We start from the raw sequence: 57,098 nt of genomic DNA, 5'->3' as shown, positions 1-57,098 counted from the left end.
AAGAGCCTGATCGTCGCGGGCCTGTGCCGTGCGCTGGCCCGCGACGGCGTCCGAGTGGCGCCGTTCAAAGCGCAGAACATGTCGAACAATTCGGCGCTGACCCTCGACGGCGGCGAGATCGGGCGCGCGCAGGCGCTGCAGGCGACCGCATGCGGTTTGCTGCCCGACACCCGGTTCAACCCGGTGCTCCTGAAGCCGGGCAGTGACCGCCGGTCGCACGTGATCGTCCGCGGCCGCCCCTACGGCGACGTGGGTGCCGCCGACTACCACGCGCGTCGCGTCGAACTCGCGGACGTCGTCGCCGCCGAGCTGGCGTCCCTCCGTGACGAGTTCGACGTGGTGATCTGTGAGGGCGCCGGTTCGGTCGCCGAAGTGAACCTGCGGGCCACCGACATCGCGAACATGGGGTTGGCCCGTGCCGCACGCATCCCGGTGCTGGTGGTCACCGACATCGATCGTGGTGGTTCGCTCGCGCACCTGTTCGGGACGCTAGCGCTTCTGGAACCCGCCGACCAGGCGCTCATCGCAGGCTTCGTCGTCAACAAGTTCCGCGGGGACCCGTCGCTCCTGGCGCCCGGACTGGACACGATTCGTGAGCGCACCGGCCGCCCGACGCTCGGGGTGCTGCCGTTCGCGGACGACCTGTGGATCGACGCCGAGGACTCGCTGGCCTCCCCGGTGGGACGTCGTGTCGGCGGACGGACGGCGTACTCGGGCGGACCTCGGTTGGCAGTCGCGGCCATCCGGTTGCCCCGCACCTCGAACACCACCGACGTCGAAGCGCTCGCCTGCGAACCAGACGTCGACGTGACGTGGGTCGACGATCCGTCCTCCGTGCGCGCCGCGGACCTCGTCGTGCTGCCCGGCTCCCGCGCGAGCGTCGACGACCTCGACTGGCTCCGGGAGAGGGGACTCGCCGACGCGGTGGTCGAACGCGCACAGTCGGGGCGGCCCGTCCTCGGCGTGTGCGGCGGTTTCCAGATGCTGAGCCGACGGATCGTCGACTCGGTCGAGTCCGGTCGGGGAGCGGTCGACGGACTCGGTCTCCTCGACGTCGACATCGAGTTTCGTACCGCGAAGACGCTGCGCCGGTTCTCCGGGCACAGCCGAAAGTCCGTGGGGGCCGGAGCGGCCGCAGTGTCCGGATACGAGATCCATCACGGTGTCGCCGTCCGCAACGGTGAACGGACGTGGCTCGTCGACGACGAGACCGGTCCCGAAGGGGCTCGGTCGGGCGTCGTCGCCGGAACCCACTGTCACGGGCTGTTCGAGGCCGACGACTTCCGCCGCGACTACCTGCTCGACGTGGCGCGCGCGGTCGGGAAGGACGCCTTCGCGCCCGCGCCCGGACTCTCGACTCGCGCAGTGCGTGAACGACAACTCGACGCGATGGCCGACCTCGTCACAACCCACCTCGACATGAGAGCTGTCCACCGATTGCTGGCGGGCGGTGCAGGGTCGATGCCGACCGTCCTATCCTGGCTGAGTGGAGACCGAACATCTGACCATCGACCATGACGGCCTGAGCTTCGACGTGCGACTGTCCGGACCGGCCCGAGGGCCGGTCGCCGTGCTTCTGCACGGCTTCCCTGTGGACTCGCGGTGCTGGGACGACGTGATCCCGCGACTGCACGAGTCGGGCATGCGGACGGTGACCATCGACCAGCGCGGCTACAGCCCGGGCGCGCGACCGGAGGGCGTCGACGCCTACACCCTCGACAAGTTGACCGGCGACGTCCTCGCGATCCTCGGCCATCTCAACATCGCGTACTCGATGGTCGTCGGCCACGACTGGGGCGGGATTGTTGCATGGCATCTCGCCGCGAACAACCCGGGCCGGTTCACCAGCCTCGTCGCGATCAGCACCGGTCACCCGTCGGCGATGCGCGACGCGCTCGCCGGCAGCGACGATCAGCGCGAACGGTCGTCGTACATCAAATGGTTCGTCGCACCCGACGCCGAGGACACGATCGCCGCCGACGGCGGCGCACGTCTGCGCGCGTCCGGGGTCACCGACGCCGAACTCGCGCCGCTGCTCGAGCCGGGAGCCCTCACCGGCCCGCTCAACTGGTATCGCGCCAACTTCACCGGCGACATCGCGACCAAGTTGGCGTGCCCGCCCGTCGAGATCCCGACGACCATGGTGTGGAGCGACGCAGACAGTGCGTTGGGCCGCGACCAGGCCGAGCTCAGCGGGCGATACGCGTACGGCGACTACCGCTTCTCGGTGGTGACCGGCGTCGACCACTGGGTGCCGCAGAACGCTCCGGCCGCCGTGGCCAGCGAGATCGCGCTGCGCTCGAGTCTGTTCTGACGAGGCCCGGCCTCTATCCCACACCCGCGAGTATCCCCACACCCGCGCGTATCCCCACACCCGCGAGGGTCCCCAGACTCGCGTGAGCCTCAGATATCCAACCCGAGCAGAGCGTTCTCGACGACCTCGGGGAGGGCTGGGTGAATCCAGTACTGGCCGCGCGCCATCTCGTGGGCGGTGAGACCGAAGCTCATCGCCTGGATCACCGGTTGGATGATCGACGACGCCTGTGCGCCGAGCAGGTGGGCGCCGAGGATCCGGCCAGTTCCGCGTTCGGCGATCACCTTGCAGACGCCGACGGTGTCCTCCATCGCCCACCCGTACGCGACATCGCCGTAGTTCTGTACCTTGACCGTGATGTCGAAGCCCTGTGCGCGAGCCGCGTCCTCGGTGAGCCCGACAGTCGCGATCTGCGGATGCGTGAACACCGCGGCCGGGACAGCCCGATAGTCGAACGCATCGAGGTCGGCGGCGTCCCAACCCTTCAACAGGTTGCCTTGCACGACGCGCTGCTCGTGGTTGGCGACGTGTTTGAGCTGGTACGGCGAACTGACGTCGCCGAGCGCCCACACGCCGCGCGCCGGGGTGCGCCCGTGCGCGTCGACGGGGACCCGGCCGTCGTCGGTGAGATCGATTCCGATGCTCTCCAGTCCGAGCAGGTCCCCGTTCGGGGTCCGTCCGGTCGCGACCAGGAGTGAGTCGGCGTCGAGCGATCCACCGTCGGCGAACTCGAGCCGGATCCCGCCGTCGGGCAGCTGTGACGCCGCGGTGACCGGCGAGTCGAGGCGGACGTCCCACAGCGTCGACGCGACGTCAGTGAACCGGTCGGCGATGTCGGAGTCGAGCGCCCGCAGCAGCTTCGGGCCGCGTGCGATGACCGACACCTGGGTGCCGAGTGCCGAGAAGACGTGGGCGAACTCGGCGGCGATGTAACCACTGCCGAGGATCGCCAGCCGTTTCGGCAGTTCGGGGAGCCGCATGACGTCGGCGTTGGTGTGGAACGGGACACCCGATGTGGCGATCACCTCGGGGATGTCGCTGCGCGCGCCCGCCGCGATGACGACCTCGGTCGCCAGCACGACGTCGCCGTCCGCGGTGAGTAGTCGGTAACGTCCGGTTTCGTCGTCGCGTCCGTCGAAGACCACGTGGCTCGCGTAGACCGTCACGTTCTCGCAGCGGTCGACGCGGTACTCGCGTCCGCCCGCCTCGATCGGGTCGATGCGACCGAACACGCGGGCGACGATGGCGGGCCAGTCGACGGCCTCCACACGAGCGTCGACCCCATACTTGCCGGATTCGCGGGCGGCGGCCGCGATGTCCGCGGCGTAGACGAACATCTTGGTCGGGATACAACCGACGTTCATGCACGTTCCGCCGAACAGTCCCTCCTCGAAGATGGCGATGCTCGTCGCGTCGAATCGTTCGTCGGGGACCGAGTTGCCGCTGCCCGCTCCGATGATCGCCAGATCGACCTGAGCCGTACCCGCTTGAAGTGTCACTGTTCGAACTCGCTTTCCATCCACCGGTCAACCTCTGCGTACGCGGTTTTGCGGACACGTTCGATCGACAGGAACACGTCGTGGCGGGCGTCGGGTACCGCGACCGCGAGAACCCGCTCCCCGAGACAACCGGACCACTGCGCGATTTGTTTCACGTCGAGCACACAGTCGGCGGTGTCGACCGCGGGATCGTAGCGCCCGTGGAATGCCGACTTGTCCGATCGAAGGACGAGCGTCGGCACGCCGACGTTGATGCCGCCGTGTACCTTCCGGTGTCCTGCGCGGACCGCCGTCATCCAGCCGAACGTCGCAGGGAACCCGCCCAGCGGCTTGCGGACGAGGTCGTATGTCCACTCGCCGTGGGCATCCGAGTGGAGGCTGTCGCCGTACGCTGACGACGACGGACGCGGAATCTCCTGCTTGCCGCGGACCGATCCGACCGCCGAGATCAGTCTGCCAGCGGCAGCCGTCCGAAGCCTCGGATCACCCTGCAGGTCGAGCCACGGACTGTTCAAGAGCAGACCGATCACATGGCCGTGCCGTTCGGGATCGTCGGTGCGGAGTCGGTCGAGCCACAGCGGGGCGACGAGCCCGCCAGTCGAATGAGCGGCGACAATGACCTGCGGGGATCCGCCCACAGCACTCACCTCGTCGGTGACGATGTCGAGCGCAGTTCCCAGCTCCTCGTCGTAGTAGGCGAGGTCACTGGTGTAGTGCGGAGAATGTTGGGCCGACAACGACCGGCCGCACTTGCGCAAGTCCAACGCGTAGAAGGCGAAGCCGCGCTCGTGGAAGAAGTCGGCCAGTTCGGTCTGGAAAAAGTAATCGGTGAAGCCGTGCACATAGAGGACGGCGCCGCGCGGTGTATCGACGGCGTCCGGTTTGCGGACCAGGTGTGCGTTGATCGGGTCTTCACCGTCGGGGTCGGGGGTGAGCGGGAGGGTGCGGACCTCGTAGCCCTCAAGGAATTCATCGGGTCGCCAGTCGGTGATCACGCCCCCACTCTAAGGCTTGTCGCTCACGACACATTTGCGTGCACCGATGCGACGTGTCAACGCGCGATGGTGAACAATGACTGTCGAAGAATCTCCGCGGTGGTAAGCGGAGAGGCAGCCAGTGCACCCCGAGGGCGGAAGAGAGCAGCAGCGTGTCGCAGAAGGTCATCAAGACGGACGTGGCGTTGATCGGCGCCGGAATCATGAGCGCGACCCTGGGCACGCTCATCCGACAGCTGGAACCGAACTGGTCGATCAGCCTCTTCGAGCGGCTCGACGCAGCAGCCGCCGAGAGCAGCGATCCGTGGAACAACGCGGGCACCGGCCACTCGGCGCTGTGCGAGCTCAACTACACCCCGGCCGGTGCGAACGGTGACATCGACATCACCAAGGCGCTCAACATCAACGAACAGTTCCAGACGTCCCGCCAGTTCTGGGCGCACGGCGTCGACAACGGTGTCCTCGGCGCTCCGGACGAGTTCATCAACCCGATCCCGCACGTCAGCTTCTGCCACGGCGCAGACGGCGTCGAGTTCCTGCGTAAGCGCCACGCCGCCCTGTCGAGCCAGACGGTCTTCGAGGGCATGGAGTTCATCGACGATGACGATGTGTTCGCTGAGCGTCTCCCGCTGATGGGTGAGGGCCGCGACTATTCGGATCCGGTAGGCCTCAACTGGTTCACGCAGGGCACGGACGTCGACTTCGGAGCTCTCACCCAGCAGCTCCTCAACTACGTCGGACGCGACGCCGACTTGTACTTCGGACATGAGGTCCGCAACCTGACCAAGCAGTCCGACGGCAGCTGGGTCGTGAAGATCCGCAACACCCGCACCGGCGAGAAGCTTCGCGTCGAGGCGCGTTTCGTGTTCGTCGGCGCAGGCGGCGGCGCACTGCATCTGCTGCAGCGTTCGGGTATCAAGGAGGCCAAGGGCTTCGGCGGCTTCCCGGTCAGCGGCGAATTCTTCCGTTGCACCAACCCGGACGTCATCGCCGAGCACTCGGCCAAGGTGTACGGCCAGGCGGCTGTCGGCGCCCCGCCGATGTCGGTGCCGCACCTGGACACGCGCGTCATCAACGGCGACAAGGGGCTGCTGTTCGGCCCGTATGCCGGTTGGTCGCCCAAGTTCCTCAAGACCGGCGGCGTCATGGACCTGCCGAAGTCGGTGAAGCCGGGCAACCTGCTCCCGATGATGTCGATCGCGCCGAAGGAGTTCGGCCTGCTCAAGTACCTGATCTCGGAGCTGTCCGCGAGCCTCAACGACCGCGTGACCACACTCCGGGACTTCGCGCCGAAAGCGGTAGGCGACGACTGGGAGCTGATCACCGCGGGCCAGCGTGTCCAGGTGATCCGCAAGAACGGCCTCGGCGGCAGCCTTGAGTTCGGTACGGCCGTCGTCACTTCCGAAGACGGCTCGATGGCGGGCCTGCTCGGCGCGTCGCCGGGCGCGTCGACCGCGGTCCCCGCGATGATCTCGATTCTCGAGAAGTGTTTCACCGCCCACTTCGACGGCTGGAAGCCGAAGCTGACGGAGATGATCCCGTCGTTCGGCCAGAAGCTCAACGACAACCCCGCGCTCTACCGCGAGATGTGGGACTGGACCAATAAGAGCCTGAAGCTCACCGACAGCGCTGTCGAGAAGCAGTGACTCCCGAGATCGGTGCCTGACCTCGTGTCGGCCTCTGGCGCACATTTCCCGTTCAGCGCGGTCGTCGGCCAGGATCGGCTGAAGCTCGCGCTCGTCCTGTCGGCCGTGTCGCCGGGTATCGGCGGTGTGCTGATCCGCGGCGAGAAGGGCACTGCGAAATCGACGATCGTGCGCGGTCTGGCACCACTGCTCGGCGAAACGTCTCGCGTCGTGGAACTGCCGATCGGCGCCACCGAAGACCGAGTAGTCGGGTCGTTGGACCTGACGCGAGTGCTGCGCGACGGGCAGGCGCACTTCACGCCCGGCCTGCTCGCACAGGCCGACGGCGGAGTCCTCTACATCGACGAGGTCAACCTGCTGTCAGATCACCTCGTCGACGTTCTGCTCGACGCCGCGGCGAGCGGCCGGGTGACCGTCGAACGTGACGGGGTCTCGCATACGCAGTCGGCCAAGTTCGTGCTCGTCGGCACCATGAACCCGGAAGAGGGCGAACTGCGGCCTCAGCTGCTCGACCGGTTCGGGCTCGTCGTCGACGTCGCGGGACCGCGCGATGTGGACGAACGCGTGTCCATCGTGACCTCCCGAATGGCGTACGACGCCGACCCCGACGCTTTCACCGCCGACCATCGGGTCGCCGAGGACACGCTGTCTGCGCGGATCGCGCAGGCCCGCGCACTGTTGCCGACCGTCGCCCTGCCCACCGCTGAACTCCGGCGGATCGCGGGGATCTGTGCGCACCTGGACGTCGACGGTCTGCGCGGCGACATCGTCATGGCGCGGACCGCTTCCGCACACGCCGCCTGGCGGGGTGCCGTGGAGGTCAACGAGGACGACGTCCGCATCGCCGCCGAGCTGGCGCTGCCGCACCGTCGTCGCCGGAACCCGTTCGACGACTCGTCGATGTCGGAAGAACAGCTCGACGAAGCACTGGGCGCCGGAGACGAAGCGGCAAGCGACGACACAACTGCACGCGACGAGACGGGCGAGAACGAGACAGGCGAGAACGATCCTGACGGGCCCGACCCCGATGGCCCAGGTACCGATGGCCCAGGTACCGATGGCCCCGACCCTGACGGCCCCGACCCTGACGGCCCCGACCCTGACGGCCCCGACCCGGACGGTCCCGACAACGATCCGCCGGGCGGCGGGGGAGCGACCGGCCCGCAGTTCGGGGCGACACCAGGCTCCGGCAGTGCGCGGATCCGCACGTTCCGTGCCGCGGGCGTCGGCGACGGGGAGCCGGGACGTCGGTCGCGGGCGCGCAGCACGCGCGGCGCGACGGTCCGCGACATCGAGTTCGGTGCGAGGACACCCGTCCACCTCTTCGGCACGGTCTTGTCGGCGGCACGGCGCAGCGCGGGCGACGGGATGCCCGCGGTGGAGCCGTCGGATCTGCGTGGCGCCGAACGTGTCGGTACCGAATCGAATCTCGTCGTGTTCCTCGTCGACCTGTCCGGGTCGATGACGGCGCGATCACGCCTGGCGGCCGTGCGGGACGCGTGCGTGGAACTCCTCCGCGACTCGTACACCCGGCGCGACCGGGTGTCGGTCGTCGTCGCGTGCGGGAAGGACGCGTATATTGCGGTCCCGCCGACTCGGTCGGTCGACATCGCGGTCGCGCGCCTGGCCCAAGTCCGTACCGGCGGTCGGACGCCGCTCGGCGAAGGACTCATGCGCAGCGTCGAAGTCATCGACCGTGCCGCACGCACCGATCCACAGCGACGACCGCTCCTCGTGGTGGTATCGGACGGTCGTGCGACCGGCGGAAAAGACGCCGCCCGTCGAGCCGAGGCCGCGGCCGACGACGTGGCCCGACGCGGCGTGGCGAGTGTCGTCGTCGACTGCGAACAGGGTTTCGTCAAGCTCGGAACCGCGGTCTCCCTTGCCCGCCGTCTCGGCGCCGAGTACGTGCCGCTGGCCGACCTCGCCGACGTCGGCCTCGCCGGCCGCGTGCGCGGCGTCGCCTGATACCGCCATCAGGCCGGGGGTAATCAACTCGGGGTTCCTGGCTAGGGTAGAACGCATGCCTCAAGGAGTCCCCGAGTCCGTGCCGAACGACGGGCTCACCACCCGTCAACGTCGTAACCAGCCCGTCCTGGGGGTCCACACCGGACCCGGAAAGGGCAAGTCGACGGCGGCGTTCGGAATGGCGATGCGGGCGTGGAACGCGGGCATGGACGTCGCCGTGTTCCAGTTCGTCAAGAGCGCCAAGTGGAAGGTCGGCGAGGAGTCGACGTTGCTCACGCTGGGACGACTTCACGAGCAGACCGGCGAGGGCGGTCCCGTCCAATGGCACAAGATGGGACAGGGCTGGTCGTGGATCCGTAAGAACGAGGATGCCGAAGCCGACCACGCCGAGGCAGCCCGTGCCGGGTGGACGGAGATCTCACGCCGGATCGCCGCCGCCGAGCACGACTTCTATGTCCTCGACGAGTTCACGTATCCGTTGCACTGGGGCTGGATCGACGTCGACGAGGTCGTCGCAGCACTTCGGGAGCGTCCGGGGCGGCAGCACGTGATCATCACCGGCCGGTACGCGCCCGAGACATTGATGGACGCCGCCGACCTCGTCACCGAGATGACGAAGGTGAAGCATCCGATGGACGCCGGACGCAAAGGCCAGAAGGGCGTCGAGTGGTGAAAGGCGCACCACCGACCGTCGTCATCGCAGCCCCCGCGTCGGGCAGCGGTAAGACGACGATCACGACCGGCCTCGTCGGCGCGCTCGCCGCCGCGGGGCACACCGTCGCGCCGTTCAAAGTGGGGCCCGACTACATCGACCCCGGCTACCACGCGCTGGCCGCGGGGAGGCCCGGACGCAACCTCGACCCGAACCTGGTGGGCGAGCACCGGATCGGACCGCTGTTCGCGGCAGGCTGCGTCGGCGCCGACATCGCGGTAGTGGAAGGCGTGATGGGGCTCTTCGACGGCCGGATCACCGATGATCCCGGCACCCTCGGAGTCGGTTCCACCGCACACGTCGCGACGCTGATCGGGGCGCCGGTGATCCTCGTCGTCGACGCGGGGGGCCACAGCCAGTCGCTCGCCGCGCTCCTGCACGGCTTCGTCGCGTACGACCCGGCCGTCCACGTCGCAGGCGTGATCCTCAACCGGGTCGGCTCGGATCGACACGAGGCGGTGCTCCGGCAGTCGTGCGACCGCGTCGGTCTACCCGTGTTCGGAGTCGTCCGACGCGATGCGGCGTTGACGGTGCCGTCCCGCCACCTCGGGCTGATCCCCGCGGCCGAGCGCAGCGGGGACGCGGTGGCGGCCGTCGCCGCCATCACCGACAAGGTCGGCTCGGGTCTGGACGTCGACGCCCTCGTACGGCTGGCGAGATCGGCGTCGGGAACATCGGCCGCGCGTTGGTCGGCGGACGACGAGATGGCCGACCACCGCGTCGCAGGCGGACCGGTGATCGCCGTGGCGCACGGTGCGGCCTTCACGTTCGGCTATGCCGAACACCCGGAACTGTTGGCGGCGGCAGGTGCCCACGTGGCCGGCTTCGACCCGCTGCACGATCGCCTGCCTGCCGACACCGCAGGCGTCGTCATCGGCGGTGGTTTCCCCGAAGAGCATGCCGCCGACCTGGCCGCGAACGACGGTCTGCGCCGCGACCTGGCGGCGCATGTCGCCGCGGGCCGGCCGGTCCACGCCGAATGCGCTGGACTGCTGTACCTGACGTCGATGCTCGACGCGCACCCGATGGTCGGGGCCGTCGACGCGGTCGGCGCCTTCGGGCCCCGGCTCACCCTGGGCTACCGCGACGCCGTCGCCGTGGCGGACTCTGTCCTCTACCGGACCGGCGAGCGCGTGACTGGACACGAGTTCCACCGCAGCACAGTCGACTTCGCCGGTGAACGCACCCCAGCGTGGGCCTGGCGCGGTGTCGACGGGAATGCCGTCGACGGTGTGGTCGCGCGCGGCGTCCACGCCTCCTATCTGCACGTCCACCCGGCAGGCGTCCCACACGCCGTCGGACGGTTCGTCCAGGCGACCCGAACGGTTCGGGCACCCCGGGACGCTCTCCTGGATCAGGCGGGACGATGACCGACCGCCGACGTATCGACAGCAAGGCGTTCACCGAGGTCCGTGCGGCCGTCGACGCGCTCGCCGCCAAGGACGGCAACGATCCGACCGCACTGCGGGACGTCCTGGAGGCGGTGCTCCTGGTCGGCCAGGGGCTCGAGATCGATGCCGCGCTGCAACGGATCGTGGAAGTGGCGGCCGCCGTCCTCGACGCCCGCTACTGTGCGCTCGGCGTCCGCGGCCCGGAACTGAGCCTGCAGGCGTTCGTGTACACCGGCATCACGCCTGAGCAACGTGTGCACATGGGGCCGCTGCCCGTCGGTCGCGGTGTGCTGGGGGAGCTGCTGCACCATCCCGAGGTGCTCCGCATCCCGCGGCTGTCCGATCATCCGTCGTCGGTCGGATTCCCGCCGAACCACCCGCCGATGGACACGTTCCTCGGTGCGCCGATCATCGTGCGCGGTGAGCTGTTCGGCAGCATCTATCTGACTGAGAAGCAGGGGGCGGACGAGTTCACCGAACTCGACGAGACGATCGTCGGTGTCCTCGCTGTCGCGGCGGGCATCGCCGTCGACAACGCCCGATCGTACGAGGGCGCGCAGACGCGGATGCGGTGGATGAAACTGCTCGCCGACCGGGGCAGCGAGCCGCTGCGCGGGATCTCCGTCGACGAGACGCTCGACGGCATGTGTCGCGACGTCGCGGCGCTCACCGACGCCGCCGACGTGTACATCGTGACGGGATCGCGGTTGGACGCACACACCGGTGACGAGGTCGACGTCACCGATCTGGCGACCGTCGTCGAGGCGGCGGGAGGGGTACTGGCTCTCCGCCATTTCGACATCGAACGCAGCTGGCTGCGGCATGGTGCGCGCTGGGTGACGGTGCAGCCGGTGCAGAGCGAGCCCGGCCAGTTCCGTGCACTGGTCCTGACCCACACCGAACGTCGGTTCTGGACGGCAGAGGAGTGGGCGGGCATGGCGGGGGTCGCGCGTGTCGCGTCCCTGTCGATCGCGTACTCCGAACAGCAGCGGCTCACCGGCGAGATGACACTGCTGGCCGAACGTCATCGGATCGCCCGCGACCTGCACGACCTGGTGATTCAGCGCCTATTCGCGATCGGCATGTCGATGCAGGCCATGCGGCCCGCGGTCGGCGACCCCGACCTGGACGCGCGGATGGATCAGATCGTCACCGATCTCGACGCGACCATCGCGCAGATCCGCACGTCGATCTTCGACCTGCAGAGCCTGCCTGGCGGCGAGGAGACCCGGACGCTGCGTCGTCGGGTGCTCGACGTGGTCTCCGAGCTGGCCGCGCACGCGTCGATGAGCCCGAACGTCGTATTCGTCGGGCCGGTCGACACAGTCGTGCCGGAGACCCTGTCGCCGCACATCGAGGCGGTGCTGCGCGAAGGACTGTCGAACGCTCTCCGGCATTCGGGCGCGGACTTGATCAGTGTGCGCATCGTCGCCGCAGAAGAGGTGACCGTCGAGGTCACCGACAACGGACGCGGTATTCCGGCGGACGTCACCCAATCGGGTCTGCGGAATCTGGCGCGGCGCGCCGACGACTGCGACGGCGTCTTCACGATCGCGGCGCGTACTGGCGGTGGGACGACGATCACCTGGACCGCCCCGCTGGGGTGACTACTCGGGCCGCGGCCGGTTCAGTGCTCGCGGCCACGCAGCTCGGTGGCGAGCACGGCGACCTGGGTGCGGCGCTGCATGTCGAGTTTCGACAGGATCCGCGACACGTAGTTCTTGATCGTCTTCTCGGCGAGGAACATCCGATCGGCGATCTGCCGGTTGGTGAGGCCTTCACCGATGAGCTGGAACACTTCTCGCTCCTGCGCGGTGAGCTGGGCGATCGGATCGGTCGGCTCGCCCTGGCGCAGCTTCGCCAGGAGCGCCGACGTGCTCTTCGCGTCGAGGAGCGATCCGCCGTGGCCGACGGTCCGGACCGCGTCGATCAGGTTGTGGCCGAGGATCTGTTTCAGGACGAAACCCGAGGCTCCGGCGAGCACTGCCGCGAGGAGCGCGTCGTCGTCGGCGTAGCTCGTCAACATGAGGCAGTGGATCGCCGGGTTCTCGGCGCGGACGTCGCGGCATAGCTCCACCCCGTTGCCATCGGCGAGTCGGACATCGAGGACTGCTACGTCGGGCGCGGTCGCCGCGATCTGGACCCGGGCCTCGCCGACGGTCGCCGCCTCGCCGACCACGTCGAGGTCGGGAGCGGTCGACAACAGGTCGCGGAGTCCGCGTCGGACGAGTTCGTGATCGTCGACGAGGAACACCCGGACCCGGCGATGTGGTGACTGCGATTGCACTGAACTCATGGGAGCCAGATTACCGCAGGTGAGGGCGGGACTCGGGGCCCCGGCGGGTCAGGACTTTCGCCCCGGGCGCGAGTCGACGCGACACGCGAGAGTGGAGGCATGACCACTCTCATCGGCTCATCCATGACTGGATCGGATCTGCTCCGCGAACTGCTTCCCGCCTGTGAGACGGAGGTGGAGCGGCACATGCGCATGACGCGTGACTGGCATCCCCACGACTACGTTCCGTGGGACGACGGACGGAACTTCGCGGCGCTCGGCGGCGTCGACTGGGATCCGGCGCAGTCGCAGCTGTCGGAGACGGCGAAGGCCGCGATGATCACAAACCTGCTCACCGAGGACAACCTGCCGTCCTATCACCGGGTGATCGCTGAGAACTTCAGTCTCGACGATGCGTGGGGCTTCTGGGTGGGACGGTGGACCGCGGAGGAGAACCGGCATTCCATCGTGATGCGCGACTACCTCGTGGTGACACGCGGTGTCGACCCGGTCGAGCTCGAGAACATCCGCATGGAGCACATGACGCACGGCTTCAACCCGCTGCCCGAGGACGACGGCCAGCGCGACCACAGTTTTGACATGTTGTTCGCCGTCGCCTACGTCTCCTTCCAAGAGTTGGCCACGCGGGTCAGTCACCGGAACACCGGCAAGGCGTGCGGAGACCCGATAGCGGACCGGATGCTGCAGCGCGTCGCCGCCGACGAGAATCTGCACATGCTCTTCTACCGGAACATCGTCTCGGCGGCGCTCGAGGTGGTGCCGGACCAGGCGGTGGTCGCGATCCACGCGATCGTCAGCAACTTCGCCATGCCCGGGTCGACGATGCCGAACTTCCGCCGCAACGCCGTCTTGATCGCGAAGGGTGGGATCTACGATCTGCCGCAGCACATGGCGGAGGTCGTGATGCCGGTGCTGCGCAAATGGCGGATCTTCGACCGCGACGACTTCGGTCCGCTGGGTGAGCTGTACCGCGAGAAGCTCGCGGACTATCTGGCTCAGATGGACGTGAAGGTCGCGCGTTTCGAGGAGTCGAGGGCTCGCGCCCTCGCGCGCGCCGCGAGATCCGCCTGAACGCACACGCGCGGTCGATCCTCTCACCACCGGTCGAGCGCAGTCGAGACCACACGCCAGACTAGGCTGGACTGCCATGGTGCAAGCTCATTATCTGGCGGGACTCGACCTGCGTGGACGCCGGGTGGTCGTCGTCGGAGGCGGCAGTGTCGCTCAGCGTCGGATCCCGAATCTTGTGGCGGCCGGAGCCGACGTGCATGTGATCGCAATAGATCCGACGCCGACGGTGGAATCGGAGCCTGCGATCACTGTGCATCAACGCGCGTACGCGGAGGGGGACCTCGACGGCGCCTGGTACGCGATCGCGTGCACCGACGACCCCGACGTGAACGCGGCAGTCGTCGCCGAGGCGACGGAGGCGCGGGTGTTCTGTGTCCGCGCCGATGACGGGAAGGCGGGCACCGCGGTGACGCCGGCGTCCGGCCACCATCGTGACCTCCAGTTCGGTGTTCTCGCCGGCGGCGATCACCGTCGTTCGGCTGCGGTTCGTGCCGCGATCACCGCGGCGTTCGCCGACGGTTCGTCGTTGACCGTCACCGAGAGCGTGAGCCATGCGCCCGGCGTCGCACTGGTCGGCGGCGGTCCAGGCGCCGCCGACCTCATCACGGTGCGCGGGCGTCGCCTGTTGGCCGAGGCCGATGTCGTGGTCGCCGACCGACTCGCTCCGGTCTCGTTGCTGGACGAACTAGGACCGCAGGTCGAGTTGATCGACGCCGCGAAGGTTCCGTACGGCCGCGCGATGCGCCAGGAGAAGATCAACGAGATCCTTGTCGCGCGCGCGAAGGCCGGGAAGTTCGTGGTCCGACTCAAGGGCGGTGACCCGTACGTCTACGGCCGGGGATTCGAGGAACTGCAGGCGTGTGTCGACGCGGGTGTCCCGGTGACGGTGGTGCCCGGCGTGACGAGCCCGATCTCGGCGCCGGAACTCGCGGGCATCCCGGTGACGCACCGCGGAGTGGCGCACGAGTTCGTCGTCGTCTCCGGGCATGTCGCGCCCGACCATCCGGACTCGTTGACCGACTGGAGTGCTCTCGCCAGGTTGCGGGGCACGATCGTGTTGATGATGGCGGTCAAGCGGATCGACGCCTTCGCGCAGGCCTTGCTGGACGGCGGTCGTCCCGGTGCGACGCCGGTGGCGTTCATCGAGAACGCGTCCCGCCCAGACCAGCGGCTCATTCGCGCTGATCTCGCCGATGCCGCTCGGGTCGCGGGCGAACAGAATCTGATCGCGCCCGCCATCGCGGTGATCGGGCCGGTCGCCGGGTTCACCGACGCCGACCGCGCGGTGCCGCTGTGACCGCTCGAATCGTCGGCTGGTTGACTGGCGCGCTACTTCTGGTCGCGGCGATCGTCTCGTGGTTCGTCCATCCGGCCCAGACGGCCGCGTTGATCGCCCTCGCGGTGATCGTCATGTCGTGCTGGCAGGTGTATCGGCGTCGCGCGGGGATCGAACCGCTCGCGCCGAGCACGTGGACCACGATCGTCGCTCCACTCGTGTTCGGAGCGCTCGCGGTCACCGCGTTGAACGGTTGGATCTACCGGATCTCCGCGGACGCCGGGACCGAGTCGGGCGACGTCCAGATGGTGATCGGTCTGGTCACCGGAGTGATCGGCATGGCGGCCGCGTACGGCTACGGTCGGCTCCGCGCGCAAAGGGCTCAGCTCGACGAGGTCGTCGACGTCAGCATCGACGACGACGAACCGGGTGAAGCCGACGACGACCAGTGGTTCTTCCCGCAAGCCAAGTAGCAGGTCGAACAGGTGCTCTGAGCGCTGGCCGAAGTCGCTTTGTGCGCTCGACGACCGCTCGCGCGTCATTCGTCGTCGCTGTACATCACGCCGCCGTACATCACGGCGCCATACATCACGACTCCTTGCGAACGTGTGTTCGACACTGTAATATAGAACACAAGTTCGAACACGGGGGGAGTGCCATGACCACCACGATGACCGGCCCGGCCAGTGTCGCGGGTTCCTCGGTGGAGGTGACCGACGACGCGATCATCATTCGGGTCCCGCGGCCTGAGGGGGAGGCGGGTTCGCGCGATGAGCGCGCTGCGCTGGCGGCGTTCGCTGCCCGCGCGGACGGGTTCGCCGGTCTCATCCGGTGGTATCAGTTCGAGGCCGTCAATCGGCTGCGGCGGATGACCGTGGCCGCCGCCGACGAGGTCAGTGCCGACGGGCAGGCGGCCGACGTGTTCACGCGCGTCTACGACCCGATCTGCCAGACGGCGACGTTGTACGCGCAGGCTGCGGGTGCACGTCAGCACACGGCGGAGCGGTTCGTGGAGAATGCCGAGCGGTGCATCGACGAGGCCCCGATGCTCGGCAGGCTCATGCGCGACGGCGTCCTCACGCCGTACTTCTTCGACGGTGTGCTCGCCCAGGTGGCGCTGGTCGACGACGTCGACGTGCTCGCGGCGATCGACGCCGAGGCCGCGCTGCGATTGCAAGAAGCGGGCAAGCTCTCGCGCGCGATCGTCGAATCGATCGTCGCGGCAGTCGTCGCCGAGTTCGACCCGGATGCGGCTCGACGCACGCGTGCAGCGGCGAGGGCTTCGAAGAGGGTCGCCGTCAACCCGGTCAACGAGGCACTGTCCGAGTTCGTCGTCACCGCCGACGCCGCTGACGTGGCCGTGTCGAAGAAGGTGGTTGACGCGATCATCAGCGGTGTGTGCTCGAACGATCCGCGCACCAAGAACGAGCGTCGCAGCGACGCGGCGATCGCGCGCATCAACGGCACGCCGTTCGTCTGCGAGTGCGGTCGTGACGACTGCGCCGCCGAACTCGACGAACAATCCGTCGCAGCCCGCTGCAAGCGGGTCGTCCTGCACGTCGTGGTGCGCGGCGAGACGTTGTCCGGACAGTCCGATCTGCCTGCCTATCTCGACGGATTCGGGCCCATCTCGGCTCCGCACGCCCGGGAGCTGGCGCAGCGGTCCGACGCGGTGGTCCGCGACCTCGACCTCGGCGACCTGCTCGGTGGGATGGCGCAGGCCGGAAATCCGTACCGTCCGACAGCCGCCGCGGACGCGGCGATCCGCGCCCTCCACGGCCAGTGCTCGTGGGTCGGGTGCGACCGGCCCGCATACGAGTCGGACCTCGACCACGTCGTCGAGTTCGACCACTCTGACCCGTGCGCAGGCGGACCGACGTGCGCGTGCAACCTGGCGCCCAAGTGCGAATTCCATCACGGCTTGAAGACTCACGTCCCCGGGTGGGTCGACGAGTTGATCGTCGACGCGAACGGCGTGTTCTGGGTCGAGATCACCTCGCCCGACGGGATGACCACGCGTTCGCGCGCGATGAACTCGTGGCTGCTGCCCGAACTCGGGTTGATCCCGTGCACGCACGGCCCGATCGTCGAATCCCCGACGATCGAGTTCGGCGCAGGCCCGGACCGCCCCTACTCGCGCACGCGGGCCAAACACCGCTATCGCATGCGGGTCCGCGCGGCCAATCGCCGGGCGCGAGAAGCTGAACAGGCCCGCGTCGCCGCCTCGGCCCACGATTGGGGCGAGCCGCCGTTCTGATGCGCACCGGTCGCGGGCCGCGCCGAGACGAGGGACCCTGAGAACAAGGACCCTGAGAACAAGGGAGAGGAGGGAACGTGTCCGACGTACCGAACCTGACCTTCCGCGCTGCGACCCAAGACGTGTTCGACGACGTGGAGACCATGCTCGGGCCGAAACGTCGGCCCGACGCCATCGCATGTTGGTGCCCCACCTACCGACTGGGGGCCTCCGCGACAAACCTCGACGCCGAGGCCCGTCGCCAAGCGGTGTTCGAGCTGTGCGGTCGTCGTCCCGAACCGGGAGTTCTCGCATACGACGAGGTGGGCGACGTCGTGGGTTGGGCGGGCGTCGCGAGACGCAGCGACATCCGTGCCATGGCCGATCACAGCACGTATCCGCCGACCAGCGACGGCGACCCGTGGACGATCTTCTGCCTCCGGACGCGTGGCGGCCGCCGACGCCGCGGGATCGGACAGCGGCTCCTGCACGGCGCTGTCGAATACGCCGTCGAGAAGGGTGCAGACGTTATCGGCGCCTACCCCGGCGACCTGAGCGCCCTCCGGTCCTCGCCAGATCAGCCCTCGGTCACCACGGTGATCTCGATTGGCGACGTGATCTCGACGCGTTGGCCCGCGTCCGAGAGCACTGCGGCGAGTCCGTCGACATCGCGGACGGTGCGGCGCGTCCGCACCAGCTCGTGCGCGACGAGACCCTTGTGATGCTTGTTGAAATGGCTGACCACCTTGCGTGAGCCGTTGGCCAACTCGGTGACGACGGTGGCCGACACCGCGCCGTCCACCGGTCCCAGCTTCTGGTAGACACCCGACCGCAGATCGACGACGAAATCGTCGAGCGCATCGAGGGCAGGCGACAGTGCAGGCTTCCACGCCGCACCCAGGGTTCCTAACCCGGGCAGCTTGGAGCCGCCGGACAAGCGGTACGCCGGAATCAGGTCGGTCGCCGACACCACACCGAACAGCGCCGACCCGATCATCAGCCTGTCGGCGGCCTTCGCCTTTGACGCCCGCGTCATACCCGGATAATCGAGGGCGTCGTACAGCACGCCGGTATAGCGCGTGATCGCTGGACGCGTCGGCGCCCTCCACAGTTCGGCGTTGCGTGCCACCTCGGCGATCGCAGCGTCCGTGGCACCGAGACCGAGGGCGGTACGTGAGGCTGCGAGATCGCCCGCGAGTTCGACGACCGCGTTGGCGATACGGCGTCGAACGGCGTTCAACTCCGGCAGCGACAACGAGTCAAGGTCGAGCGGGGCGGACTTCCCGCCGTCGGACTTGGTCTCCGAAGGAGGCAGGATCACGAGCACGCGACCACCCTAACGAACCCGTAGGCGCCACAACTAAGCTGGTACACCGTGATCACACGCATGTCCGACCTGTTCCTCCGCACGCTTCGAGACGACCCCGCCGACGCGGAGGTGCCGAGCCACAAGCTGTTGGTGCGCGCCGGCTACATCCGACGCAGCGCACCTGGTGTGTACTCGTGGCTGCCGTTGGGGCTCAAGGTGTTCCGCAACGTCGAGAGCCTCGTGCGCCAGGAGATGTACGCGATCGGCGCGCAAGAGATCCTGCTGCCCGCGCTGCTTCCGCGTGACCCGTACGAGGCGACGGGTCGCTGGACCGAGTACGGTCCCAACCTCTTCCGACTCAAGGACCGCAAGGGTGCGGACATGCTCCTGGGCCCGACCCACGAGGAGATCTTCACTCAACTGGTGAAGGGCGAGTACAGCTCGTACAAGGATCTGCCCGTCATCCTCTACCAGGTGCAGACCAAGTACCGCGACGAGGAGCGTCCCCGCGCCGGCCTGCTGCGCGGGCGCGAGTTCGTCATGAAGGACTCGTACTCGTTCGACCTCGACGACGACGCGTTGCAGACGTCCTACGACAAGCACCGCGCCGCCTATCAACGGATCTTCGACAGGCTCGGCGTCGAATATGTCATCGTGCGGGCGACCGCGGGAGCGATGGGCGGCAGCAGGTCTGAAGAGTTCCTCGCCGTGTGCGACGTCGGTGAGGACACATTCGTCCGCAGCACCGAATCGGATTACGCGGCTAACGTCGAAGCCGTCGCCACCACGGGGCCCGACGCGCTACCGTTCGACGGACTGCCGGCCGCCGTGTCGTACGAGACCGGCGACACCCCGACTATCGAGTCGCTCGTCGCCTGGGCCGACGCGACCCTCGACGGCGACTACACGGCCGCCGACACGCTCAAGAACGTCATGGTCAAGATCCGTCAGCCCGGCGGCGACTGGGAGATCACCGCGATCGGCGTGCCCGGCGACCGCGAAGTCGACTTCAAACGTCTCGAAGCATCGGTCGAGCCGAGCGAAGTCGAACTCCTCGACGACGCCGACTTCGCCGCTAATCCGGCACTCGTCAAGGGATACATCGGCCCGAAGGGCGTCCAAACCGCAGAGCTCACCTATCTGGTCGACCCGCGCGTCGTCGACGGCACGTCGTGGATCACCGGAGCCGACGAGCAGGGCCGTCACTACGTGAACCTCGTCGCAGGCCGCGACTTCACGCCGGACGGCGTGATCGAAGCCGCCGAGGTCCGCGACGGCGATCCGTCGCCCGACGGAGCCGGGGTTCTCGAATCGGCCAAGGGCATCGAGATCGGCCACATCTTCCAACTCGGCCGCAAGTACGCCGACGCCTTCGGCCTCGACGTCCTCGGCGAGAACGGCAAACCGGTCCGCGTGACGATGGGCTCATACGGGCTCGGCGTCTCGCGCATGGTTGCGGTCCTCGCCGAACAGATGCACGACGAGAAGGGGCTGCGCTGGCCGCGCGAGGTCGCGCCGTTCGACGTACACCTCGTGATCGCCAACAAGGACGACGTCGCGATCGCCGGCGCAGGCGAGCTCGCCGAGAAACTCGACGCCGCCGGACTCTCGGTCCTGCTCGACGATCGCAAAGCGTCGCCGGGCGTGAAGTTCAAGGACTCCGAGCTCCTCGGCATGCCCGTCGTCGTGGTCGTCGGGCGCGGCTGGGCCAACGGCGCCGTCGAAATCCGTGATCGTTTCAGCGGAGAGTCGACCGAAGTGCCGGTCGACGGCGCGCAAGACGCCATCGTGCGGGCTGTGCGCCGCTGACGCGCATTCCCCAGAGGACCGGGGCCGGGGCCAACTGGCTCGGGGCCAACCGGTTCAGGGCCAACTACCGTGCGCCCGGAAGCGCGACGGTCGACGGGGACAGGCCTGCCACGCCTCGCCAGAAGGTGGTCCGCATGGCGGTGTCGGTGAGTCCGTCCACCCCGAGCCGCCGGATCTTGCCGTCGTCGGCCTGCTCGACGAGCGCACGGTAGGTGCTCGCGCACGTCGTCTCGGCCTGCAGGAGAGCCTTGACCGCGGTCGTGTCGTCGGTCACCTCGAACGGGAGCGTGTAGCCGGCGGCCGGGACCTGCTCGGCCACTCCCGCCGAGACCAGTGCGGCGTTCAACTCGTCACGGCGCACCCGGTGCTCGGCGATGTACTCGCCGACGGTGTTGCGCTGGTCGGATCCCACGAACGCGGTCGTGAGGCCGTAGGTGAAGATTGCCGCGAACTCGGCGTCGACCGCTGTGGTGAGGGCGTCGTTCTGGGTCATGCGAGCTGGACCTCCGCGAGAGTCTTACAGGACGCCGAGATCGACGCGAGGAGACCCGCGACGAAGTCGGATTCGAGGACGGCGCCGTCGGCCGCCGCACGCGTCGACGAGGCGAGTGCGCCGCGCAGCGCGTCGAGCGTCGGCAGCGCTGGACCTGGATCGTCGATCTGATCGGCCGACGACGAGTGGACCCGGCCGATCTCGTCGCGCAACGCCTGCGCGTGCTCGCCTCGTTGCTGCGCGACGACGGTCAACGCCGCCGTGTACTCGGTGGTGCGGGGCGCCAACGCCGCCGCGGCCTTCTGCTGGCGGACCGCGGCCTGCGCATGCGTCACCAGCATGTCGGCGAGGTCGCGTTCCTCGTCAGTCGTCGGCCCGCACGCGGACACCGCGGCACCGGTTGCGACCGCTATCGGAATGGCGGCGGCGCCGCGCAGCACGGTGCGACGGGAGGGACTGAAGTCTGTTGAACGGACGCTCACGTCGTCAAATTCTGCCAGGGTCGGAAATCGACTACACTCAGCAGGCCCTGAACGGGCACCGCGTCGCACGTAAACTCGGTACCGCCGCGCCGCGGGCGCGGTGGGTGGCACGGACGACAATCACGACATCACCGATGCCGCCGACCCGGCCAAGAACACAACCCGGCCAGAACACAACGAGGAGACGATTGCGTATGAGCGGTGATAAGGCCGAAGCCATCGGGCTCGTCGTGGAGCCGATCCTCAGCGCGGTCGGTTACGACCTCGAAGAGATCGCGGTGTTGACCCCGCCGGGACGTCGCGACATCCGCGTCGTCGTCGACCGTGACGGTGGCGCCGACCTGGACGCGCTCGCCGAGCTCAGCCGCGAACTCGACACGGCGCTCGAAGAGGCCGACCTCATGGGCGCGCAACCCTACGATCTGGAAGTCACCACGCCGGGGATCGGACGGCCGCTCACGCTACCCCGGCACTGGCGACGCAACGCTGGCCGTGCCGTGAAACTCGACTACACGCTCGACGGCAGCACTGTGAGCCTCGCCGCGCGCATCGGCCCGCTCGACGGTGACACGGTCACGCTGGTCATCGCCGACAAGGGGCGGATCACGACCGTGGGCGTGCCCCTCGACAGCGTCGAGAAGGCCGTCGTGGACGTCGACTTCCGGCGGCCTGGTGAAGCAGAGCTCCGCGCGTGCGGGCTCGACGATACGGAGATCGCGCGCCGCCGCGCTCCCGCGGACACCGCCACGCCCGATCACGACTGAGCCCGATCACGACCGAGCCCGATCACGACTGAACACTCAGATAACTGAATACATAATCGCGAACACATAACTGGAACCGACAAGCGAATAGGAGCACCTGCCATGCACATCGACATCAACGCGCTGCGGCTGATCGAGGCGGACAAGGGCGTGTCGATCGACACGGTCATCACCGCCATCGAGACGGCCCTGCTCACTGCATACCGCCACACCGACGGATTCGCTCAGCACGCTCGCATCGACGTCAACCGGAAGTCCGGGGCGGTCCGCGTGATGGCGCAGGAAGTCGACGAGGCCGGTGCCGTCGTCCACGAGTGGGACGACACCCCCGAGGGCTTCGGCCGCATCGCCGCCACGACGGCGCGCCAGGTGATCCTGCAGCGTCTGCGCGACGCCGAGAACGAGAAGACCTACGGCGATCTCGTCGCGCACGAGGGTGAGGTCGTCGGCGGCGTCGTGCAGGCCGACGCGCGTCTGAACTCGAAAGGCATCGTCGTCGTGCAGATCGGCACCGACGCGAACGCCGCCGAAGGAATCATCCCGTCCGTCGAGCAGGTTCCGGGGGAGAGCTACAACCACGGTGACCGGATCAAGTGCTATGTCGTCGGGGTCGCCCGTGGTATGCGCGGACCGCAGATCACGCTGTCGCGGACTCACCCGAACCTCGTCCGCAAGCTGTTCTCGCTCGAAGTCCCCGAGATCGCCGACGGCTCCGTCGAGATCGTCGCGGTCGCCCGCGAGGCGGGCCACCGATCGAAGATCGCGGTCCACACCGGCGTTAACGGACTCAATGCGAAGGGCGCCTGCATCGGCCCGATGGGGCAGCGCGTGCGCAACGTGATGAGCGAGCTGTCCGGCGAGAAGATCGACATCATCGACTTCGCCTCCGATCCGGCCGTGTTCGTCGGCAATGCGCTCTCGCCCGCCAAGGTGCTCTCGGTGACCGTGATCGACCATGAGACGAGCGCTGCCCGCGTCATCGTGCCCGACTATCAGCTGTCGCTGGCCATCGGCAAGGAGGGGCAGAACGCTCGGCTGGCGGCCCGGTTGACCGGGTGGCGAATCGACATCCGCTCGGACACCGGCGACGGCGGTCCGCGTGAGGACGCCGACGTGAGTGAGGGAGTCGTCACAGATGGCGGCGTCGCTGACGGTGACGTATCGACTAGCCCCGCTGATGAGATAGACTGATCGATGGCTCCTCTAACGTCGACCGTTCCGGTCCGCACGTGCATCGGATGCCGACGCCGCGATCTCGCATCATCCCTGGTTCGAGTCGTGCGACCGGCGCCCGACAGTACGCAGACCGTCGTGGTAGATGTGAGCAGGACGCTGCCGGGACGAGGAGCCTGGCTGCATCGCGACCCCGACTGCGTGTCGGCAGCGGTGCGGCGCAAGGCATTCGGACCGGCGCTACGGGATCGCGGTTTCACCGTGGCCCCCGACGACCTCGCCGATCTGATCGTCGAGATCACCGAGACGATTCCGTAGGGAATCAGGACAGGTAGCAGAAGACATGAGCACACCGTGAAGTCTCCACGATGAGCACGTTGACCCGAATTAACTGAGGTCGCAGCGGGATGCCCGCTCGACCTCCAAGTGAGGAGAGCAGTGGCAGGCAAGGCCCGCGTTCACGAACTGGCCAAGGAGATCGGCGTCCCCAGCAAGAAGGTGCTGGAACGTCTGAAGGAACAAGGCGAGTTCGTCAAGTCCGCGTCATCGACAGTCGAGGCCCCCGTGGCCCGTCGACTCCGCGAATCTTTCTCCGGCGGCGACGCCGGAGGTGACGTCCAGAAGGCGTCGTCCCAGAAAGAGTCGTCCCAGAAAGAGTCGTCCCAGAACGACTCGTCCCAGAGTGCTTCACAGAAGCCGTCGTCCCCCAAGCCGTCGGCGGCCAAGCCGGGCGGCCCCAAGCCCGGAGCCCCGAAGCCGGCCCCGGCTGCGCCGTCCGCTCCCGAAGCATCGGCTCCGGCCGCTCCGGGGCCGAAGTCGGCGTCGACCCCGGGCCCGCGTCCCGGACCGAAGCCCGCGCCGGCCCCGACTCCGGCGCCCGCACCCACTCCGGCTCCGACGCCGGAGACCCCGCAGGCTCCCGCCGCATCGGCACCCGCGCCCGGTGGTCAGAAGGCTCCCGGACCCCGCCCGGGTCCGCGTCCCGGCCCGCGCACCCCGCGTGTCGGCAACAACCCGTTCTCATCGGCGCCCGCGCCGGCGCCCCGCCCGCAGGGTCCGCGACCCGGCCCCGGCCAGGGTGGACCCCGCCCCGGCGGCGGTCGTCCCGGTGCGGGACGTCCCGGCCAGCAGGGCGCAGGCTCCGGCCGTCCGCCCGCAGGTCAGGGCGGCCCCCGTCCTAGCCCCGGCAATATGCCGTCCCGCCCGTCGCCGGGTGCGATGCCGCAGCGCGCGGCTCGTCCCGACGCACGACCGGGCGGTCGTGGCGGCGGCGGTCGCCCCGGTGGCGGCGGCGGTTTCCGTGGCGGCCCCGGTGGTGGCGGTCCCGGTGGCGGCGCACCGGCAGGCGGCGGTTTCCGCGGTCGTCCCGGTGGCGGCAACCGTGGTCGTGGCGGTGCCGCGGGTGCGTTCGGGCGTCCGGGCGGCGCCCCGCGCCGTGGACGCAAGTCGAAGCGTCAGAAGCGTCAAGAGTACGACTCGATGCAGGCTCCCGCAGTCGGCGGCGTCCGTCTGCCTCGCGGCAACGGTGAGACCATCCGTCTCGCCCGCGGCGCATCACTGTCGGACTTCGCGGAGAAGATTGACGCCAACCCGGCAGCGCTCGTCCAGGCGTTGTTCAACCTCGGCGAGATGGTGACGGCGACCGAGTCGGTCAACGACGAGACGCTTGAGCTGCTCGGCTCGGAGATGAACTACAGCGTCCAGGTCGTCAGTCCGGAGGACGAGGACCGCGAGCTTCTCGAGAAGTTCGACCTCACCTACGGCGAGGACGAAGGCGACGAAGAAGATCTCCAGCAGCGTCCGCCGGTGGTGACCGTCATGGGTCACGTCGACCACGGTAAGACGCGACTGCTCGACACAATCCGTAAGGAGAACGTCGGCGGTTCGGAGGCCGGCGGCATCACCCAGCACATCGGTGCGTACCAGGTGAACACTCACCTCAACGGTGACGATCGCCTGATCACGTTCATCGACACCCCGGGTCACGAGGCGTTCACCGCCATGCGTGCCCGTGGCGCCAAGGCGACCGACATCGCGATCCTCGTGGTCGCCGCCGACGACGGCGTCATGCCGCAGACGGTGGAGGCAGTGAACCACGCGCAGGCGGCTGACGTGCCGATCGTCGTGGCGGTCAACAAGATCGACAAGGAAGGCGCTGACCCGCAGAAGATCCGCGGCCAGCTCACCGAGTACGGTCTGATCCCCGAGGAATACGGCGGCGAGACGATGTTCGTCGATATCTCGGCGAAGCAGGGCGAGAACATCGACGCACTGCTCGAAGCCGTCCTATTGACGGCCGACGCATCGCTCGATCTGCGTGCCAACCCCGACATGGACGCACAGGGTGTGGCCATCGAAGCGCACCTCGACCGCGGTCGGGGTCCGGTGGCGACGGTGCTCATCCAGCGCGGCACCCTGCGGGTCGGTGACTCGATCGTCGCGGGCGACGCCTACGGTCGCGTCCGTCGCATGGTCGACGAGCACGGCGAGGATGTCGCGGAAGCGCTGCCGTCCCGTCCGGTGCAGGTGGTCGGCTTCACGTCCGTCCCGGGCGCAGGCGACAACTTGCTGGTCGTCGAAGAGGATCGGACCGCGCGTCAGATCGCGGACCGTCGTAATGCGCGCAAGCGCAATGCGCTGGCCGCACGCAGCCGCAAGCGGATCAGCCTGGAAGACCTGGACTCGGCTCTCAAGGAGACCAGCCAGCTCAACCTGATCCTCAAGGGCGACAACTCGGGTACCGTCGAGGCCCTCGAAGAGGCGCTCCTGGGCATCGAGATCGACGACGAGGTGTCGTTGCGCATCATCGACCGCGGTGTCGGTGGCGTCACGGAGACCAACGTCAACCTCGCTGCCGCGTCCGACGCGATCATCATCGGCTTCAACGTCCGTGCTGAAGGCAAGGCGACGGAGTTGGCGAACCGCGAAGGCGTCGAGATCCGCTACTACTCGGTGATCTATCGGGCGATCGAGGAGATCGAAGCAGCGCTCAAGGGCATGCTCAAACCGATCTACGAAGAAGTCGAGTTGGGTCGCACCGAGATCCGCGCGATCTTCAAGTCGTCCAAGGTCGGCAACATCGCAGGCTGCATGGTGCAGTCGGGTGTGGTCCGTCGCAACGCCAAGGCGCGTCTGCTGCGTGACAACACCGTGGTCGCCGAGAACCTGACCGTGTCGTCGCTGCGTCGTGAGAAGGACGATGTCACCGAGGTCCGCGAAGGCTTCGAGTGCGGTCTGACGCTCACCTACGGCGACATCAAGGTCGACGACGTCATCGAGACCTACGAAATGGTCGAGAAGGCGAGGGATTGATGACGGCGTCGCAGGAGTTCAACGCAGTCGACGTCGTCATCAAGAGCTACGAGACGGTGGAGAAGGCACGAGACTGATGGTCGATCATGCACGAGCCGCGCGGCTCGCGAAGCGGATCACCACCATAGTGGCGAGCGCTATCGGGTCGGAGATCAAAGATCCCCGCCTGGCCCACGTGACGATCACGGATTGTCGGGTGACCGGGGATCTGCACGATGCGACGGTTTTCTACACGGTGATGGGCGAATCGGTCGACGCCGAACCAGACGTCGTGGGGGCGGCGGCCGGCCTGGCCGCCGCCACCGGGGCGCTGCGTTCCAAGGTCGGCGCAGGAACCGGCGTCCGGTTCACTCCGAGCCTCCGGTTCGAATTGGACACGGTGCCGGACGCGACACGCGCGATGGACGAGCTGTTGGCTCGTGCGCGCGCACAGGACGAGATGGTGGCGCGGGCCGCAGAGGAAGCGAAGCCTGCGGGCGACAGCGACCCCTATCGGCATGACGGCGATTCCGAAGCCGATGATTCCGAACCCGATGAGCCCCATGACCCCGCTGTGGGTCTTACTGGGGACGAACGCTCGTCCGGTGAGGACCGACGCGGGTGACGCGGGCGTCCGCAGCACAGATAGCAGACGCGCTACGTGACCGGGCTTCGGTCGTGATTATCAGTCACGTCCGACCCGACCCCGACACGATCGGCAGTGCGCTGGGGCTCGGCCTCGGACTGAGGTCCCTCGGCGTCGCTGTACGGTGCGGGTTCTCCGGTCCGGAGACGTTGCCCGGTGTGCTGCACGAGCTGCCCGGCGCCGACCTCATCGCGCCGTTGACCCCTCCCTCGCCGGGCGAGGTCGCGGTCGCGGTCGATGCGGCGACGGTCAGTCGTCTGGGCGCGTACGAGGACGTGTTCACGGCGGCGGACACCCGAGTCTGCATCGATCACCACGTGTCGAATGCGGGATTCGGTGATCTTGATTTCATCGACCCCGAGTCGGATTGCACGGCGGTGCTGGTGCTGCAGGTGTTGGACGAGCTCGGCGTCGATCTGACGGCCGACATCGCGACCTGCCTGTATGCGGGTCTGGTCACCGACACGGGTTCATTCAAGTGGGCGCGGCCGGCGTCGTTCCACGTCGCGGCCCGACTCCTCGAATCGGGGGTCGACGCGGCGCAGTGGAGTCGTGCGCTGCTCGACTCGCACCCGTACTCGTGGCTGCAGATGGTCTCTACCGTTCTGGGCACGTCCGTGCTCGACGAGCAGGCGTGCGACGGTCGAGGTCTGGTGTACGCGACGGTCACCGCCGATGAGATGGCCGGACTCGCATGGGACGATTCGGAGAGCGTCATCGACGTCGTCCGGACTGCGCGCGAAGCCGAAGTGGCGGCAGTCTTCAAGGAGGCGACGCCGGGCGAGTGGACGGTGTCGCTGCGCAGCAAGACGTCCGTCGACCTCGTTCCGGTGGCGCGTGCTCTCGGTGGCGGTGGGCACACCCGCGCCGCTGGATACTCCGATTCGGGGACGGCGGCCGACGTCATCGCCCGGTTGCGCGCTCAACTGTAGGCACTCGTGCTCCGGCTCGCCGCATCGGCGCTCGTCGTGCTCGTCGCGCCGCCGCTCTACCTCATGCTCGACCTCGCGGTCGTCGGTCGCCTCGGCGCCGCCGAGCTCGCCGCGTTGGCGGTCGCGACGCTCGTCCTGTCGGTCATCAGCACCCAGTTGACGTTCCTGTCGTACGGGACGACGGCGCGGTCTGCGCGCGCGTACGGCAGCGGCGACCGTGATCGCGCGATCGTCGAGGGCGTGCAGGCGACCTGGATCGCGCTCGGTGTCGGCGCCGTGATTGTGGTGGTCGGCTGGCTGGCAGCACCGTGGGTGACCGGTGCTCTCGTCCCCGACGAGACGGTCGCAGCAGACGCTGCGGGATGGTTGCGGATCGCAGTGTTCGGTGTGCCGTTGATTCTCGTCGCGATGGCGGGCAACGGATGGATGCGCGGCGTTCAGGACACGCGTCGACCCGTCTACTACGTGGTGGGCGGCCTCGCTGTCGGCGCTGTGCTGTGCGTCGGGTTGGTACACGGGGTGGCCGGTCTGCCTCGTCTGGGACTCAACGGCAGTGCGGTAGCCAATCTCGTCGGGCAGTCGATCACCGGTGTGCTCTTCGGTACACGGTTGGTCCGTGCAGCGCCCGCCGGTCTCGCCCCGGATCGTTCGGTGATCGCCGCGCAGGTGCGGATGGGCCGCGATCTCATTGTGCGGAGTCTGTCATTCCAGATCTGTTTCGTGTCGGCCGCCGCGGTCGCCGCCCGCTTCGGCGTCGCGCAGGTGGCCGCGCATCAGGTCGTGTTGCAATTGTGGGAGTTCACGTCGCTGCTGCTCGACTCCCTCGCGATCGCCGCGCAGCAACTCGTCGGCGCGGCGTTGGGCGCCAAGACTTTCGATGTCGCTCGACGTACTGCCCGCAGCGTCACCGGGACGTCGCTCGCGGTGTCTGCGGTGCTCGCCGCGATGCTGGCGGCCGGCGCAGGGGTGCTGCCGAAGATCTTCAGTTCGGACGCCGCGGTCCTCGACGCGATCACCACCCCGTGGTGGTTCTTCGTCGCGATGCTGCCGGTTGCCGGAGTCGTGTTCGCGCTGGACGGCGTCCTGCTCGGCAGCGGAGACGCCGCGTTCCTGCGGACCGCGACGCTCGCCGGCGCGCTGTGCGCGTTCTTCCCGATGATCTGGCTGTCCCTCGTCTTCGACTGGGGGCTTGCCGGAATCTGGACGGGCCTGCTGCTCTTCATGCTCACGCGGCTCGGAGCCGTCGCCTGGCGGGTCCGTTCCGGAGCGTGGGTGCGGTAGGGGTCAGACCTCGTCGAGGGGGACGTTCGGATCGGCGAGCCTGTCGACGTCCACGGTCCTCCCGGATGCGATGAGTTCGGCGATGGCGTCGCCCTGATCCCAGATGTTCACGTTCATGCCTGCGCCGACGGCGCCGTCGGCGAGCCAGAAGGCGAGGAACTCGCGCGTCGCAGTGTCGCCGCGGACGACGACGTCGTTCTCGCCCGACGCGTATCCGCGGTATTCCATGCCGAGGTCGTACTGGTCGGTGAAGAAGTAGGGGAGACGGTCATAGACCTGTGTACCGCCGAGCATGTTCGCGACCGCGACCGCTGGCTGATTCTGGGCGTTCGCCCAGTGCTCCACGCGCAGACGCCCGAGCGACGGGTGATCGTGGTTGGCGATGTCGCCGACCGCATAGATGTCGGGGTCGCTGGTCTGCAGGCGCGCGTTCACGTCGACGCCGTTGGAGACATCCAGTCCGGCGTCGCGGGCGAGGTCGACGTTCGGGACGGCGCCGATGCCGACGAGGACAGCGTCGGCGGGAATCTGATCTCCGTCGCCGGTCGTGACCGATCGGGGCGCCACCGTGTCGACGCCCACGCCGAGTCGGAGGTCGACCCCGTGCTCGCGGTGCAGGTCGGCGAACACACGTCCGATCCGCGAGCCGAGGATCTTCTCCAACGGCTGCTCCTGGGGTTCTATCAGCGTGACGTCGCTGCCCGACTGGCGTGCGGTGGCGGCGACTTCCAGGCCTATCCAACCGCCGCCGACTACGACGAGGTGCCGCCCCGGGCCGATGGCGTCGTGGATCTGCTCGGACTGGTCGATGCTCCGCAGATAGAGCGCTCCGTCGGCGCCGTCCATGCGTCGCGACGACGAACCGGTCGCCAGCAATAGCTTCGAGTACGCGACGGGTGTTCCGTCGTCGAGATGTACCTCGTGCGCGTCGCGGTCGATACGAACGGCGCGGACACCGATGCGGACGTCGATGTCGTGGGCCACGTACCAGTCCGCGTCGAAGGTGAACGCGTCCGCGCGCTCGTCGCTGCCCGCGAGGTATCCCTTCGAGAGCGGTGGTCGCTCGTAGGGGAGATGCTGCTCCTCGGCGATCAGCACGATCGCCGCGTCGTACCCTTGATCGCGGAGCGCCTCCGCAGCTTTGGCGCCCGCCAATCCTCCACCGATGATCACCTGTGCGTCGCTCATGACCCCACCGTACGCCCGGCCTCGGTGCGGCAGAAGGGCTCGATCGTGTCCTTGTTCGGCCCGCTCGGAGAGCGGTCTGCCAGGGCGATCTCAGGCGGCCCGGATCGCTTCGCGCACGGCGACTTCCATGCGCAGGACGCCGTTCGCAGCGAGCGCGGTGACGCTGCTGATGACGGCGGCTCCGGTGACCGTGGTCGTCATCGGCTCGTCGCTCAACGCGGAGCCGATCATGAAGACGAACATGCAGAAGTAGCCCAGTCCGGTGACGAGGAAGGCCCCGATCACGCCGAGGACGCCGATACTGCGCCCCCGTGCGACCGACCACGCGAGGACATACGTACACGGCCAGCCGATCAGGATCGGCATGGTGAAGTCGCCGGACAGCAGAGCCACGGCCAGCGGGATGATCATTGATCCGAGGGCGGTGTAGGCGGCGGCCCGCTTGCGGTCGGCTTTCGCGTACACGGCGATGAAGGCGCTGTAGGCGACGGCGTTCGCGAGCAACACGAGGACGATCAGCCACGGTTCGAGCGTCGTCGACATCGTGAACATGACCGCTGGGATGCAGCTGGACACGGCGAGGACGGCCGTACCGGACGCGGCCCGTAGAAGTGCGCTCACAGCGTGAGCATAGGCCGCGGCGGTGGCCGCGTCGTTCAGACGGGAGACTGGCGAGACATCACGCCTGCTCGACGGAGGTGGCCGGCCAACCCCCGCGTGAGGGGCAGCGAGTCCAGCTCGTCGTCGGTGCACCACCGGACTGCGTCCGCATCGTCCCCGGCGTGCAGCGTTCCGCCGAGGACAGTCGCCGCGAAGTCGTGAATCTCGAATACGCCGAACTCGCCGTACGGCACTTCGACGGCCCACAGCTCGACGCCGATTTCCACGTGCAGGCCGGTCTCTTCGAGCACTTCTCGGCGCGCCGCCTCAGCGAATGTCTCGCCGTCTTCGACGTGGCCGCCGGGCACCGACCAGCGCCCCTTCTCGGGTTCGTGGCCACGTTGGACGAGGAGGACGCGGCCCACGTCGTCGACGATCACGGCGCTGGCCGCGAGTGCTCGTGTCATCGCTCCACCGTAATCCCACGCGCGTGCCGATCGGTACCGCCGTGGCAGCATGGTCGCCATGGCGACACTCTGGGCGATCAGCGATCTGCACGTGGCGCATCGTGGAAACGAAGACATGATCGACCGGATCCGGCCGACGGGGGAGGGCGACTGGCTGATCGTGGCCGGCGACGTCGCCGAACGCACCGACGACATCATCGACACCCTCCGCCGTCTCGCGGCTCGTTTCGAGACGGTCGTCTGGGTGCCTGGCAACCACGAGCTGTACACGACGGCGAAGGACCCGCTGCAGATCTTCGGGGTGGCCCGCTACGACTACCTCGTCCAGGCGTGTCGGGAGATCGGCGTCGTCACCCCCGAGGACATCTACCCGCTGTTCGACCCGCGCGACGGGAGTGGTCCGGTGCGCGTAGTCCCCATGTTCCTGCTGTACGACTACACGTTCCGACCGGAAGGGACCACGACGGCGCTCCAGGCCTTGGCCGTCGCCCGCGACCGAAACGTGGTCGCAACCGACGAGTTCCTGCTGTCGCCGGAGCCGTTCGGCACACGCGACGCGTGGGGCCGCGACCGCGTCGCGCAGACGCTCCGACGTCTCGAAGCGCTCGACCCGGCGGAGGAGACGGTCCTGATCAACCATTGGCCGTTGCGGCGCGAACCCTGCGACGTGCTCATGTACCCGGAGTTCGCGCTGTGGTGCGGCAGCGAGCTCACCGCGGACTGGCACACCCGCTTCAACGCGATGTGCAGCGTCTACGGACATCTGCACATTCCGCGGACCACCTGGTACGACGACGTCCGGTTCGAGGAGGTATCGGTCGGTTACCCGCGCGAGTGGAAGCGGCGTGGTCTGCCCGAGCCGCTGCTGAGACAGATCGTGCCCGACCCGGGAACCCGCCCCGCAGACGTGCCCCATCAGGGGCTTCGATTCGAGGTGCCGCCCGACTACGAGGAGCGTGCAGCCGAGTTTCGGCGCAGCATCGAGGACCGGCGGGCGCGGCGAGCGTCCCGCGAATCGGAGTAGTTCCAGCGCATGGCACCATTGACCGCATGATTTCGCGACTCATGCCAGCCGGTGTCGGCGCGGCCGAGACGTTCGACGACCCGCCCGGTCTGACAGCGATGCCTGCCGAGGAACCGTTGATCGCGAAGGCTGTCGAGAAGCGTCGCCGTGAGTTCATCACGGCGCGCCATTGTGCCCGGCAAGCGTTGGCCCAGTTGGGTTTCGACCCGGCGCCCATCCTGCGTGGCGAACGGGGCATGCCGTTGTGGCCCGGCCAGGTTGTCGGCAGCATGACGCACTGTGACGGGTACCGCGCAGCCGTCGCCGCCTACTCGATGCAGGTGCGGTCGCTCGGCATCGACGCCGAACCACACCTCGCGCTGCCCGACGGTGTGCTCGACCACACCTCGGTGCAGGCCGAACGTGATGTCCTCGCGACTCGTGACGATGCGATCGCATGGGATCGTCTCCTGTTCTGCGCAAAGGAGGCCACCTACAAGGCGTGGTTCCCGATCACGCACCGCTGGCTGGGCTTCGAGGACGCGCACATCGTGTTCGACCGCGATCCGGCCGGTACCGGTAACCCGATCAGTGCCGATGGCCCGATCACCGGCACTTTCACCTCGACCATCCTGGTCGACGGCACGACGATCGACGGGGGTGCGCCGCTGCTCACACTGCCCGGCCGCTGGGCCGTCGCCGACGGCCTGATCCTGACCACGATTGCGCTGACCTGACATGGCTGATCTGTCCATCGAGAACGCCGGGCTCCTCGTCCTCGACAAGGCGGCAGGCGTCACCAGCCACGACATGGTCGCCAAGTCGCGCAAGGCTTTCGGGACTCGCCGCGTCGGCCACGCCGGCACGCTCGACCCGATGGCCACCGGGGTCCTCGTGCTCGGCATCGAACGTGCGACCAAACTTCTCGGCCTGCTGTCGTTGACGACGAAGTCGTACACGGCGACCATCCGGCTCGGACAGTCAACCGACACCGACGACGCCGAAGGCGCCCCGATCGGCACGTTCGACACGTCCGCGGTGACCGACGACCAGATCGCGGCCGGAGTCGCCGAGCTGACCGGAGAGATCGATCAGGTGCCTGCACGCGTCAGCGCCATCAAGGTCGACGGCAAACGCGCGCACGCGTTGGCCCGGACCGGTGAGGAGTTCGAACTCGCCGCGCGGAGGGTGACGGTGTCTCGCTTCGACGTACTCGACACCCGACACACCGACGGATTCATTGACCTCGACGTCGAAGTCGACTGTTCGTCGGGTACCTACGTTCGCTCTCTCGCACGCGATCTCGGGGCCGGACTCGGTGTCGGCGGGCATCTCACTGCGCTGCGCCGAACCGCCGTCGGGCCGTTCACCCTCGAACGCGCCCGCACGATGGACGCGGTCACCGCACAGCCCGGCCTCAGCATGGGCATCGACGACGCTGCGAAGCTCTGCTTCCCGCTGCGCGACATCTCCGACGACGAAGCCGAATCGATCAGCCAGGGACGCTGGCTCGAGCCGATCGGCCACAAGGGCGTCTACACCGTCGTCGACCCGTCCGGGCAGGCTATCGCGCTGGTCCAGGAGAAGGGGCGGCGCGCTAGCTCGGTCATGGTGGTGCGGCCAGCCAACCTGCGCTGAGAATCCGGTGCCCCTATAGCGGGAGTGCGCGCGCGTCGACGACAGACTTCATGACGAGCGTCGACGTCAGCTTCTGGACGCCGGGGAGCGATGACAGGCGTGCGTCGTACAACTCCTGATAGTCGGACTGGTCCTTCGCGACCACACGCAGTAGATAGTCCGGTACGCCGAACAGCCGCTGGGCGTGCAGGATGTGCGGAACCGCGACAACCGCGTCCTCGAACGCGACGAGCGCATCGCGGGTCGCTGCCTCCATCGTGACGAAGACGAGGGCCTCGAACGCGAATCCGAGCTCTGCCGGGTCGAGTTGCGCGTGGTACCCGAGGACGGCTCCACCCGACTCCAAGGCCTTGAGGCGGCGGTGACACGGCGAGATGCTCAAGCCGACACGGTCGGCCAGATCGGTGACAGAGATCCGCCCATCCTCTTGAAGGAGAGAAAGAATCTTCTTATCGATGGCGTCCATGACACAGAATCTACCCCATTGGACGGTACATCGTAGAAAGATAGGGAAGTAATCCCACCATCATTCTCATAGAATTTCAATCAGTGTTTTGGCTGATGAGGGTAGGTGATCCGGGTGCAGGCAGGGACGGTCGCGTGCGCCTGTTACGTCGGGTGGCTGGGCTGGGGCGCGCTGCGCGATCCGCCCGCCCCGGAGGTCGCTGTCGCAGCGGCGAGTGGTGCCTCATGGAAGTCGCATGCGCGCACCGGCTTCGGAGTGAGTGCCCTCAATCCGAAGGTTCTCCTTCTGTTCGTCGCACTCTTGCCGCAGTTTACGTCGGCGTCGTCGCCGTGGCCGATCGGCGTGCAGATCGTGTGTCTCGGCGTGGTCCACGTCGCGAGCACCGCGGTCGTCTACTCCGCCGTCGCCGGTGGTGCCGGGAGAGCGCTGCGCGCCCGTCCGGCCCTCGCGCGAACTGTGGGGCGCGTTTCGGGCGTCGTCATGATGATCGTCGCCATCGTGCTGGTAGTCGAACAAGCGGTCGTCTAGCGTCGCTCGGTTGATCGAGCGCGGCTCGCCGTCGGCGAGATCACCACATCTTCCGCTTCCGGACCGGGCGCTGGGAATTGAGTTCGTCATGTTGCATCCGGAGGACCTGTTCTTGGCGACGCTGCATGAGTGTCGCATGCCGTTGCTGCCGTCGAGCATCCGCGAGCGACGCCTTCTGCTGGAAATCGGCGTGCTTGCGACGGCGACGGTTGAGATACCACCGGCCGATGTTCGCCGCTTCGGAACCGGTCGAGCGCAATGTCGACCGCACGATGCTCGGTTGGTCAACCCCTGGAACGACTGGCGTGATCGCCGGCGCTGCGGTGGAGGCTACGAACGGTTCAGTGAATCCATCCGTGATCGAAAGGACCATCCGCATGGATTGCGATTGGAGGCGTCGATACTCATCCTGGGTCGGCGGAAGCGCTCCACGCAGCCAGTCGAGGAGGGGCGCGATGCCTTCGGAGGCGGCGACCAGTGGCGGGTGTGTACCCGCCATGGAGTTGTCGACGGTGATCGTGCCCGGGCTGCTCGGGTGCAGAAGCACAGCGGCGCCTACTTCGATCGGGTGGAACATCTGCCGAACCACAGCGACGCCATGGGTGAATCCACTGTCGCGTACTTGTTGATTCTGGCCGGCCCCGCCGATCATCGCGTCGCCGAACCATCGCCAGTGCATCGCCTGCCAGTACTTCGAGTCCACCAGGAGCACACGATTCGCGCACACGAGTGCATGATCGATGTCGGCGTGGACCGGGCCGGGGTACTTCAACCCGTGCACGATCTGAACGTACGGAGCCAGCCCGGCCCGTTCGATCTCCCGCAGGAAGATGTCACCGGAGAGTTGCTCCCCGATCATCCCGAGATGACCGCGGCGAGCAGAAAACCCCAGCCGATCAGCAGTGGTACGAAGACCGGCGGTGAGGTCGTCGCCGCTCCCAAGAGAATGGAGACGAGGATCGTCGCGGCGGCTGCGAACCATGAGTTGAGTCGAATCGCGTATCCGCTTGCGACGACGAGCCCGATTGCGAGGATCACTGAGACAGACAGCGAAACCGGTAGCGCGAAGGTCGACGCGGATGCGCCTGTGGCATGGAAGAGCAGCGATGCGAACGGGATGAGTGCCGCCGCGACCGCGATGGCCAGGCAGAATGCTTCGAGTCGACGTGCGGTCGACTCTCCGGTGATCGTGTATTCGTACTGCGGTGGCAGTGTGGTTCCCGCGTAATGCCCAATGAGGTGTCCGTGGTTCGACATGCCGCTCCTGGATAGCCAACGAAGTGCAACTGCACATCATGTTGTGTATCAGACGCTAGGCGTGCTGCGTCATTTGACTGCCGTACGTCTACGTCTACGTCTACGTCTACGTCTACGTCGGCAACTGTGTGGCCGTCGTCGGATCGCCTGGGTATCAGACCAGTAGGTGCGGTTTATCGCCGGGGCGATACGGTGTCCACCCCGGGTCGCCCGTCATCGCGAACGACGTCCACGCGGCGTGCATTCGCTCGGCGAGCCCGTGGTCGGGGTCGGGGCCGACGAGTGAGTGGGCGTCGTCGACGTGGTCGAAGACGTACGGGATTTCGACGGCGTGACCCGCGCGGATCCCCATCACCGGACTGTGTCGGCCGAACTCGTACACGAACGTCTGATCGTCGGGTCGGGCGTCGGCGATGGCGCGTGTCGGGTCGGCGAAGCCGTGGCGGGTGAGTTCGGCGCAGAGCGCGTCGCCCGCTGTCGCGCCGGCCGCCACGAGGTCGTCGAACCGGTCCGGCGACGCTCCCATTCGGTCCAGGACGGCACGCGCGGCGGCAGTGTCGACGGCGGCGACCACACCGGAGGGCGCGAGAAAGAAGTGGAACTCGTCGGCGTTCCACCCGGCCAGGAGCCGAACGCCGCGTCCGCCTCCCGCAGCGATCGACGAGATCGGGATGTCCGGGAGCACGTCGCCGTCGACGACGGGCATGAAGCTCATGACGCCCAGCCCGGCCGCCACGACCGACTCGCCCCACACAGTCGGATCGGGGTTCACCGAGAGTTCTAAAGCCGTGTCAGTCTGTGCCCGGAGTAGTCTGTCGGCGTCGATGCTCGCCCACGCCTGGGCGGTCGGTTCCACGCCGAGGATCTCCGACGTCCGCGCGGTGACCCGCCGGGCGTCGTCGACCGTCGCCGCGCTGATCCCGTTGCCGCTCTCCATGATCGCCCGATCGAACAGGCCGACAGACCGCGGCGAGGACAGCAGCGAGGCGACGCTCATGGCGCCCGCAGACTCGCCCATCACGGTGACCTGCGACGGATCGCCGCCGAACGCGGCGATGTTGTCGCGGACCCACTCGAGCGCGGCGATCTGGTCGAGGAGCCCGCGGTTCTCGGGTGCGCCGTCGAGGGACGCGAAACCGGGAGCGCCGAGACGGTAGTTGACGCCGACGAACACCAGCCCGTCCCGGGCGAAGGTGTCGCCCGCATAGATCGCGATGCGATTGGCGCCGCGGGTGAACGCGCCGCCGTGGATCCACACCAGAACGGGCAGACTGTCCGCCGCCGGGTCGGGAGTCCACACATTGACGTTCAGGTACTCATCACCCGGAGCGACAACGTTCTCCAGGATCGACGCGATCGGCTCCGGGTATCCGACCTGCGGCGCCGCCGGACCGTACTCGGTCGCGTCCCGAACCGCCGTCCACGGCGTGGGAGGCACGGGCGCGTCGAACGCGAGGGCGCCGACAGGTGGTGCGGCATAGGGGATTCCGAGGAAAGCCGCGACGGTCGAGCCGCTGCCCGTGGCGACTCGTCTGCCACGGACAGGGCCGTGAACGGTTTCGACGTGGCAGTCAGGAGACGCATTGGGCATACCGTCGACCTTAACCGGGGCACTGGCTCCGATGTGAGACGCCGACGATGCTTTGATTCTCGCTGCACCCAGAGCCGCCGCATAGGGCAGCGATTGAATGACAGAACTAACAACGCGGTGTGCGGCGTAATATGGTGTTCCCCGTGTACCAGGACTCTCCGCAATTTCAGCCATACCAAGTGATGCCGCCGGTGCCGGGGCCTGCCTCACGCAACCGTGCACTGCGCAGGGCCGCGATCGGTGCCGGGGTCACGACGGTGGTCATGTTCGTGCTCTTCCTTATTCTCGTGTTTGCCGGTGCCGACGAGCCCGAACCCGACATCTTCGGACGTGTGCCAGAGGGGCCGCAGGCCAGCGAACTGTTCTTCACCGCCGTCGCGATGGCGGCTCTCTGGGGAATCATCCCGGGCGCGTTGATCGGACTAGCAGTACACGCCTTCAAGGCTCGCAGGAACATTCCACGCGGTCCGGGCGGTGCGTACCCGTCGGGGCCTATCGGATGGGGAGCCCCGCCACAGCCTGTCTATCCACGTGGAATGCAACGTCCACCTACTGCGCCGGCCCCGTGGCCCACAGATGTGCCGACTCGGAGGCCTCCGTCCCCGCAGAGTCCCCCGCCGCCGCAGAGGCCGGGGCCCGGAGAGTGGCCTCCGCGCTGACGTGATGGTCGACGCCGACGAACGGTGGAGGGACTCGAGTGAAATCGGTCCTGCCGCAGCTTCCACTCAGGTGCTGCAGCCTCAACTACGGTCTCGCGCTCTCATTTCGTCGTAGCAGCCTGCGCCGATGCTGCTACGACACATTGAGGCTGCGACAAGAGAGGTGAGGCTGCGACAAGAGAGGTGAGGCTGCGACAAGAGAGGTGAGGCTGCGACAAGAGAGGTGAGGCTGCGACAAGAGAGGTGAGGCTGCAGCAAAGGAGGTGAGGCGCGACAAGGGAGCCGTCGCGACAGGGGAGCTCAGCCTCGGTGGAGGAAGATGGCGCGGGCGGCGATGTCGCCGAGGTGGATCGGGTCGCCGTCGTCGACGCAGATCGTGACCGTCCCGGCGAACGGCCGTTTCTCGGAGATGCGGACGCGGCAGTCCAACGCGATGCCGATCTCCTCGAAGTAGCGGAGCATCTCCGGATCCGAGTCGGAGATGCGGTTGATGACACCGGACTCGTCCACGCCGAGATCGGCGAGCTGAAGGGCCGCAGCATCGGGGACGCTGCCGTCGACTCCCGGGATCGGGTCGCCGTGCGGGTCGCGCTTCGGATGGCCGAGTTTGACGTCGATGTGCCGGAGCAGCCGTTCGGAGACCGCGTGCTCAAGCACTTCGGCGTCCTCATGGACCTGGTCCCAGCCGTACCCGAGCTCGCGCACCAGGAACGTCTCGAGCAGTCGGTGCCGTCGCACCATACTGATCGCAGCCTCGCTGCCTTCGTCGGTAAGCGTCACCGCACCGTACGGCGCGTGATCGACGAGGCCCTGATCTGCGAGTTTCCGGATACCTTCGGAGGCTGTGGAGGGGGAGACCCCGAGCTTCTCGGCGAGCAGCTTGGTCGTGACCTTCACATCGGACCATTCCTGCGTCGTCCAGATCACCTTGAGATAGTCCTGGGTCACAGACGAGAGTTCGTCGACCGGTCGAGAGTCGGGCATATGCATGACCATACCCATCGTCGTGAGCGGAGTCGTCCACCGCGCCGTGCCCGACCGCGTCCCGCGCCGTACTGTAGAAGCGTGTTGCGTTGGCGAGGATTGGACGATGTACCTGCCGGGTGGGGCCGCTGTGTGGTGACCATCGGTGTGTTCGACGGTATTCACCGTGGGCACGCCCAATTGGTGACTGCGGCGACGCGGGCCGCTGCCGAGCGAGGTGTCCCGTCCGTGTTGATGACCTTCGACCCGCACCCGTCTGAGGTCGTCCGCCCGGGGACACACCCGCCCCAGCTGTCGACACTCCGTCGTCGCGCCGATCTCGCCGAGGAGATGGGAGTCGACGTGTTCTGCGTCATCCCGTTCACATCGACGGTCGCGGCGCAGTCGCCGGAGGAATTCGTTCACGAGGTCCTCGTCGAGGAGTTGCATGCCGCGGAGGTGGTCGTCGGAGACAACTTCACCTTCGGCCACAAGGCGCTCGGCGACGTCCCGAAACTGCGCGAACTCGGGCAGCGGTTCGGGTTCGAAGTGACGGCGGTGTCGCTGTTCGGCGAGCATGCCGTGACCTACTCGTCGACGTATATCCGCTCGTGCATCGCATCCGGCGACGTCGAACTCGCGGCCGAAGCCCTCGGCCGACCGCACCGCGTGGAGGGCGCTGTCGTCCACGGTGAACGACGGGGCCGCGACCTCGGGTATCCGACGGCGAACATCGCCCCGCCTGAGCATGCCGCGATCCCCGGCGACGGCGTGTACGCGGCATGGTTCACCGTCCTCGGCGACAAGGAAGGGGAAGGGTTCCGGCTCGGCAGGCGCTACGCGGCGTCGGTCTCGGTCGGCACCAATCCGACGTTCTCCGGTCGCAACCGGACCGTCGAGGCGTACGTCCTCGACCTCGACGCAGACCTCTACGGTCAGCACGTCGCCGTCGACTTCGTCAGCAGGCTGCGTGGCATGGAGTCGTACGACGGTGTCGACGCGCTGATCGCCGCCATCAGCGACGATGTGACGCGCACGCGGACGATCCTGTCCGCGGACGAGAACTGAACGATTCTTCGCTGGGGCGTCGGCCCTGGTAAGGTCACCCGCTGGTGTCAGCTGCGGTCCGTGGTGGCGCACCCTCGCCCGCTGGTGGGTGAGTCCGAGCACGGAACTGAAAATCAAGGAGACTCTCATGGCTCTTACCGCCGACGAGAAGAAGGCCATCCTCAGCGAGTACGGCGTCCACGAGACCGACACCGGTTCGCCGGAGGCTCAGGTCGCGATGCTGACGAAGCGGATCAAGGACCTGACTGAGCACCTCAAGGAGCACAAGCACGACCACCACAGCCGTCGTGGTCTGCTCTTGCTGGTCGGTCGCCGTCGTCGCCTGCTCAAGTACTTGGCGAGCGTCGACATCACCCGCTACCGCTCGCTGATCGAGCGCCTGGGCATGCGTCGCTGACGCGCCCCCGTGATCTCTTCGAGGCCGCGACCCGCCAGGGTCACGGTCTCGAAGTGTATTACGCAGCGGAAATGGTAAGATCGACCCGGTGCGATGACCTGCCTGCAGCGGCAACCCAGTCGTGAATCGTCAGATCGGTCCTCGGTAGTGGCTGTCGGAAGTGACAAACTCCGGCCGCTTCGATCGAAGGCCGTCTACTCACAGCGCACGACGCGCTGGCCACGACTCCCGCGGCCGCTCCTGTCTCTTATCCACCCCGATCCGTCGCGAAATGCGACGGGTCTGCAACTGCATATGCCGGTCGCGACAGACCGCGGCCGAACTACACGAGGGATTCTCACTACATGACTGATGTCATCACCGACGACTTCGACGAATCGATTACCGAAGTCTCCGCCGTCATCGACAACGGCGCGTTCGGCCAGCGGACCATCCGCTTCGAGACCGGACGTCTGGCCCTGCAAGCCGCAGGCTCGGTCGTCGCATACCTCGACGAGGGGACGATGCTCCTCTCGACGACCACCGCGTCCAAGTCGCCGAAGGAGCACTTCGACTTCTTCCCGCTGACCGTCGACGTCGAAGAGCGCATGTATGCCGCGGGCCGGATCCCGGGGTCGTTCTTCCGCCGCGAAGGCCGCCCGTCGACCGACGCGATCCTGACCTGCCGTCTCATCGACCGTCCGTTGCGCCCGTCGTTCGTCGACGGTCTCCGCAATGAGATCCAGGTCGTCGAGACCATCCTGTCGCTCGACCCGAAGGACCTGTACGACGTCCTCGCGATCAATGCGGCATCGGCGTCCACCCAGATCTCGGGTCTGCCGTTCTCCGGCCCCGTCGGCGGCGTCCGCGTCGCCCTCATCCCGACCCTCGCCGGTGAAGGCGAAGGCCGCGACGAGAACAAGGCGGGCCAGTGGGTCGCGTTCCCGACCGTCGATCAGCTCGAAGGCGCCGTGTTCGACATGGTCGTCGCCGGCCGCATCGTCTCCGGTGAAGGCGCGAACGACGCCGGGAGCGGAGCGAGCGGATCGGTTGAGGCCGCCGACGTCGCCATCATGATGGTCGAGGCCGAGGCCACCGAGAACGTTCTCGACCGCATCGCAGGCGGCGCGCAGGCCCCGAGTGAAGCGATCGTCGCCGAAGGCCTCGAGGCTGCCAAGCCGTTCATCGCCCAGCTCTGCGAGGCGCAGAAGCAGCTCGCCGCCGCCGCAGCCAAGGAGACCCGCGAGTTCCCGCTGTTCCCGGCCTACGCGGACGACGTCTACGACGCGGTCGCCGAGTTCGCCACCGCGCGGCTGAGCGAGGCTCTCGCGATCGCGGGCAAGCAGGAGCGCGACGACGCGACCGACGCGCTCAAGGGCGACGTCCTCGCGGCGTTGGGCGACAAGTTCGAAGGCCGCGAAGGCCAGATCGGCGCGGCCTACCGCTCGCTCACCAAGAAGCTCGTGCGCCAGCGCATCCTCACCGACCACTTCCGTATCGACGGTCGCGGCATCACCGACATCCGCGCACTCTCGGCGGAGATCGGCCTGATCCCGCGCGCTCACGGCAGTGCGCTGTTCGAGCGAGGCGAGACCCAGATCATGGGTGTCACCACGCTCGACATGGTCAAGATGGCGCAGACCATCGACTCGCTCGGCCCCGAGACGAGCAAGCGTTACATGCACCATTACAACTTCCCGCCGTACTCGACCGGTGAGACCGGTCGCGTCGGTTCGCCGAAGCGCCGCGAGATCGGCCACGGCGCGCTCGCCGAGCGTGCACTCGTGCCGGTCCTGCCGAGCGTCGAAGAGTTCCCGTACGCGATCCGTCAGGTGTCCGAAGCCCTCGGCTCCAACGGTTCGACGTCGATGGGTTCGGTCTGCGCGGCGACCATGTCGCTGCTCAACGCCGGTGTCCCGCTGAAGGCGCCGGTCGCGGGTATCGCGATGGGCCTCGTCTCCGATGAGGTCACCATCGACGGCAAGACCGAGACGCGCTACGTCGCACTCACTGACATCCTCGGCGCCGAGGACGCGTTCGGCGACATGGACTTCAAGGTCGCAGGCACCAAGGAGTTCGTGACCGCGCTCCAGCTTGACACCAAGCTGGACGGCATCCCGTCGAAGGTTCTCGCCGGCGCTTTGAGCCAGGCCAAGCAGGCACGCCTGACGATCCTGGACGTTCTGTCCGAGGCCATCGACGAGCCGGACGAGATGAGCCCGTTCGCTCCGCGGATCACGACCATCAAGATCCCGTTGGACAAGATCGGCGAGCTGATCGGCCCCAAGGGCAAGACGATCAACGGGATCACCGAAGACACCGGTGCCAACATCTCCATCGAGGACGACGGCACCGTGTTCATCGGCGCGGCCGACGGCCTGTCCGCTCAGGCTGCGATCGACAAGGTCAACGCCATCGCCAACCCGCAGCTGCCGAAGGTCGGCGAACGCTTCCTCGGCACGGTCGTCAAGACGCCCGCGTTCGGCGCGTTCGTCTCGCTGCTCCCGGGCCGCGACGGACTGATCCACATCAGCAAGCTGGGCAACGGCAAGCGCATCGGCAAGGTCGAAGACGTCGTCAAGGTCGGCGACAAGCTCCAGGTCGAGATCGCTGACATCGACGAGCGCGGCAAGATCAGCCTCGTCCTCGTCCGCGACGACGCAGACGAGAAGTCCGACGAGACGGCAGACGCCTGATCTGATCTGACCTGATCTCGCTCCGGCCCGCGATGCTCTTCCCGGCATCGCGGGCCGGAGTCGTCTTCGCTGAGCGATCGCTGGGTAGTGTCAGCACTACCGTGAACAGTCGACGTCGCACCAGTGAGATCGTCGATGCAGGTCAATAGCGTTGAACACATGACGACAGATGAGATGACAGCGACCAGATCGCCGTGGCGGGCCCTCGGACGGTCGCCGCTGCGCTACTTGACCTCGTCCGATCCGTGGCGGGGCGTCGCGTACACCCTCACGACCCTGGTCCTCGGATGCCTGATGTTCCTGGCGTACGTGGTGATCGTGCTGCTGCCGTTCGCACCCGCCTGGTCGAACCTGCTCGGCAAGATCGACCGACAGCGGGTCAGGCTCCTGGGCGTCCCGGCGATCGGCGACCCGCACACCCCGGTCGACGGGAACGTCCCGACCCGGATGGGCGTCCGCCTCGGTGAGCCCGCCACGTGGCGTGAAGTGGTCTATTCGCTGTTCCTCGCGATCTACGCACCGCTGGTCGGGATCGGTCTGTCGATCGTCGCATTCGCCGTCGGCGTCTTCGCGTTCGCGCCGGTGATCGCTAGGCAGGGGGAGGTCATCAATCTGTGGAGCTGGACGGTCGAGTCGGTCGGCGAATCCTGGTCGATGGTGCCGATCGCGCTGCCGCTCATCATCATCGGTCTGTATTTGAGCGGTGTCGCGGCGGCGATCACCGCGTCGATCGCGACGTGGCTGCTCGGCCCGCGAGAAGAGGAGTTGGCCGCGCAGGTCGCAGCTCTGGAGTCCTCTCGCGGCGTCCTCGTCGGGTCGTTCGAAGCCGAGCGGCAGCGCATCGAGCGCGACCTGCACGACGGTCCGCAACAGGACCTCGTGGGAGCCGCCATGCAGCTCGGCGAACTCGCGCAGACCAGCGACGACCCGACATTGCGTACCGAAGTGGAAGCGGCCCAAGCACGCGTCGAACGCGCCCTGTCGGGACTGCGCGAGACGGTGCGCGGAGTGAACCCGAAAGTCCTCGAGGACTTCGGCCTCGAGGCGGCGTGCGCCGAACTCGGCGACCCGATCAGCGTGCGGGTGCTCCCCAGCGCCGGATGGTCTCCGGGCCGTCGGCTTCCCGCACCGTTCGAACGGGCGATGTACTACACGGCGAGTGAATCGGTGACCAACGCGGTCAAGCACGGGCGCGCGTCGTCGGTGACGATCGAACTGTCCGACGTGCTGGGCGTCGTGAGCATGGTCGTCACCGACGACGGGGTCGGCGGGGCCGACCCGTCACGCGGCAGCGGACTCGCGGGGCTCGTCGAACGGGCTCACTCACTCGGCGCGACGCTTACCGTCACGAGCCCGCGCGGCGGTCCCACCGTTCTTCGGTGGACCGGTCGCGCAGGCCAGTAGGCGATCGGGAAGACTCGATCGGGTGGGAGTGCGCATTGTTCTGGCCGAGGACTCGGTTCTGCTCGCCGAAGGCCTCGTGAGGATTCTCGAACGGGCCGGACACGAGGTCATCGCCACCGTGAGTGACGCGGCCGCGCTGCGGAACGTCGATCTGACCGGCGTCGACCTCGTGGTCACCGATGTCCGCATGCCGCCGGGCGACGGCGACGACGGGCTGCGCGCCGCCCTCGACCTCCGACGCCGCCGGCCCGCGTTGCCGGTTCTCGTGCTGTCTCAGTACGTGGCGGCGGCGTACGCGCGCCGACTGCTGTCGTCGGAGCAGGGCGGCGCCGTCGGCTACCTCCTCAAGGAACGGGTCGGTCGCGTCGACGACTTCCTCCGGGCGATCGAGACCGTGGTGTCCGGCGGTGTGGTCGTCGACCCCGAAGTGATCTCGAAGATGTTCGGGTCCGCAGTCATCGAACGCCTCACCCCGCGCGAACGGGAGGTTCTCGCGCTCATGGCCCGCGGTGACAGCAATTCGGAGGTCGCCGCGGCGCTGTTCGTCTCCGACGCGGCCGTCGCGAAACACGTGTCGAACATCTTCACCAAGCTGGAGCTGCCGCCCGAGACGGAGAACCGTCGGGTGCGGGCGATCCTGATGTACCTCGCGCAGGCGTGAACCTCGTCTCAGGCCACATGCGCGTCAGGCGACCTTGATCCGTCCTGTCGCTCCGCTGATCTCGCGCAGCGTGCCCGACGTCGTCTTGACGTCGCCGAAGTAGCGGATCCGGTAGTCGCCCGGAGCCGCGTTCCGCGGCACGCGCCAGGTGACGGTGACCTTCGATGCGGACGGACTGCCGCCCGGCCGGACCCACGTCATCTCCGTGGACTCGTGGTCGTCGTCGTAGACCGTCTCCCACCGGGCCCCGGTGAACTTCTCGACCGAGAAGTAGCGCCGCGATCCGCGTCGCACCCGGTTGCTCGGGTAGGCGCCGCAGAAGCTCGCCGACACCGTCGAGCCGGCCCCGACCGAAGTCGGGACCTTCGAGACGGTCTGGCCGAAGCGGCGGCCGGGCATCGGAGTGTCGGCAGGCTGGGCGCCGAGCAGATCGGGCTGCAGGTCGGCGCGATCCGCCGGCGCGCGGCCAGCGGACGGTTTCGCGCCCCGTTTCAGCGACCGGGCGAGGGAGTCCATCTCCTGCATGTACGCGCACAGCGTCCACCGCCCGAACAGCGTCTCGCCGCCCTCGTACTGCTGCGAAACGTACTCCTCGGGTGTCACCACATACTGGCTGTAGCCGTTCGAATAGCCCTGCAGCAGCACGTTCTGCAGCGGCACGTCCATCGCGTCGGCGACGATGCGTCGCACTCGCAGGCCGGCGACGATGGTCGACTCGGTCGGCAGCGCCGCCAAGACGAGATCGCCGATCCGCAGGATTTGGATCGGAAGACGCTGCTCGATCCACGAGCGGGGCGGCATGATGCCGAGTGGGAACAGGATGGCCTTCGGCGCCTGGCTGTCGGCGATCCACGCAGCGGGTGTCGGAGTGTCGCCCGCTCCGAGTGCCATCGCCAACTCGTTCCGGACACCCTCGTTCAGGAATCCGAGTTGACTGCGGGTGTTCTCCTCCTGGCTGGTCGCGGCCGCCGCCGCGCCCATCATGGCGGGGGAGGTGCGCGTCGCCTTGCCGTGCGGGGTGTAGTGGCCGTTGACGTGGACGTTCGCCATGTCGACGTAGCGCGTGGCTGCGTCGACACCGCCCGCGGTCATCGGTCGTGCCGACGACAGGGCCGACTGACCCGCCTGGTCCTGGCGTCGTCCGATGATGATCCGGTTGCTGCGGTGGTTCGACGTCGGGCCGCCGGGATTCATCTTGCGGGCCCACAAGTTCGGCGTCATGTCGCCCGCGTTGGTCTGGGCGTGCGCGCTCACGATGTTCGGGTCGCGCTGTTCGCCGAGGTACGCCGCGTATCCCTTGTTGTCCGGGCCGATGAGGAAGTTGGCGTCGGTGAGTGACGTGCCGTGGGTGGCGAACCACGTGACCTCACCGATCGTCGACCCGCCCTGGCGTAGCCGGATCGCGGTGACCTGGGGGTCGATGTGGTCGGGGAAGTGCTTGCGGTCCGATTCCGGGTTGAGCCTGAACGCGTCGTACGAGCGGTTGGCGCTTGCGTTGTGGAGTTCGGAGTGGCCGAGTTCCACCGTGCCCGGGGCGAGTGACTCGTGCGCCTGCGCGACGGCGTCGAGCAGTCCGTCGACCTCGGCGCGGAACGAGTTGTGGCGGTGGCCCTTCGCCGCCAGCACATAGGCGTAGTCCCACGATGTCCCGCCGCACGAGTTGTGGTTGTGGGTCGCGTTCACATTCACGTTGTGGACGTTGTACGTGTTGCCGTAGCGCGCGCGGAGCTCGGCGAGCAGCGTGTTGTGGTGGGAGGTGAACACGCATGCGATGTCGGCGGTGATGAACAGGACTCGTCGATCGGTCGCGGCGTCGGCGATGATGTACGCCCGCGCCCAGGTGCGTTGCAGTAGTCCGTTCGCGACCTGGTCGAGGTCGGAGTAGCCCATCATTCCCTGCCCGGCGATCGCGCCGGTCATATCGCCCTTGCCCGCGCCGACGAGGTATCCGGTAGCGCCGCGGGCTGGTCCGGCCGCGTCCGTGGCAGCGGCGCCGAGGCCGACGGCGGCAGCGGCGGCGGCTGTCCCGGCGGCGGTCGCGTGCAGGAAGGTGCGGCGTGAAACGTCGGACATCGGACTCCTTGAATGACGCAGGCTCTTGTGGATCGGCAGTGTGACTCTAGCCTCAGTAGATCGATCGATCAATACTCGGGGGTGTGTGCGACCGGACCGCCTCGGGCCGCGCCTTCTAGACTGGAGGACCATCAGCGACGAAAGGCTTGGAAGTCATGGGTGACGCCATCCGCACGGGTGTGTTGGGCAGCAACGGCAAGGTCGGCAAAGCGATCGTCGAGGGAGTCGAGTCCGGTGACGGCGTCGAGTTCACCGTCGGAGTCGACAAAGGTGATTCGCTCCAGTCCTTCGTCGACTCCGGCACCGAGGTGGTCGTCGACTTCACCCATCCCGATGTCGTCATGGACAACCTGAAGTTCTTGATCGACAACGGAATCCACGCCGTCGTCGGTACCACCGGGTTCACCCAGGAGCGGCTCGACACGGTCCGCGGCTGGCTCGGCGATGACCCGCGCAGCGGCGTGCTGATCGCGCCGAACTTCGCGATCGGCGCGGTCCTCTCGATGCGCTTCGCTCAGCAGGCGGCACGGTTCTTCGACTCGGTCGAGGTCGTCGAACTGCACCACCCGCACAAGGCCGACGCTCCGTCCGGTACCGCAGGGCGTACCGCCGAGCTGATCGCCGCCGCCCGCGCGGAGGCGGGCTTGGGGGTGTCGCCGGATGCGACGTCGACCGGGTTGGACGGCGCCCGCGGCGCGGACATCGACGGGGTGCGCGTGCATTCGGTGCGGCTCGCCGGCCTCGTCGCGCACCAGGAGGTGCTGTTCGGTACGCAGGGTGAGACGCTGACGATCCGCCACGATTCGATCGACCGCAACTCGTTCGTACCGGGCGTCCTGCTCGGTGTGCGCGAGATCGGTTCGCGGGCGGGACTCACTGTTGGCCTCGAACACCTGATGGATCTGTGACTCGTGGCCGCTCGTAAGTCCGACGCACGGCCGATCGTCGCCGTGATCGTGTTCCTGGTCATCGCGATGTGCGTGTACTTCCTGATCCTCGGCCGTATGGCGTACCGGTTGCTCGAGCACGGAACCGCGGTGTCGATCGGCCTCGGTATCGGCATCTTCATCCTCCCGCTGCTCGGCGTGTGGATGATCGTCTCGACGCTCCGCTCGGGGATCGAGCACCAACGGATGGCAGCCGACGTAGCCGAACTCGGTCGGGAGCTCGACGTCGACGATCTGCCGCGCCGACCATCCGGTCGGATCGAGCGCGACGCAGCCGACGAATTGTTCGCGCAGGTCAAACAGGAGTGGGAGGCCGACCCGAGCGACTGGGTCCGCACCTACCGGATCGCGCGGGCCTACGATTACGCCGGCGACCGTTCCCGAGCCCGCGAGATGATGAAGCGTGCGTCGGGCCAATACCGACAGGCCAAGGCCTGAAGTATCCACGCACCGGCAGGCTTCTCGCGTTCACAGCGGCGTGACGGTCACCGACGTCGTGACCACATCGTCGACGATGAACCACAGGGCGAGGCCGCCGTCGTAATCGGCGGTAGCGATGGTTGCCTCGTCTCGCGGCGTGATCGGCCGCAAGTACTCGATCACCGCGCGATGCGGTGCCGCGGCCAGGCCGGGAAAACGCGCGAGGACGGCGTGGACCGCATGCCAGTACGCGACGTTGTTCATGTGTCCGTAGGCGTCGAAGTCGGTGGTGCGCAACGCGAACGATGTGTACTCGGGCGCATCGGTGACGGCGTCGGGCGACGCCGGAGTCATCGACTTCCATTTGAGCCGGGTCTCGGTGACGTCGCCGTTCCAGTCGTCGATGGTCTCATCGTCGATCCGTGAAGGCCGACCCTCCCGCGTCACGTTGATGCAGAAGCTCGACGTCTCGATGAGTCCGGCGGGACGGTCTGCGTCGGCGAATCCGGTTGCGCTCGGGACTCCGGTCAGCCGCTGCCGCATGCCGACCCACCGCGACGACGTGGCCTCGCACCATCGCTCGATGTGCACGTCGCCCGGCCAGGTGATCGGCTCGAGCACGTCGATCACGTTCCGGCGCACGATCCAGAACGGGTTCTTCTTCCCCCACGCCGACTCGTCGATCATGTCCATCGCGATGTTCTGCAGTAGGCGTGCGATCGCGTCGTGGCGGACGTCCATGGCGGGCGTCACGTCCTCCATCCGGAGGCGGTACGTGCGCTCGTAGGTTCGCGCCTGAGGCGGGCGGGCGGCGAGCGTACTGGTGTGCGGCATGAGGTCCCCTCGATTGTGCGTCGGAACGATCGTGCCACGGGGCCGACCGGGCGCTTCGCGCGCACAGGGGCTTCGGGTTCTGCCAGAGTGGACGTATGGCTCGTCTACTGATCGTCCATCACACGCCGTCGCCGCACTGCCAGGCGATGTTCGAGGCGGTGGTGGACGGCGCGACCGATCCCGAGATCGAGGGCGTCGAGGTGGTGCGCCGCGCAGCCTTGTCGGTGTCGGCCACCGACTTCCTGGAGGCCGACGGATACGTGCTCGGCTCGCCGGTGAACCTCGGCTACATCTCCGGCGCATTGAAACACGCATTCGACTCCAGCTACTACCAGATCCTCGACTCGACGCGGGGTCGCCCGTTCGGGCTGTACCTGCACGGCAACGAGGGGGCCGAGGGCGCGGTGAACGCCGTCGACCGGATCACCGCCGGGCTCGGCTGGGAGAAGGCCGCCGACTATGTGATCGCGTCGAACAAGCCGGACAAGGAACAACTTGACGCGTGCTGGGAACTGGGCGCGACGGTCGCCGCCGGGGTCATGGGATAGGCAACGACGTCGGCGCGTCGACCAGCCGCCGTAGGGCGCCTCGGTACACTCGACGAGGTGAGCACGCCCATCCCGACACCGTACGAAGACCTGCTGCGACTCGTGCTGGAGAGCGGCACGCCCAAGGCGGACCGCACCGGCACCGGAACGCGGAGTGTGTTCGGCCATCAGATGCGGTTCGACCTGTCGGCGGGCTTCCCGCTCGTCACCACCAAGAAGGTGCACCTCAAGTCGATCGTCTACGAACTCCTGTGGTTCCTGCGCGGCGACTCGAACGTCACGTGGCTGCGCGAGCACGGTGTCACGATCTGGGACGAGTGGGCGGCCGATGACGGCGAACTCGGTCCCGTCTACGGCGTCCAGTGGCGCAACTGGCCGACGCCGTCGGGCGAGCACATCGACCAGATCGCGGTGGCGTTGGAGACGTTGACGACAGACCCGGATTCGCGGCGCAACATCGTGTCGGCGTGGAACGTCGGCGAGATCCCGCAGATGGCGTTACCGCCGTGCCACGCGTTCTTTCAGTTCTATGTGGCCGACGGCAAACTCAGCTGTCAGCTGTATCAGCGCAGCGCCGACCTGTTCCTCGGCGTACCGTTCAACATCGCGTCGTATGCGCTGCTGACACACATGATGGCGCAGCAGGCCGGCCTCGGGGTTGGCGACTTCGTGTGGACCGGCGGCGACTGCCACATCTACGACAACCACGTCGACCAGGTGCGCGAACAGCTCTCCCGGGACCCGTACCCGTACCCGCAGCTGGAATTGCGCAAGGCCGCGTCGATCTTCGACTACGACTACGTCGACGTGAAGATCGTCGGCTACACGTCGCATCCGGCGATCAAGGCGCCCGTCGCCGTCTGAGTCAGGAGTACCCGATGACCGTCTCCCTCGTGTGGGCGCAAGACCTGGCCGGTGCCATCGGCAAAGCCAACGCCATCCCGTGGCGCGTGCCAGAGGACATGGCACGGTTCAAAGCACTCACCGGGACCGGCAGCGTCATCATGGGGCGCAAGACGTGGGAGTCGCTGCCTGCCAAGTTTCGGCCGTTGCCCGGACGACGGAACGTCGTCGTGACGCGCAACCGCGCGTTCGACGCGTCCGGCGCCGAGATCGTTCCCGGAGTGCGCGAGGCACTCGACCTCGTCGGCGGTGTCGCGTCGATCATGGGCGGCGGCGAGATCTATGCGGCTGCAATGGAGTTCGCGACCCATCTGCGGATCACCGAGATCGACGTGTTCGTCGACGCCGCCGACGCGTTCGCCCCCGAGATCGACACCGACGTGTGGACGGTCGTTGAGCTCGGCGGCTGGGAGACGTCGAAGACGGGGACCAGGTACCGGTTCGTCGACTACCAGCGGGCCGCCCGGTGACCTGGTTCGCGACCGGCGGTGCCGAGTACGCGGAGCACCGCCCGACCTATCCTGCTGAGCTCGCCGACGTGCTGGCGTCGTCGGTGCCGGACCGGGAACTGGCCGTCGACGTCGGGTGTGGCACCGGCCAGTTGACGCGGCTCCTCGCCGAGCGTTTCGACGCAGTCGTCGGCGTCGATCCGTCGGCGAGCCAGATCGATGCCGCGGCCGGGCCCCCGAACATCGAATACCGCGTGGGGTCGGCCGAGAGTCTCCCCGTCGCCGACGGCTCGGCGTCGTCGGTGACCGCCGCGCAGGCCGCGCACTGGTTCGACCTCCCCGCGTTCTACAACGAAGTGCAGCGCATCGCCCGACCCGGCGCGCTGTTGGCCCTGATCACATACGGTGTCGTGGCCCCAGGCGACGACATCGCCGAACGATTCGACCGCTTCTACCGCCACGAGATCGGTCGGTACTGGCCGCCCGAACGGGCACACGTCGACTCCGGGTACGCCGACCTGCCGTTCCCATTCGAGCGGGTCGACATCGCGGCGTCGCCGATCGAGCGCGACTGGAACCTCGAGGATTTCGTCGGCTACGTCGAGACGTGGTCTGCGGTCCGACGTGCCCGAGATACCGGGGCGCCGGACCTCGTCGCAGCGTTGCGGGCCGACCTCGCACCGCACTGGCGGGAACCCCGGAGTGTCAGATGGCCGGTCACTGTCGTCGCCGGATACCTGTGATGGACGATCTGTCGATCGGCCAGGCTCGCCGGATCGCCTTGGCCGCACAGGGATTCACGGACCCGATGCCGAGCGGGCAGCCGACCAGGAGGCACCTTCGTCGCGTGTTGGGCCGCACCCGCCTGCTGCAGATGGACTCGGTGAATATCCTCGCGCGGGCCCACTATCTGCCGGCGTTCAGTCGGCTCGGCGCGTACGACGCCGCCGTCCTCGACGCCGCAGCCTGGAGCGACACCGTTCGGACGCCTCGGCTGCTCGCTGAATACTGGGCGCACGAGGCGGCATTGGTCCCCGTCGACGACTGGCCGCTGTTCGGCTGGCGAATGGACGAGTACCGCGGCGGTCGCTACCGGTATACGCGAGAAGTGCTGGCGCGCAACAGGTCGCTCGCCGCCGACATCGGTGATGTGGTTTCTGCCGCTGGTGCGTCGACGCCGCGGCAGATCGAGGGCGTGCTCGGGATCGAACGCGCGCCCGGGGAGAAGGGCTCATGGTGGACGCGGGGCGAGGTGAAACACGTGTGCGAGGCGTTGTTCGCGTCCGGTGACTTCTCTGCCACCCGAAACGAAAACTTCGTCCGCCACTACGATCTCGCCGAACGGATCGTCGGCGACCGCGTGAACATCACCGTCGATCGGGCCACCGCCCACCGTGAACTCGTTTCCCGGGCAGCCTCGGCGCTGGGTGTCGGGACGGTTGCCGACCTGGCCGACTACTACCGGCTGAAAACCGCGGACGTCCGCGCCGTGCTGGGCGACCTATCGGACGACGGCGTGGTCCGAAAGGTGTCGGTGCAGGGATGGGCGGAGCCCGCCTACCTGCACCGGGAGGCCAGGACGCCGAGAGCTGTCGGTCGGCACACCCTGCTGTCGCCGTTCGATCCGCTCGTGTTCTTCCGGCCGCGCACGCAGCGGTTGTTCGACTTCCACTACCGCATCGAGATCTACGTGCCCGCGCACAAACGCGTCCACGGCTACTACGTGCTGCCGTACCTGATGGGGGAGGACGTCGTGGCGCGCGTCGACTTGAAGGCCGATCGCGGCGCCGGGGTCCTCGACGTGTTGTCGGCGCACATCGAACCGGACGCCGACCGGGGCGCGGTCGCGGCGTCGTTGGCTGCGGATCTACGGGCGATGGCCGAGTGGCGGGGCCTTCACGACCTCCGAATCCGTCCACGCGGCGCGCTGTCGGAGGCCCTGTCCGCGGTGTGTTGAGCGGCAGGTACGGACGCTAGCGTGGGGTCGTGATGATTCGCGAAGGCAGACGCTCGGATGTGGTCGTGCTGCAGGAGATCGAGATCGCTGCGGGCGCGTTGTTCGCTGGCCTCGGCATGGGTCTCGTCGCGAACGACGACCCGCTGCCGATCGAATATCTGACGGAGGTCGTCGACGACGGTCGGTGCTGGGTCGTAGTCGACGAGACGGAGCGGCCGGCCGCCTACTTGATCGTCGAAACGGTCGACGAGACCGCCCACATCGAGCAGGTCTCCGTCCATCCCGATTATGCACGTCGCGGCCTGGGCGCGGCGCTGATCGAGCGTGCCGCCGACTGGGCGCGCAAGCGTCGACTGCCCGCCGTCACGCTCACCACGTACGTCGACGTCCCGTGGAACGGCCCCTATTACGTGCGGAGCGGATTCCGGTACCTCGCCGATTCGGAAGAGACTCCCGGGTTGAAAGCGATACGGGCGCAAGAGAAGTCGCACGGATTGGACCTATGGCCGAGGGCGTGCATGCTGCGCGAGGTGTGATGTGCGTCCTACTGTGGACTTATGAGTACATTCGCACGCGTAGCCCGTGTCTTCAACACCGCCGTCACTCCGCTGCTGTCGGCTCCGGTCGTCGGCCCGGCCCTGCGCAAGTCGATGACCGAGATCGGCTACACCGGGCGTAAGAGCGGCAAACACTTCACTCTGCCGGTCGCGTTCCGACGCCAGGACGACGGCACCATCCTCGTCGGCGTCGCGGCAGCGTCGCAGAAGACCTGGTGGCGCAACTTCCAGCCGGGACCGACGCCGATCACCATCAAGCTCGACGGCGAGGTCCGCACGGGCACCGGCGTCGCGAAGGTCGGGGAGAAGGGGACCTCCGTCGTCATCACCCTCGACGAGGCGTGAGCGCCCGCGAGTTCCCCGGACTCCACTGATCGTGCCTCTCGATACACTCACGCCATGACCACAGCCGTACCTCGTGACGTGACTCCCCGCGGTGACGTGATTCCCCGAGACGCGATCCTCCGGGACGTGACCCTCCGTGACGGACTTCAGCTCACTGGTAAAACGTTGGACGTCGCGACCCGCGTCGAACTCGTCCGCACGCTCCTCGCCGCGGGCATCCCGGAACTGGAGATCGGGTCGATGGCGCGGCCGGACCTCGTGCCGCCGATGGCCGGGTCGCTCGACGTCGTGGGTGCGTTGACGCCAGCCGAACTCGACCGGTGCTGGATCTGGGTGGCCACGCCTCGGCACGTCGAGAAGGCGGTCGCGGCGGGCGCGAAGAACGTCCAATACTGCTTCTCCGCGTCGGACGCCCACAACAAGGCCAACATCGGTCGGCTCACCGAAGACTCAGTCGCCGCGATGCCCCAGGCCGTCGAGATCGTGAAGGAGGCAGGTGGACGTATCCAGTTGTGCATCGCGACGAGTTTCACCTGCCCGTTCGACGGGCCCGTCGACCCGGACCGAGTGCGCGGGATCGTCGCCGATCCGCGGACCGCGGACGCCGACGACGTCGTGCTCGCCGACACACTCGGTCAGGCTTATCCCGGGCAGGTGCGCGAGCTGTTCGCGACCGCTCCGGCAGGCGATCGCCGACTGGTGTTCCACGGCCACGACACGTGGGGGATGGGCGTCGCGAACTCACTGGCTGCGATCGAGGGCGGCGCCCGCGTCGTCGACGGCGCGCTCGCCGGTCTCGGCGGCTGTCCGTTCGCGCCTGGAGCGAGCGGCAACACCGCGACCGAAGACCTCCTCTTCGCGACGCGACCCGACTATCTGACGCCGGCCGCGCTCGCCGAACTGGTCCGCACGGGCGAGGCACTCCTCGCTGAACTGGGGGAGACCTCTCGCTCGAAGACCGCGCAGGGCGCCCGATCGAAGGCGGACGCCTTCGAATGGGTCATCGGCTGACCGTCCGTACCCGGAACACTGCCCCGATCCCGCGCCGAACCCCGGCTCCGCGATTCAGTGCCGTCTGGCCGGTGCGACTCGTGGTCGGCGGCCACCAGTAAGCTTTCCGGCATGCCTGATGGAGTGACCCGCGACGGGAAGAGCTACAAGCTCGTCATGTTCGACCTCGACGATACCCTCGCCCCGTCGAAGACCCCGATGAGCGACGAGATGGTCGGCTTGTTCACCGATCTACTCGCCACGTCGATGGTGTGCATCATCTCCGGCGGACAGTACGGTCAGTTCCAGTCGCAGGTCCTCGACCGACTCGGCGACTTCCCCGACAAGGCCAATCTGCATCTGATGCCGACCAACGGCACCCGCTACATCCGCTGGTCGGGCACCGAGTGGGAGACGGTGTACGCCGAAGACCTCTCGACCGAGCAGAAGGACGAGGCGCTGCGCGTCGTCGAAGAGGGCGCGCGGTCACTCGGACTGTGGGAGTCCGAGACGTGGGGCCCGATCCTCGAGGACCGCGGCAGTCAGATCACGTTCTCGGCGCTCGGCCAGTCCGCGCCGGTCGACGCGAAAGCCGCATGGGACCCGGACGGCCGCAAGAAGGAAGCGCTGCGCGCCTACGCTGCCGAACGGCTCCCCGAACTCGAGGTCCGCAGCGGCGGGTCCACGTCGGTCGACATCACCGCGAAGGGCATCGACAAGGCGTTCGGCGCCCGCCGTCTCACGGAGATCCTCGACCTGGGCATCGCCGACATCCTGTTCTACGGGGACCGTCTCGACGAGGGCGGAAACGACCGCCCCGTGGCCGACCTCGGTATCGACTCCGTGCAGGTGCACGGCTGGGAAGACACGTTCGGAAAGCTAGGGGCGGTCGTCCGCCGCTCAGTCGCCGACGGGCGCCGCGACTG

55 protein-coding genes and 1 pseudogene (2 of these 56 only partly in view) are annotated in these 57,098 nt (G+C 67.7%); 40 read left to right on the top strand and 16 right to left on the bottom strand.

What is annotated here, in order from left to right; all coding sequences use genetic code 11:
* Window positions 1–1,518 carry the 3' portion of a cobyric acid synthase gene (locus L5G33_RS06950; RefSeq protein ID WP_236997429.1) on the top strand. Its footprint begins 51 nt before the window's first position, so 1,518 of the gene's 1,569 nt are visible here — the last part of the coding sequence; the start codon falls outside the window, past its left edge; its stop codon occupies window positions 1,516–1,518.
* On the top strand, window positions 1,487–2,314 hold the full coding sequence (locus L5G33_RS06945) for an alpha/beta fold hydrolase (RefSeq protein WP_372476869.1): 828 nt from the start codon (window positions 1,487–1,489) through the stop codon (window positions 2,312–2,314). The genes L5G33_RS06950 and L5G33_RS06945 overlap by 32 nt, the downstream gene beginning before the upstream one ends.
* Before the next feature lie 89 nt (window positions 2,315–2,403).
* Here L5G33_RS06945 and mtr read toward each other — a convergent pair whose 3' ends face one another.
* Both mtr and L5G33_RS06935 read right to left on the bottom strand, forming a co-directional pair.
* The gene (gene mtr, locus L5G33_RS06940) at window positions 2,404–3,813 is read right to left on the bottom strand and encodes a mycothione reductase (RefSeq protein WP_236997428.1); all 1,410 of its coding nucleotides are present in this window, start codon (window positions 3,811–3,813) and stop codon (window positions 2,404–2,406) included.
* Entirely contained in the window at window positions 3,810–4,808 is a 999-nt protein-coding gene (locus L5G33_RS06935; RefSeq protein WP_236997427.1) for an alpha/beta hydrolase, read from the bottom strand. The genes mtr and L5G33_RS06935 overlap by 4 nt, the downstream gene beginning before the upstream one ends.
* An 80-nt stretch (window positions 4,809–4,888) precedes the next feature.
* On the opposite strand from L5G33_RS06935, the gene mqo reads away from it, so the two are divergent.
* From mqo to L5G33_RS06910, 5 genes are read left to right on the top strand one after another with little or no spacing between them, the layout of a single operon-like run.
* Window positions 4,889–6,454, top strand: coding sequence for a malate dehydrogenase (quinone) (gene mqo / locus L5G33_RS06930; protein WP_265742658.1), 1,566 nt, complete (start codon window positions 4,889–4,891; stop codon window positions 6,452–6,454).
* 12 nt (window positions 6,455–6,466) lie between these two features.
* Window positions 6,467–8,422, top strand: coding sequence for an AAA family ATPase (locus L5G33_RS06925; RefSeq protein ID WP_236997425.1), 1,956 nt, complete (start codon window positions 6,467–6,469; stop codon window positions 8,420–8,422).
* 55 nt (window positions 8,423–8,477) lie between these two features.
* Window positions 8,478–9,095: a cob(I)yrinic acid a,c-diamide adenosyltransferase gene (gene cobO, locus L5G33_RS06920; protein WP_236997424.1), complete on the top strand. Its 618-nt coding sequence runs from the start codon at window positions 8,478–8,480 to the stop codon at window positions 9,093–9,095.
* Window positions 9,092–10,504: a cobyrinic acid a,c-diamide synthase CobB gene (locus tag L5G33_RS06915; protein WP_236997423.1), complete on the top strand. Its 1,413-nt coding sequence runs from the start codon at window positions 9,092–9,094 to the stop codon at window positions 10,502–10,504. Before cobO ends, L5G33_RS06915 begins: the two co-directional genes overlap by 4 nt.
* Window positions 10,501–12,132 carry a GAF domain-containing sensor histidine kinase gene (locus L5G33_RS06910; protein WP_236997422.1) on the top strand — a complete coding sequence of 544 codons (1,632 nt, stop codon included), beginning with the start codon at window positions 10,501–10,503 and terminating at the stop codon, window positions 12,130–12,132. Before L5G33_RS06915 ends, L5G33_RS06910 begins: the two co-directional genes overlap by 4 nt.
* 20 nt (window positions 12,133–12,152) lie before the next feature.
* Here L5G33_RS06910 and L5G33_RS06905 read toward each other — a convergent pair whose 3' ends face one another.
* On the bottom strand, window positions 12,153–12,821 hold the full coding sequence (locus tag L5G33_RS06905; protein WP_236997421.1) for a response regulator transcription factor: 669 nt from the start codon (window positions 12,819–12,821) through the stop codon (window positions 12,153–12,155).
* 99 nt (window positions 12,822–12,920) lie between these two features.
* Here L5G33_RS06905 and L5G33_RS06900 point away from each other — a divergent pair, with 99 nt between their 5' ends.
* The 5 genes and pseudogenes from L5G33_RS06900 to L5G33_RS19485 form a co-directional block, all read left to right on the top strand.
* The gene (locus L5G33_RS06900; RefSeq protein ID WP_236997420.1) at window positions 12,921–13,892 is read left to right on the top strand and encodes an acyl-ACP desaturase; all 972 of its coding nucleotides are present in this window, start codon (window positions 12,921–12,923) and stop codon (window positions 13,890–13,892) included.
* A gap of 76 nt (window positions 13,893–13,968) precedes the next feature.
* A complete protein-coding gene (gene cobA / locus L5G33_RS06895; RefSeq protein WP_236997419.1) occupies window positions 13,969–15,189 on the top strand; it encodes a uroporphyrinogen-III C-methyltransferase in 1,221 nt (406 codons plus the stop codon).
* Complete coding sequence (locus L5G33_RS06890; RefSeq protein WP_236997418.1) at window positions 15,186–15,641, top strand: hypothetical protein; 456 nt, start codon at window positions 15,186–15,188, stop codon at window positions 15,639–15,641. The genes cobA and L5G33_RS06890 overlap by 4 nt, the downstream gene beginning before the upstream one ends.
* Before the next feature lie 185 nt (window positions 15,642–15,826).
* Window positions 15,827–17,425, top strand: coding sequence for a DUF222 domain-containing protein (locus L5G33_RS06885; RefSeq protein WP_236997417.1), 1,599 nt, complete (start codon window positions 15,827–15,829; stop codon window positions 17,423–17,425).
* A 143-nt stretch (window positions 17,426–17,568) separates the two neighbouring features.
* Window positions 17,569–17,925 (top strand): annotated as a pseudogene (locus L5G33_RS19485) (GNAT family N-acetyltransferase); the annotation flags it as partial.
* 56 nt (window positions 17,926–17,981) lie between these two features.
* On the opposite strand, the gene L5G33_RS06880 reads toward L5G33_RS19485, so the two are convergent.
* The gene (locus L5G33_RS06880; RefSeq protein ID WP_236997416.1) at window positions 17,982–18,731 is read right to left on the bottom strand and encodes a YaaA family protein; all 750 of its coding nucleotides are present in this window, start codon (window positions 18,729–18,731) and stop codon (window positions 17,982–17,984) included.
* A 60-nt stretch (window positions 18,732–18,791) separates the two neighbouring features.
* Here L5G33_RS06880 and L5G33_RS06875 point away from each other — a divergent pair, with 60 nt between their 5' ends.
* On the top strand, window positions 18,792–20,522 hold the full coding sequence (locus L5G33_RS06875; protein WP_236997648.1) for a proline--tRNA ligase: 1,731 nt from the start codon (window positions 18,792–18,794) through the stop codon (window positions 20,520–20,522).
* Window positions 20,523–20,586: 64 nt separating this feature from the next.
* Here L5G33_RS06875 and L5G33_RS06870 read toward each other — a convergent pair whose 3' ends face one another.
* Together L5G33_RS06870 and L5G33_RS06865 are read right to left on the bottom strand one after the other, a co-directional pair.
* Complete coding sequence (locus L5G33_RS06870; RefSeq protein ID WP_236997415.1) at window positions 20,587–21,015, bottom strand: ferritin-like domain-containing protein; 429 nt, start codon at window positions 21,013–21,015, stop codon at window positions 20,587–20,589.
* Complete coding sequence (locus L5G33_RS06865; RefSeq protein ID WP_236997414.1) at window positions 21,012–21,497, bottom strand: ferritin family protein; 486 nt, start codon at window positions 21,495–21,497, stop codon at window positions 21,012–21,014. The genes L5G33_RS06870 and L5G33_RS06865 overlap by 4 nt, the downstream gene beginning before the upstream one ends.
* A gap of 194 nt (window positions 21,498–21,691) precedes the next feature.
* On the opposite strand from L5G33_RS06865, the gene rimP reads away from it, so the two are divergent.
* From rimP to L5G33_RS06830, 7 genes are all read left to right on the top strand, one after another.
* On the top strand, window positions 21,692–22,261 hold the full coding sequence (gene rimP, locus L5G33_RS06860; protein WP_236997413.1) for a ribosome maturation factor RimP: 570 nt from the start codon (window positions 21,692–21,694) through the stop codon (window positions 22,259–22,261).
* A 102-nt stretch (window positions 22,262–22,363) separates the two neighbouring features.
* Window positions 22,364–23,452: a transcription termination factor NusA gene (gene nusA, locus L5G33_RS06855; protein ID WP_236997412.1), complete on the top strand. Its 1,089-nt coding sequence runs from the start codon at window positions 22,364–22,366 to the stop codon at window positions 23,450–23,452.
* 3 nt (window positions 23,453–23,455) lie between these two features.
* A complete protein-coding gene (locus L5G33_RS06850) occupies window positions 23,456–23,752 on the top strand; it encodes a YlxR family protein (protein WP_236997411.1) in 297 nt (98 codons plus the stop codon).
* Window positions 23,753–23,872: 120 nt separating this feature from the next.
* Window positions 23,873–26,746: a translation initiation factor IF-2 gene (infB, locus tag L5G33_RS06845; RefSeq protein ID WP_236997410.1), complete on the top strand. Its 2,874-nt coding sequence runs from the start codon at window positions 23,873–23,875 to the stop codon at window positions 26,744–26,746.
* 76 nt (window positions 26,747–26,822) lie between these two features.
* Window positions 26,823–27,350 (top strand): 30S ribosome-binding factor RbfA, encoded by a 528-nt coding sequence (rbfA, locus tag L5G33_RS06840; RefSeq protein ID WP_236997409.1) that lies wholly within the window; start codon window positions 26,823–26,825, stop codon window positions 27,348–27,350.
* Window positions 27,347–28,303: a DHH family phosphoesterase gene (locus tag L5G33_RS06835; protein WP_236997408.1), complete on the top strand. Its 957-nt coding sequence runs from the start codon at window positions 27,347–27,349 to the stop codon at window positions 28,301–28,303. The genes rbfA and L5G33_RS06835 overlap by 4 nt, the downstream gene beginning before the upstream one ends.
* Window positions 28,304–28,309: 6 nt before the next feature.
* Complete coding sequence (locus tag L5G33_RS06830) at window positions 28,310–29,584, top strand: MATE family efflux transporter (RefSeq protein ID WP_308191543.1); 1,275 nt, start codon at window positions 28,310–28,312, stop codon at window positions 29,582–29,584.
* Window positions 29,585–29,587: 3 nt separating this feature from the next.
* On the opposite strand, the gene L5G33_RS06825 is transcribed toward L5G33_RS06830, so the two are convergent.
* From L5G33_RS06825 to L5G33_RS06815, 3 genes are all read right to left on the bottom strand, one after another.
* Window positions 29,588–30,772 carry an NAD(P)/FAD-dependent oxidoreductase gene (locus tag L5G33_RS06825; RefSeq protein ID WP_236997407.1) on the bottom strand — a complete coding sequence of 395 codons (1,185 nt, stop codon included), beginning with the start codon at window positions 30,770–30,772 and terminating at the stop codon, window positions 29,588–29,590.
* Between the two features lie 90 nt (window positions 30,773–30,862).
* Window positions 30,863–31,393, bottom strand: coding sequence for a hypothetical protein (locus tag L5G33_RS06820; protein ID WP_236997406.1), 531 nt, complete (start codon window positions 31,391–31,393; stop codon window positions 30,863–30,865).
* A gap of 35 nt (window positions 31,394–31,428) precedes the next feature.
* Window positions 31,429–31,839, bottom strand: coding sequence for an NUDIX hydrolase (locus L5G33_RS06815; protein WP_236997405.1), 411 nt, complete (start codon window positions 31,837–31,839; stop codon window positions 31,429–31,431).
* A 58-nt stretch (window positions 31,840–31,897) separates the two neighbouring features.
* Here L5G33_RS06815 and L5G33_RS06810 point away from each other — a divergent pair, with 58 nt between their 5' ends.
* From L5G33_RS06810 to truB, 3 genes are read left to right on the top strand one after another with little or no spacing between them, the layout of a single operon-like run.
* Window positions 31,898–32,863 carry a metallophosphoesterase family protein gene (locus tag L5G33_RS06810; RefSeq protein ID WP_236997404.1) on the top strand — a complete coding sequence of 322 codons (966 nt, stop codon included), beginning with the start codon at window positions 31,898–31,900 and terminating at the stop codon, window positions 32,861–32,863.
* Window positions 32,864–32,889: 26 nt separating this feature from the next.
* On the top strand, window positions 32,890–33,579 hold the full coding sequence (locus L5G33_RS06805; protein ID WP_236997403.1) for a 4'-phosphopantetheinyl transferase family protein: 690 nt from the start codon (window positions 32,890–32,892) through the stop codon (window positions 33,577–33,579).
* A gap of 1 nt (window position 33,580) precedes the next feature.
* Complete coding sequence (gene truB / locus L5G33_RS06800; RefSeq protein ID WP_236997402.1) at window positions 33,581–34,480, top strand: tRNA pseudouridine(55) synthase TruB; 900 nt, start codon at window positions 33,581–33,583, stop codon at window positions 34,478–34,480.
* A 13-nt stretch (window positions 34,481–34,493) separates the two neighbouring features.
* On the opposite strand, the gene L5G33_RS06795 is transcribed toward truB, so the two are convergent.
* Window positions 34,494–34,946 (bottom strand): Lrp/AsnC family transcriptional regulator, encoded by a 453-nt coding sequence (locus L5G33_RS06795; protein ID WP_236997401.1) that lies wholly within the window; start codon window positions 34,944–34,946, stop codon window positions 34,494–34,496.
* Window positions 34,947–35,051: 105 nt separating this feature from the next.
* On the opposite strand from L5G33_RS06795, the gene L5G33_RS06790 reads away from it, so the two are divergent.
* Window positions 35,052–35,474, top strand: coding sequence for a LysE family translocator (locus L5G33_RS06790; protein ID WP_236997400.1), 423 nt, complete (start codon window positions 35,052–35,054; stop codon window positions 35,472–35,474).
* A 40-nt stretch (window positions 35,475–35,514) separates the two neighbouring features.
* Here the strand turns inward: L5G33_RS06790 and L5G33_RS06785 are convergent, their stop codons facing one another.
* From L5G33_RS06785 to L5G33_RS06770, 4 genes are all read right to left on the bottom strand, one after another.
* A complete protein-coding gene (locus tag L5G33_RS06785) occupies window positions 35,515–36,333 on the bottom strand; it encodes a nuclease-related domain-containing protein (RefSeq protein ID WP_236997399.1) in 819 nt (272 codons plus the stop codon).
* On the bottom strand, window positions 36,330–36,731 hold the full coding sequence (locus L5G33_RS06780; protein ID WP_236997398.1) for a hypothetical protein: 402 nt from the start codon (window positions 36,729–36,731) through the stop codon (window positions 36,330–36,332). Before L5G33_RS06780 ends, L5G33_RS06785 begins: the two co-directional genes overlap by 4 nt.
* Before the next feature lie 154 nt (window positions 36,732–36,885).
* On the bottom strand, window positions 36,886–38,322 hold the full coding sequence (locus L5G33_RS06775; RefSeq protein ID WP_236997397.1) for a carboxylesterase/lipase family protein: 1,437 nt from the start codon (window positions 38,320–38,322) through the stop codon (window positions 36,886–36,888).
* Between the two features lie 959 nt (window positions 38,323–39,281).
* A complete protein-coding gene (locus L5G33_RS06770; protein ID WP_236997396.1) occupies window positions 39,282–39,965 on the bottom strand; it encodes a metal-dependent transcriptional regulator in 684 nt (227 codons plus the stop codon).
* Window positions 39,966–40,046: 81 nt separating this feature from the next.
* On the opposite strand from L5G33_RS06770, the gene L5G33_RS06765 reads away from it, so the two are divergent.
* The 5 genes from L5G33_RS06765 (at window position 40,047) to L5G33_RS06745 (ending at window position 46,149) form a co-directional block, all read left to right on the top strand.
* Window positions 40,047–41,012, top strand: coding sequence for a bifunctional riboflavin kinase/FAD synthetase (locus L5G33_RS06765; RefSeq protein ID WP_236997395.1), 966 nt, complete (start codon window positions 40,047–40,049; stop codon window positions 41,010–41,012).
* 127 nt (window positions 41,013–41,139) lie between these two features.
* A complete protein-coding gene (rpsO, locus tag L5G33_RS06760; protein WP_236997394.1) occupies window positions 41,140–41,409 on the top strand; it encodes a 30S ribosomal protein S15 in 270 nt (89 codons plus the stop codon).
* 344 nt (window positions 41,410–41,753) lie between these two features.
* A complete protein-coding gene (locus tag L5G33_RS06755) occupies window positions 41,754–44,084 on the top strand; it encodes a polyribonucleotide nucleotidyltransferase (RefSeq protein ID WP_236997393.1) in 2,331 nt (776 codons plus the stop codon).
* 159 nt (window positions 44,085–44,243) lie between these two features.
* A complete protein-coding gene (locus tag L5G33_RS06750; RefSeq protein ID WP_236997392.1) occupies window positions 44,244–45,488 on the top strand; it encodes a sensor histidine kinase in 1,245 nt (414 codons plus the stop codon).
* Window positions 45,489–45,510: 22 nt separating this feature from the next.
* Window positions 45,511–46,149: a response regulator transcription factor gene (locus L5G33_RS06745; RefSeq protein WP_236997391.1), complete on the top strand. Its 639-nt coding sequence runs from the start codon at window positions 45,511–45,513 to the stop codon at window positions 46,147–46,149.
* Between the two features lie 24 nt (window positions 46,150–46,173).
* Here L5G33_RS06745 and L5G33_RS06740 read toward each other — a convergent pair whose 3' ends face one another.
* Window positions 46,174–48,222, bottom strand: coding sequence for a neutral/alkaline non-lysosomal ceramidase N-terminal domain-containing protein (locus L5G33_RS06740; RefSeq protein WP_236997390.1), 2,049 nt, complete (start codon window positions 48,220–48,222; stop codon window positions 46,174–46,176).
* A gap of 155 nt (window positions 48,223–48,377) precedes the next feature.
* Here L5G33_RS06740 and dapB point away from each other — a divergent pair, with 155 nt between their 5' ends.
* Entirely contained in the window at window positions 48,378–49,130 is a 753-nt protein-coding gene (dapB, locus tag L5G33_RS06735; RefSeq protein ID WP_236997389.1) for a 4-hydroxy-tetrahydrodipicolinate reductase, read from the top strand.
* 3 nt (window positions 49,131–49,133) lie between these two features.
* The gene (locus L5G33_RS06730; protein WP_236997388.1) at window positions 49,134–49,607 is read left to right on the top strand and encodes a hypothetical protein; all 474 of its coding nucleotides are present in this window, start codon (window positions 49,134–49,136) and stop codon (window positions 49,605–49,607) included.
* Between the two features lie 30 nt (window positions 49,608–49,637).
* Here the strand turns inward: L5G33_RS06730 and L5G33_RS06725 are convergent, their stop codons facing one another.
* A complete protein-coding gene (locus L5G33_RS06725) occupies window positions 49,638–50,423 on the bottom strand; it encodes an acyl-ACP thioesterase domain-containing protein (RefSeq protein WP_236997387.1) in 786 nt (261 codons plus the stop codon).
* Between the two features lie 95 nt (window positions 50,424–50,518).
* Between L5G33_RS06725 and L5G33_RS06720 the strand changes: the two genes are divergently transcribed.
* The 9 genes from L5G33_RS06720 to L5G33_RS06680 all read left to right on the top strand — a co-directional run.
* On the top strand, window positions 50,519–50,971 hold the full coding sequence (locus tag L5G33_RS06720; RefSeq protein WP_236997386.1) for a flavodoxin family protein: 453 nt from the start codon (window positions 50,519–50,521) through the stop codon (window positions 50,969–50,971).
* Between the two features lie 57 nt (window positions 50,972–51,028).
* Window positions 51,029–51,835, top strand: coding sequence for a thymidylate synthase (locus tag L5G33_RS06715; protein ID WP_236997385.1), 807 nt, complete (start codon window positions 51,029–51,031; stop codon window positions 51,833–51,835).
* Window positions 51,836–51,849: 14 nt separating this feature from the next.
* Window positions 51,850–52,344, top strand: coding sequence for a dihydrofolate reductase (locus tag L5G33_RS06710; RefSeq protein ID WP_236997384.1), 495 nt, complete (start codon window positions 51,850–51,852; stop codon window positions 52,342–52,344).
* Window positions 52,341–53,066 (top strand): class I SAM-dependent methyltransferase, encoded by a 726-nt coding sequence (locus L5G33_RS06705; RefSeq protein WP_236997383.1) that lies wholly within the window; start codon window positions 52,341–52,343, stop codon window positions 53,064–53,066. Before L5G33_RS06710 ends, L5G33_RS06705 begins: the two co-directional genes overlap by 4 nt.
* Entirely contained in the window at window positions 53,066–54,280 is a 1,215-nt protein-coding gene (locus tag L5G33_RS06700; RefSeq protein WP_236997382.1) for a winged helix-turn-helix domain-containing protein, read from the top strand. The genes L5G33_RS06705 and L5G33_RS06700 overlap by 1 nt, the downstream gene beginning before the upstream one ends.
* 32 nt (window positions 54,281–54,312) lie before the next feature.
* Entirely contained in the window at window positions 54,313–54,816 is a 504-nt protein-coding gene (locus L5G33_RS06695; protein WP_236997646.1) for a GNAT family N-acetyltransferase, read from the top strand.
* Window positions 54,817–54,837: 21 nt separating this feature from the next.
* On the top strand, window positions 54,838–55,182 hold the full coding sequence (locus tag L5G33_RS06690; RefSeq protein ID WP_236997381.1) for a hypothetical protein: 345 nt from the start codon (window positions 54,838–54,840) through the stop codon (window positions 55,180–55,182).
* Between the two features lie 54 nt (window positions 55,183–55,236).
* Window positions 55,237–56,193 (top strand): hydroxymethylglutaryl-CoA lyase-like TIM-barrel protein, encoded by a 957-nt coding sequence (locus L5G33_RS06685; protein WP_236997380.1) that lies wholly within the window; start codon window positions 55,237–55,239, stop codon window positions 56,191–56,193.
* A gap of 111 nt (window positions 56,194–56,304) precedes the next feature.
* Window positions 56,305–57,098 carry the 5' portion of an HAD-IIB family hydrolase gene (locus tag L5G33_RS06680; protein WP_236997379.1) on the top strand. 1 nt of this gene lie beyond the right edge of the window, so the window shows 794 of its 795 coding nt (coding positions 1–794); its start codon is at window positions 56,305–56,307; its stop codon straddles the right edge of the window (only 2 of its three bases are visible, at window positions 57,097–57,098).

The sequence above is a fragment of the Gordonia liuliyuniae genome (assembly GCF_021738805.1).
In the GTDB taxonomy this organism is placed as follows: Bacteria; Actinomycetota; Actinomycetes; order Mycobacteriales; family Mycobacteriaceae; genus Gordonia; species Gordonia liuliyuniae.
The sequence above is the reverse complement of the archived record's forward strand: the minus strand, read 5'-3'. Positions and strand labels throughout refer to the sequence as shown.

What these genes read in the sequence shown, in the direction of transcription:
- cobO (WP_236997424.1), top strand. Translation starts at nt 8,478, where the DNA reads ATGCCTCAAGGAGTCCCCGAGTCCGTGCCGAACGACGGGCTCACCACC.
- L5G33_RS06910 (WP_236997422.1), top strand. Translation starts at nt 10,501, where the DNA reads ATGACCGACCGCCGACGTATCGACAGCAAGGCGTTCACCGAGGTCCGT.
- L5G33_RS06905 (WP_236997421.1), bottom strand. Translation starts at nt 12,821, where the DNA reads ATGAGTTCAGTGCAATCGCAGTCACCACATCGCCGGGTCCGGGTGTTC.
- L5G33_RS06900 (WP_236997420.1), top strand. Translation starts at nt 12,921, where the DNA reads ATGACCACTCTCATCGGCTCATCCATGACTGGATCGGATCTGCTCCGC.
- cobA (WP_236997419.1), top strand. Translation starts at nt 13,969, where the DNA reads ATGGTGCAAGCTCATTATCTGGCGGGACTCGACCTGCGTGGACGCCGG.
- L5G33_RS06885 (WP_236997417.1), top strand. Translation starts at nt 15,827, where the DNA reads ATGACCACCACGATGACCGGCCCGGCCAGTGTCGCGGGTTCCTCGGTG.
- L5G33_RS06875 (WP_236997648.1), top strand. Translation starts at nt 18,792, where the DNA reads ATGTCCGACCTGTTCCTCCGCACGCTTCGAGACGACCCCGCCGACGCG.
- L5G33_RS06870 (WP_236997415.1), bottom strand. Translation starts at nt 21,015, where the DNA reads ATGACCCAGAACGACGCCCTCACCACAGCGGTCGACGCCGAGTTCGCG.
- rimP (WP_236997413.1), top strand. Translation starts at nt 21,692, where the DNA reads ATGAGCGGTGATAAGGCCGAAGCCATCGGGCTCGTCGTGGAGCCGATC.
- nusA (WP_236997412.1), top strand. Translation starts at nt 22,364, where the DNA reads ATGCACATCGACATCAACGCGCTGCGGCTGATCGAGGCGGACAAGGGC.
- L5G33_RS06850 (WP_236997411.1), top strand. Translation starts at nt 23,456, where the DNA reads ATGGCTCCTCTAACGTCGACCGTTCCGGTCCGCACGTGCATCGGATGC.
- rbfA (WP_236997409.1), top strand. Translation starts at nt 26,823, where the DNA reads ATGGTCGATCATGCACGAGCCGCGCGGCTCGCGAAGCGGATCACCACC.
- L5G33_RS06825 (WP_236997407.1), bottom strand. Translation starts at nt 30,772, where the DNA reads ATGAGCGACGCACAGGTGATCATCGGTGGAGGATTGGCGGGCGCCAAA.
- L5G33_RS06815 (WP_236997405.1), bottom strand. Translation starts at nt 31,839, where the DNA reads ATGACACGAGCACTCGCGGCCAGCGCCGTGATCGTCGACGACGTGGGC.
- L5G33_RS06810 (WP_236997404.1), top strand. Translation starts at nt 31,898, where the DNA reads ATGGCGACACTCTGGGCGATCAGCGATCTGCACGTGGCGCATCGTGGA.
- L5G33_RS06805 (WP_236997403.1), top strand. Translation starts at nt 32,890, where the DNA reads ATGATTTCGCGACTCATGCCAGCCGGTGTCGGCGCGGCCGAGACGTTC.
- truB (WP_236997402.1), top strand. Translation starts at nt 33,581, where the DNA reads ATGGCTGATCTGTCCATCGAGAACGCCGGGCTCCTCGTCCTCGACAAG.
- L5G33_RS06795 (WP_236997401.1), bottom strand. Translation starts at nt 34,946, where the DNA reads ATGGACGCCATCGATAAGAAGATTCTTTCTCTCCTTCAAGAGGATGGG.
- L5G33_RS06785 (WP_236997399.1), bottom strand. Translation starts at nt 36,333, where the DNA reads ATGATCGGGGAGCAACTCTCCGGTGACATCTTCCTGCGGGAGATCGAA.
- L5G33_RS06780 (WP_236997398.1), bottom strand. Translation starts at nt 36,731, where the DNA reads ATGTCGAACCACGGACACCTCATTGGGCATTACGCGGGAACCACACTG.
- L5G33_RS06775 (WP_236997397.1), bottom strand. Translation starts at nt 38,322, where the DNA reads ATGCCCAATGCGTCTCCTGACTGCCACGTCGAAACCGTTCACGGCCCT.
- L5G33_RS06770 (WP_236997396.1), bottom strand. Translation starts at nt 39,965, where the DNA reads ATGCCCGACTCTCGACCGGTCGACGAACTCTCGTCTGTGACCCAGGAC.
- rpsO (WP_236997394.1), top strand. Translation starts at nt 41,140, where the DNA reads ATGGCTCTTACCGCCGACGAGAAGAAGGCCATCCTCAGCGAGTACGGC.
- L5G33_RS06755 (WP_236997393.1), top strand. Translation starts at nt 41,754, where the DNA reads ATGACTGATGTCATCACCGACGACTTCGACGAATCGATTACCGAAGTC.
- L5G33_RS06750 (WP_236997392.1), top strand. Translation starts at nt 44,244, where the DNA reads ATGACGACAGATGAGATGACAGCGACCAGATCGCCGTGGCGGGCCCTC.
- L5G33_RS06740 (WP_236997390.1), bottom strand. Translation starts at nt 48,222, where the DNA reads ATGTCCGACGTTTCACGCCGCACCTTCCTGCACGCGACCGCCGCCGGG.
- dapB (WP_236997389.1), top strand. Translation starts at nt 48,378, where the DNA reads ATGGGTGACGCCATCCGCACGGGTGTGTTGGGCAGCAACGGCAAGGTC.
- L5G33_RS06725 (WP_236997387.1), bottom strand. Translation starts at nt 50,423, where the DNA reads ATGCCGCACACCAGTACGCTCGCCGCCCGCCCGCCTCAGGCGCGAACC.
- L5G33_RS06720 (WP_236997386.1), top strand. Translation starts at nt 50,519, where the DNA reads ATGGCTCGTCTACTGATCGTCCATCACACGCCGTCGCCGCACTGCCAG.
- L5G33_RS06710 (WP_236997384.1), top strand. Translation starts at nt 51,850, where the DNA reads ATGACCGTCTCCCTCGTGTGGGCGCAAGACCTGGCCGGTGCCATCGGC.
- L5G33_RS06700 (WP_236997382.1), top strand. Translation starts at nt 53,066, where the DNA reads ATGGACGATCTGTCGATCGGCCAGGCTCGCCGGATCGCCTTGGCCGCA.
- L5G33_RS06695 (WP_236997646.1), top strand. Translation starts at nt 54,313, where the DNA reads ATGATTCGCGAAGGCAGACGCTCGGATGTGGTCGTGCTGCAGGAGATC.
- L5G33_RS06690 (WP_236997381.1), top strand. Translation starts at nt 54,838, where the DNA reads ATGAGTACATTCGCACGCGTAGCCCGTGTCTTCAACACCGCCGTCACT.
- L5G33_RS06685 (WP_236997380.1), top strand. Translation starts at nt 55,237, where the DNA reads ATGACCACAGCCGTACCTCGTGACGTGACTCCCCGCGGTGACGTGATT.